Annotated in this window: 54 protein-coding genes and 1 tRNA gene (1 of these 55 cut by a window edge); 17 read left to right on the top strand and 38 right to left on the bottom strand. The window is 68.8% G+C overall.

What is annotated here, in order from left to right:
- Positions 1-57: 57 nt before the first annotated feature.
- The 7 genes from VN378_RS04350 to VN378_RS04380 form a co-directional block, all read right to left on the bottom strand.
- Positions 58-528, bottom strand: coding sequence for a YaiI/YqxD family protein (locus tag VN378_RS04350; protein ID WP_325741330.1), 471 nt, complete (start codon positions 526-528; stop codon positions 58-60).
- Between the two features lie 62 nt (positions 529-590).
- Entirely contained in the window at positions 591-1,943 is a 1,353-nt protein-coding gene (locus VN378_RS04355; protein ID WP_325741332.1) for an amidohydrolase family protein, read from the bottom strand.
- Positions 1,943-3,436 carry an amidohydrolase family protein gene (locus VN378_RS04360; RefSeq protein ID WP_325741334.1) on the bottom strand — a complete coding sequence of 498 codons (1,494 nt, stop codon included), beginning with the start codon at positions 3,434-3,436 and terminating at the stop codon, positions 1,943-1,945. Before VN378_RS04360 ends, VN378_RS04355 begins: the two co-directional genes overlap by 1 nt.
- Before the next feature lie 95 nt (positions 3,437-3,531).
- Positions 3,532-3,810 carry a DUF167 domain-containing protein gene (locus tag VN378_RS04365; protein WP_325741336.1) on the bottom strand — a complete coding sequence of 93 codons (279 nt, stop codon included), beginning with the start codon at positions 3,808-3,810 and terminating at the stop codon, positions 3,532-3,534.
- Positions 3,811-3,834: 24 nt separating this feature from the next.
- Positions 3,835-5,289, bottom strand: coding sequence for a serine hydrolase domain-containing protein (locus tag VN378_RS04370; RefSeq protein WP_325741338.1), 1,455 nt, complete (start codon positions 5,287-5,289; stop codon positions 3,835-3,837).
- Positions 5,290-5,389: 100 nt separating this feature from the next.
- Positions 5,390-6,319: an electron transfer flavoprotein subunit alpha/FixB family protein gene (locus VN378_RS04375; protein ID WP_325741340.1), complete on the bottom strand. Its 930-nt coding sequence runs from the start codon at positions 6,317-6,319 to the stop codon at positions 5,390-5,392.
- Positions 6,319-7,083, bottom strand: a complete 765-nt coding sequence (locus VN378_RS04380; protein WP_325741342.1) for an electron transfer flavoprotein subunit beta/FixA family protein — start codon at positions 7,081-7,083, stop codon at positions 6,319-6,321. Before VN378_RS04380 ends, VN378_RS04375 begins: the two co-directional genes overlap by 1 nt.
- A gap of 122 nt (positions 7,084-7,205) precedes the next feature.
- Between VN378_RS04380 and VN378_RS04385 the strand changes: the two genes are divergently transcribed.
- Complete coding sequence (locus VN378_RS04385; RefSeq protein WP_325741344.1) at positions 7,206-7,538, top strand: hypothetical protein; 333 nt, start codon at positions 7,206-7,208, stop codon at positions 7,536-7,538.
- 249 nt (positions 7,539-7,787) lie between these two features.
- Here VN378_RS04385 and VN378_RS04390 read toward each other — a convergent pair whose 3' ends face one another.
- The 4 genes from VN378_RS04390 to ahcY all read right to left on the bottom strand — a co-directional run bounded on the left by VN378_RS04390 (position 7,788) and on the right by ahcY (position 11,096).
- Positions 7,788-8,360: a cob(I)yrinic acid a,c-diamide adenosyltransferase gene (locus tag VN378_RS04390; protein WP_325741346.1), complete on the bottom strand. Its 573-nt coding sequence runs from the start codon at positions 8,358-8,360 to the stop codon at positions 7,788-7,790.
- A 3-nt stretch (positions 8,361-8,363) separates the two neighbouring features.
- Positions 8,364-8,570, bottom strand: a complete 207-nt coding sequence (locus tag VN378_RS04395; protein ID WP_055826683.1) for a twin transmembrane helix small protein — start codon at positions 8,568-8,570, stop codon at positions 8,364-8,366.
- Between the two features lie 9 nt (positions 8,571-8,579).
- Positions 8,580-9,566, bottom strand: a complete 987-nt coding sequence (locus VN378_RS04400) for a bifunctional helix-turn-helix transcriptional regulator/GNAT family N-acetyltransferase (RefSeq protein ID WP_325741349.1) — start codon at positions 9,564-9,566, stop codon at positions 8,580-8,582.
- 138 nt (positions 9,567-9,704) lie between these two features.
- Positions 9,705-11,096 (bottom strand): adenosylhomocysteinase, encoded by a 1,392-nt coding sequence (gene ahcY, locus VN378_RS04405; RefSeq protein WP_325741351.1) that lies wholly within the window; start codon positions 11,094-11,096, stop codon positions 9,705-9,707.
- 160 nt (positions 11,097-11,256) lie between these two features.
- On the opposite strand from ahcY, the gene VN378_RS04410 reads away from it, so the two are divergent.
- Genes VN378_RS04410 through VN378_RS04420 form a run of 3 tightly spaced genes read left to right on the top strand, consistent with a single transcriptional unit; the run spans position 11,257 to position 14,041 of the window.
- On the top strand, positions 11,257-12,594 hold the full coding sequence (locus VN378_RS04410) for an amidohydrolase family protein (RefSeq protein ID WP_325741353.1): 1,338 nt from the start codon (positions 11,257-11,259) through the stop codon (positions 12,592-12,594).
- Positions 12,595-12,635: 41 nt separating this feature from the next.
- Entirely contained in the window at positions 12,636-13,631 is a 996-nt protein-coding gene (bioB, locus tag VN378_RS04415; protein ID WP_325741355.1) for a biotin synthase BioB, read from the top strand.
- Between the two features lie 35 nt (positions 13,632-13,666).
- Positions 13,667-14,041 (top strand): Tat pathway signal protein, encoded by a 375-nt coding sequence (locus tag VN378_RS04420; protein WP_325741357.1) that lies wholly within the window; start codon positions 13,667-13,669, stop codon positions 14,039-14,041.
- Between the two features lie 143 nt (positions 14,042-14,184).
- Here VN378_RS04420 and VN378_RS04425 read toward each other — a convergent pair whose 3' ends face one another.
- A complete protein-coding gene (locus tag VN378_RS04425) occupies positions 14,185-14,439 on the bottom strand; it encodes a GlsB/YeaQ/YmgE family stress response membrane protein (protein WP_325741358.1) in 255 nt (84 codons plus the stop codon).
- A 186-nt stretch (positions 14,440-14,625) separates the two neighbouring features.
- On the opposite strand from VN378_RS04425, the gene VN378_RS04430 reads away from it, so the two are divergent.
- Positions 14,626-15,003: a helix-turn-helix domain-containing protein gene (locus VN378_RS04430; protein WP_373250216.1), complete on the top strand. Its 378-nt coding sequence runs from the start codon at positions 14,626-14,628 to the stop codon at positions 15,001-15,003.
- 43 nt (positions 15,004-15,046) lie between these two features.
- Complete coding sequence (hisN, locus tag VN378_RS04435) at positions 15,047-15,841, top strand: histidinol-phosphatase (RefSeq protein WP_325741359.1); 795 nt, start codon at positions 15,047-15,049, stop codon at positions 15,839-15,841.
- A gap of 21 nt (positions 15,842-15,862) precedes the next feature.
- On the opposite strand, the gene VN378_RS04440 is transcribed toward hisN, so the two are convergent.
- The 3 genes from VN378_RS04440 to VN378_RS04450 all read right to left on the bottom strand — a co-directional run bounded on the left by VN378_RS04440 (position 15,863) and on the right by VN378_RS04450 (position 18,753).
- Positions 15,863-16,915, bottom strand: coding sequence for an alpha/beta hydrolase (locus VN378_RS04440; RefSeq protein WP_325741360.1), 1,053 nt, complete (start codon positions 16,913-16,915; stop codon positions 15,863-15,865).
- A complete protein-coding gene (locus VN378_RS04445) occupies positions 16,912-17,817 on the bottom strand; it encodes a methyltransferase (protein WP_325741362.1) in 906 nt (301 codons plus the stop codon). The genes VN378_RS04440 and VN378_RS04445 overlap by 4 nt, the downstream gene beginning before the upstream one ends.
- Positions 17,818-17,925: 108 nt before the next feature.
- Entirely contained in the window at positions 17,926-18,753 is an 828-nt protein-coding gene (locus tag VN378_RS04450; RefSeq protein WP_325741364.1) for a methyltransferase, read from the bottom strand.
- A 254-nt stretch (positions 18,754-19,007) separates the two neighbouring features.
- Between VN378_RS04450 and VN378_RS04455 the strand changes: the two genes are divergently transcribed.
- Entirely contained in the window at positions 19,008-19,475 is a 468-nt protein-coding gene (locus VN378_RS04455; RefSeq protein ID WP_325741366.1) for an Hsp20 family protein, read from the top strand.
- A 71-nt stretch (positions 19,476-19,546) separates the two neighbouring features.
- Here VN378_RS04455 and VN378_RS04460 read toward each other — a convergent pair whose 3' ends face one another.
- From VN378_RS04460 to gpmA, 3 genes are all read right to left on the bottom strand, one after another.
- Positions 19,547-20,830: a pentapeptide repeat-containing protein gene (locus VN378_RS04460; protein WP_325741368.1), complete on the bottom strand. Its 1,284-nt coding sequence runs from the start codon at positions 20,828-20,830 to the stop codon at positions 19,547-19,549.
- Between the two features lie 95 nt (positions 20,831-20,925).
- Positions 20,926-21,564 carry a bifunctional diaminohydroxyphosphoribosylaminopyrimidine deaminase/5-amino-6-(5-phosphoribosylamino)uracil reductase RibD gene (locus VN378_RS04465; protein WP_325741370.1) on the bottom strand — a complete coding sequence of 213 codons (639 nt, stop codon included), beginning with the start codon at positions 21,562-21,564 and terminating at the stop codon, positions 20,926-20,928.
- Positions 21,561-22,277: a 2,3-diphosphoglycerate-dependent phosphoglycerate mutase gene (gene gpmA, locus VN378_RS04470; RefSeq protein ID WP_325741372.1), complete on the bottom strand. Its 717-nt coding sequence runs from the start codon at positions 22,275-22,277 to the stop codon at positions 21,561-21,563. Before gpmA ends, VN378_RS04465 begins: the two co-directional genes overlap by 4 nt.
- 160 nt (positions 22,278-22,437) lie before the next feature.
- On the opposite strand from gpmA, the gene VN378_RS04475 reads away from it, so the two are divergent.
- Positions 22,438-23,937, top strand: a complete 1,500-nt coding sequence (locus VN378_RS04475) for a phosphomannomutase/phosphoglucomutase (RefSeq protein WP_325741374.1) — start codon at positions 22,438-22,440, stop codon at positions 23,935-23,937.
- A gap of 150 nt (positions 23,938-24,087) precedes the next feature.
- Here VN378_RS04475 and VN378_RS04480 read toward each other — a convergent pair whose 3' ends face one another.
- Positions 24,088-24,642 carry an ActR/PrrA/RegA family redox response regulator transcription factor gene (locus VN378_RS04480; protein ID WP_325741376.1) on the bottom strand — a complete coding sequence of 185 codons (555 nt, stop codon included), beginning with the start codon at positions 24,640-24,642 and terminating at the stop codon, positions 24,088-24,090.
- Between the two features lie 71 nt (positions 24,643-24,713).
- Positions 24,714-26,201: an ActS/PrrB/RegB family redox-sensitive histidine kinase gene (locus VN378_RS04485; protein WP_325741378.1), complete on the bottom strand. Its 1,488-nt coding sequence runs from the start codon at positions 26,199-26,201 to the stop codon at positions 24,714-24,716.
- A gap of 53 nt (positions 26,202-26,254) precedes the next feature.
- On the opposite strand from VN378_RS04485, the gene VN378_RS04490 reads away from it, so the two are divergent.
- The 3 genes from VN378_RS04490 (at position 26,255) to VN378_RS04500 (ending at position 29,065) form a co-directional block, all read left to right on the top strand.
- Complete coding sequence (locus VN378_RS04490; protein ID WP_325741380.1) at positions 26,255-26,875, top strand: SCO family protein; 621 nt, start codon at positions 26,255-26,257, stop codon at positions 26,873-26,875.
- 233 nt (positions 26,876-27,108) lie between these two features.
- The gene (locus tag VN378_RS04495; protein ID WP_325741382.1) at positions 27,109-28,389 is read left to right on the top strand and encodes a polyhydroxyalkanoate depolymerase; all 1,281 of its coding nucleotides are present in this window, start codon (positions 27,109-27,111) and stop codon (positions 28,387-28,389) included.
- The gene (locus VN378_RS04500; protein ID WP_325741384.1) at positions 28,355-29,065 is read left to right on the top strand and encodes a SprT family zinc-dependent metalloprotease; all 711 of its coding nucleotides are present in this window, start codon (positions 28,355-28,357) and stop codon (positions 29,063-29,065) included. The genes VN378_RS04495 and VN378_RS04500 overlap by 35 nt, the downstream gene beginning before the upstream one ends.
- Positions 29,066-29,270: 205 nt before the next feature.
- On the opposite strand, the gene VN378_RS04505 is transcribed toward VN378_RS04500, so the two are convergent.
- Both VN378_RS04505 and VN378_RS04510 read right to left on the bottom strand, forming a co-directional pair.
- Positions 29,271-31,376, bottom strand: a complete 2,106-nt coding sequence (locus tag VN378_RS04505; RefSeq protein WP_325741386.1) for a PBP1A family penicillin-binding protein — start codon at positions 31,374-31,376, stop codon at positions 29,271-29,273.
- A 117-nt stretch (positions 31,377-31,493) separates the two neighbouring features.
- The gene (locus VN378_RS04510) at positions 31,494-32,447 is read right to left on the bottom strand and encodes an alpha/beta hydrolase (RefSeq protein ID WP_325741388.1); all 954 of its coding nucleotides are present in this window, start codon (positions 32,445-32,447) and stop codon (positions 31,494-31,496) included.
- Between the two features lie 117 nt (positions 32,448-32,564).
- Between VN378_RS04510 and VN378_RS04515 the strand changes: the two genes are divergently transcribed.
- Positions 32,565-33,701 (top strand): aromatic ring-hydroxylating dioxygenase subunit alpha, encoded by a 1,137-nt coding sequence (locus VN378_RS04515; protein WP_325741389.1) that lies wholly within the window; start codon positions 32,565-32,567, stop codon positions 33,699-33,701.
- Between the two features lie 52 nt (positions 33,702-33,753).
- Here VN378_RS04515 and VN378_RS04520 read toward each other — a convergent pair whose 3' ends face one another.
- Both VN378_RS04520 and VN378_RS04525 read right to left on the bottom strand, forming a co-directional pair.
- Positions 33,754-34,404, bottom strand: coding sequence for a helix-turn-helix domain-containing protein (locus VN378_RS04520; protein ID WP_325741391.1), 651 nt, complete (start codon positions 34,402-34,404; stop codon positions 33,754-33,756).
- Between the two features lie 227 nt (positions 34,405-34,631).
- Positions 34,632-36,455 carry a cation:proton antiporter gene (locus VN378_RS04525; RefSeq protein ID WP_325741393.1) on the bottom strand — a complete coding sequence of 608 codons (1,824 nt, stop codon included), beginning with the start codon at positions 36,453-36,455 and terminating at the stop codon, positions 34,632-34,634.
- 151 nt (positions 36,456-36,606) lie between these two features.
- Between VN378_RS04525 and VN378_RS04530 the strand changes: the two genes are divergently transcribed.
- The gene (locus tag VN378_RS04530; RefSeq protein WP_325741395.1) at positions 36,607-38,733 is read left to right on the top strand and encodes a M13 family metallopeptidase; all 2,127 of its coding nucleotides are present in this window, start codon (positions 36,607-36,609) and stop codon (positions 38,731-38,733) included.
- Between the two features lie 455 nt (positions 38,734-39,188).
- On the opposite strand, the gene hisS is transcribed toward VN378_RS04530, so the two are convergent.
- From hisS to VN378_RS04555, 5 genes are all read right to left on the bottom strand, one after another.
- Positions 39,189-40,682 carry a histidine--tRNA ligase gene (gene hisS / locus VN378_RS04535; RefSeq protein ID WP_325741397.1) on the bottom strand — a complete coding sequence of 498 codons (1,494 nt, stop codon included), beginning with the start codon at positions 40,680-40,682 and terminating at the stop codon, positions 39,189-39,191.
- A gap of 64 nt (positions 40,683-40,746) precedes the next feature.
- On the bottom strand, positions 40,747-42,012 hold the full coding sequence (locus VN378_RS04540; protein WP_325741399.1) for a DUF418 domain-containing protein: 1,266 nt from the start codon (positions 42,010-42,012) through the stop codon (positions 40,747-40,749).
- Between the two features lie 68 nt (positions 42,013-42,080).
- Complete coding sequence (locus tag VN378_RS04545; protein WP_325741401.1) at positions 42,081-42,650, bottom strand: phthalate transporter; 570 nt, start codon at positions 42,648-42,650, stop codon at positions 42,081-42,083.
- Positions 42,647-43,525 carry a 3-hydroxybutyryl-CoA dehydrogenase gene (locus VN378_RS04550; RefSeq protein ID WP_325741403.1) on the bottom strand — a complete coding sequence of 293 codons (879 nt, stop codon included), beginning with the start codon at positions 43,523-43,525 and terminating at the stop codon, positions 42,647-42,649. The genes VN378_RS04545 and VN378_RS04550 overlap by 4 nt, the downstream gene beginning before the upstream one ends.
- A 126-nt stretch (positions 43,526-43,651) precedes the next feature.
- Entirely contained in the window at positions 43,652-43,957 is a 306-nt protein-coding gene (locus VN378_RS04555; protein WP_325741405.1) for a YggT family protein, read from the bottom strand.
- Between the two features lie 150 nt (positions 43,958-44,107).
- On the opposite strand from VN378_RS04555, the gene VN378_RS04560 reads away from it, so the two are divergent.
- Positions 44,108-44,183: transfer RNA gene (locus VN378_RS04560), tRNA-Ala, on the top strand.
- An 18-nt stretch (positions 44,184-44,201) separates the two neighbouring features.
- Positions 44,202-45,176: a rhodanese-related sulfurtransferase gene (locus tag VN378_RS04565; RefSeq protein ID WP_325741407.1), complete on the top strand. Its 975-nt coding sequence runs from the start codon at positions 44,202-44,204 to the stop codon at positions 45,174-45,176.
- A 1-nt stretch (position 45,177) separates the two neighbouring features.
- Here VN378_RS04565 and VN378_RS04570 read toward each other — a convergent pair whose 3' ends face one another.
- The 5 genes from VN378_RS04570 to VN378_RS04590 all read right to left on the bottom strand — a co-directional run bounded on the left by VN378_RS04570 (position 45,178) and on the right by VN378_RS04590 (position 48,695).
- Entirely contained in the window at positions 45,178-45,456 is a 279-nt protein-coding gene (locus VN378_RS04570; protein WP_325741408.1) for an HPr family phosphocarrier protein, read from the bottom strand.
- 5 nt (positions 45,457-45,461) lie between these two features.
- Positions 45,462-45,866, bottom strand: coding sequence for a PTS sugar transporter subunit IIA (locus tag VN378_RS04575; protein ID WP_325741410.1), 405 nt, complete (start codon positions 45,864-45,866; stop codon positions 45,462-45,464).
- Between the two features lie 87 nt (positions 45,867-45,953).
- Entirely contained in the window at positions 45,954-46,382 is a 429-nt protein-coding gene (locus tag VN378_RS04580) for an HPr kinase/phosphatase C-terminal domain-containing protein (RefSeq protein WP_325741412.1), read from the bottom strand.
- Positions 46,379-48,022, bottom strand: a complete 1,644-nt coding sequence (locus tag VN378_RS04585) for a HAMP domain-containing sensor histidine kinase (protein WP_325741414.1) — start codon at positions 48,020-48,022, stop codon at positions 46,379-46,381. The genes VN378_RS04580 and VN378_RS04585 overlap by 4 nt, the downstream gene beginning before the upstream one ends.
- Positions 47,991-48,695 carry a response regulator transcription factor gene (locus tag VN378_RS04590; RefSeq protein ID WP_325741416.1) on the bottom strand — a complete coding sequence of 235 codons (705 nt, stop codon included), beginning with the start codon at positions 48,693-48,695 and terminating at the stop codon, positions 47,991-47,993. Before VN378_RS04590 ends, VN378_RS04585 begins: the two co-directional genes overlap by 32 nt.
- A gap of 206 nt (positions 48,696-48,901) precedes the next feature.
- Between VN378_RS04590 and VN378_RS04595 the strand changes: the two genes are divergently transcribed.
- Positions 48,902-50,620, top strand: a complete 1,719-nt coding sequence (locus tag VN378_RS04595; protein ID WP_325741418.1) for a hypothetical protein — start codon at positions 48,902-48,904, stop codon at positions 50,618-50,620.
- A 53-nt stretch (positions 50,621-50,673) separates the two neighbouring features.
- Here VN378_RS04595 and VN378_RS04600 read toward each other — a convergent pair whose 3' ends face one another.
- The 4 genes from VN378_RS04600 to VN378_RS04615 all read right to left on the bottom strand — a co-directional run bounded on the left by VN378_RS04600 (position 50,674) and on the right by VN378_RS04615 (position 54,065).
- Positions 50,674-51,000: a zf-TFIIB domain-containing protein gene (locus tag VN378_RS04600; protein ID WP_325741420.1), complete on the bottom strand. Its 327-nt coding sequence runs from the start codon at positions 50,998-51,000 to the stop codon at positions 50,674-50,676.
- A gap of 82 nt (positions 51,001-51,082) precedes the next feature.
- Entirely contained in the window at positions 51,083-52,948 is a 1,866-nt protein-coding gene (locus VN378_RS04605; protein ID WP_325741422.1) for a DUF885 domain-containing protein, read from the bottom strand.
- Positions 52,949-53,010: 62 nt separating this feature from the next.
- On the bottom strand, positions 53,011-53,628 hold the full coding sequence (locus VN378_RS04610) for a DUF6655 family protein (protein WP_325741424.1): 618 nt from the start codon (positions 53,626-53,628) through the stop codon (positions 53,011-53,013).
- On the bottom strand, positions 53,625-54,065 hold the full coding sequence (locus VN378_RS04615) for a VOC family protein (RefSeq protein ID WP_325741426.1): 441 nt from the start codon (positions 54,063-54,065) through the stop codon (positions 53,625-53,627). The genes VN378_RS04610 and VN378_RS04615 overlap by 4 nt, the downstream gene beginning before the upstream one ends.
- Positions 54,066-54,208: 143 nt before the next feature.
- On the opposite strand from VN378_RS04615, the gene VN378_RS04620 reads away from it, so the two are divergent.
- On the top strand, positions 54,209-54,502 hold the 5' portion of the coding sequence (locus tag VN378_RS04620) for a YqaA family protein (protein ID WP_325741428.1). It continues 282 nt past the right edge of the window; 294 of the gene's 576 nt are visible here — the first part of the coding sequence; the start codon lies at positions 54,209-54,211; its stop codon lies beyond the right edge, outside the window.

Genomic DNA, 54,502 nt, shown 5'->3' on the forward strand with positions numbered 1-54,502 from the left:
CGCCCGGCCCGCCCGCGCGGAAGAAGCGAAACTCCAGTTCGCTTTCGGGAATAGTGGTCACCGGACCACCCGCCTGGCCCGCACCACGGCCTGGTCCAGCGCCTGCAGAAAGGCCGAACGGTCCTTCGGTCCGAACGGCGGCGGCCCCGAGGTCGCCACCCCCATGGAGCGCAGATGCTCGCCGACCATCCGGCCCGCCAGCGCCGAGCCTATCGAGTCGGGCGTGAACGGCTGGCCATTGGACTTCAGCGCCTGCGCCCCCGCCTTCAGGCAGCGGTCGGCCAGCGGAATGTCGGCGGTGATGACGATGTCGCCCGGCCCGGCCCGTTCGGCGATCCAGTCGTCGGCGATATCGGGCCCGGCGTCGACGACGACCTGTTCGATCCACGTTTCGCGCGGCGTATTGATCCAGCTGTTCGAGACCACGAACACATGCAGGCCGTACCGCGCCGCCACGCGATAGACCTCGTCCTTCACCGGACAGGCGTCGGCGTCGATGAAGAGGCGGGGCAGGGTGGGCGCGGTCATCCCGGCAACCTAGCGCAAGTCGCGCTCAAGCAGCGAGTGACCGCGTCACGAGCGTTAGCGCCCTAACGTGTATATGCCGGCGGCATCGCCCCTTCGCCGCCCGTGCGATAGCGGTCGCGCAGCAGGAACTGACGGCTGGTCGGCGCCTGTTCGGCCCCGCCGATGAAGATGGTCTCGGCGATGCTCAGCGGTTCCAGCGGATCGCCGGACCAGACCACCACATCGGCCGCCGCCCCCGCGCGCAGCTCGCCGAACTGGCCGGCCATGCCGAAGATCTTCGCCGGATTGACCGTGATCGCCTCGATCGCCGCATCGTAGGGCAGGCCGTGCGAGACGGCGTTTCCGGCGTTGTAGCGGGTCTCGCGGGCCCGATGGATCGAGCCTTCGTTGCCCTTGATGGCGATAACCACCCCGGCGGCGTCCAGGGCCGCAGCGTTCTCCATCCGCACGGCCCGGGTCTCCAGATCGCCGGGCAGGTTGGAAATCGGGTTCAGCAGTACGGGCACGCCCGCGGCCACGATCTGGTCGGCGACCAGCCAGCCCTCTTCGGCGCCGTCCAGTATGATCTGCAGACCCTCCTCGCGCGCCAGCCGCAGCACCTGCTGGACGTCGGCCGCGCGATGCACGGTGACGATCAGCGGCAGGGTCCCGTTCGCGACCGGGATCAGCGCCTCCAGATCGGCCCTCGACAGGCTGAGGTCGCGCAGGCCCGCGCGGTCGTAGGCGGCCTTGTTGCGCGCATAGAGCCGCACCTCGGCCAGGGTTTCCTTGAACTGGGTGAACTCGGCCCCGCGGGCGCCGCCCGAGACGCCGGCGCCGGCCTCGCCGAACGGCGCGACCATGGCGACGCGCGGCTTGACGAGGATGTCGGTCCCCTGCGCCAGATGGATGATCGCGGCCTGTCCGGCGAACAGGCCGGGCGACTGCAGACCGGCCGAACCGACCCCGGCGAAATCGCTGTCGTCCTGGTGCTGGTGTCCACCCGAGCTTCCCGGATGGCTCGGCACCACGATGGCCCGGGTGATGCCGCCCAGGCGCGCGACCGGCAGGGTGAAGGACCACGGATCGAGGCCATAGCTGACGTCGAACGAGGCGCTGATGGAGTTGGCCCCGTTGGACTGGTCGTCCGACCCGCCCACCGACGAGATTTCCGAGGCGCCCAGGCCGCTGTCGACGGCGACGAAGCCCGGAGCGACCACCTTGCCGCGGGCGTCGATGACCCGGGCGCCCGAGGGCGCGGCGCCGGTCCCGACCGAGACGACCCGGCCGTTCTGGATCACCACCGTCCCGTTCTCGATGACGGAGGTTCCGGTCAGCACCCGGCCGCCGGTGATGGCGGTCAGGGACTGGGCGAAGGCGGGCGATGTCAGCGTTGCGGCGCAGACGGCGCCGAGGATGAGGTTCCTGAGGCGCATCAGCGGGCTCCCTGCGGGACGTTGGCGGCGGAGAGACCGAAGCCGGGCTGGCCCAGCTCATAGTCGGACAGCGGCTGATAGGCCGGGTTCATGCGGTCGAAGCTCAGGCCGCCGTCGATGAAGACCTGGTCGGCGCGGGCGTAGACGCTGAACGGATTGGCGCTCCAGATCACCACGTCGGCGCGCTTGCCGGGCTCCAGCGACCCGGTCTGGTCGGCGATGCCCAGCGAACGGGCCGGGTTCAGGGTGATCCAGCTGATCGCCCGCTCCTCGGAGATGTTCATCCCCATGCGGCGGCCGGCGGCCAGGCCGGCGGCCGCCTCCTGATTGAGGCGCTGGGTCAGTTCGGCGTCGTCCGAGTGGATCACCGCGCACGACCCCTGCGGCGCGTCGACCAGGGCGGCGTTGGCCTCGACCGCGTCCAGGGCCTCCATCTTGAAGCCCCACCAGCCGGTCCACATGTCGGCGCAGATGCCTTCGCGCGCCAGCAGCGGCGCGACCTTGTAGGCCTCGATGGCGTGGTGGAAGGCGGTGATGCGGTAGCCGAACTCCTTGGCGATATCGATCATCACCGCCATCTCGTCGGCGCGGTAGCAGTGGTTCTGAACCAGCACCGATCCGTCCAGGACCCCGACAAGGGTCTCGAGCTGCAGGTTGCGGGTCGGCGGCGAACCCTCGCCGTCCTCGCGCCATTTGTCCCATTTGGCCTTGTATTCGCGGGCCGCGATGAAGGCGGCGCGATAGCCGGCGACATTGCCCATGCCCGTGGCCGGCGAGGTGTTGCGGCCGCCATAGACGCGCGACGGGTTCTCGCCGCAGGCCATCTTCAGCCCGTAGGGGGCGCCGGGCATCTTCATGCCCTGCATGGTCACGGACGGAATATTGCGCACGGTCACGCCGCGGCCGCCGAACAGATTGGCCGAGCCGGGCAGGATCTGGAGCGTGGTCACGCCGCCCGCCCGGGCCTGGTTGAAGCCGGGGTCCTGGGGCCACAGGGAATGCTCGGCCCAGACCTGGGCGGTGTTTGGATTGGTCGCCTCATTGCCGTCGCTCATGCCCTGCACGCCCGGCGAGGGATAGACGCCCAGATGGCTGTGCACGTCGATGATGCCGGGCGTCACGAACCGGCCGCGCGCGTCCACGACGCGGTGGCCGGCGGGGACCGGGGTCGAGGCGTCGCCGACCGCAGCCACCTTGCCGTCGGTGACGACGACCACGCCGTTCTCGATCCGTTGACCGGCGCCGGTGAAGACCACGCCCCCCACGATGGCGAAATCTTCGCGCGGCAGGCCGCGATAGGTCGAGGGGAAGGGATCGGGGTTGGCCGCAAAGTCGAGGCCGCGGGCCAGCGGCGCCCGCGCCTCGTCGGACGAGTCGTCCGCTTCAGGCTTGTCGTCCCCCCCGGTGGTGGCGCAGGCCGTCAGGGCCAGAGAGCCCGCCAGCACGCAGGCGAGGGCGGCGAGGCTGGAACCCCGCAAGGCGTGAAGTCTCATCGAACGCTCCCCTGATACGCCCAACCTGGAGAATGGGGGCGCATGTCGGGGCGGATTACAAAAGCCTCCGGCGCGTCCCGTCAAAGCCGGAAACATTACAAACCGGTAAGGCGCGTTCGCATCTCGTCGTTCGACAGGCCGGCGATGTCGATCATCTTGGTGCGGGACTGCCCGCCGCGCTGGAGGACCACCGCCGATTTCGGCACGCGCAGCGCCTTGGCCAACAGTTTGATCAGGGCCTCGTTCGCCTCGCCCTCGACGGGCCGGGCGCGCACCCGGACCTTGAGAACGGGCCGACCCTCTGCGTCCACGTCCCAGCCGTCCATACGGTCGGATGATGCGCCGGGGGTCAGTCTGACGGCGAGATTGGCCATGGCGGTGGGTCTGACAGGCCTGGTTCAGTGGACGGGCACACGATTGGCAATAAAGGCCCCGAGCTTGTCACCTCGCCACATAGGGGCGACGTTCGTGAGAACCACGACAACGGCCTGGCCCCGGCCAATGATGCGAAGGGTCCCGTTCTGTCCCGGGCCTCCTCCATCATGGCCGACGTCTGAAACATCCCCTGCGGCGCGGATCTGAAAGCCGAAGCCAAGATCGGTCTCATCGCCATGCACCTGAGGCGTCCACATTTCATCGACGGTTTGCCGACTCAACAGCTGGGATGACGTGAGCGCCTCGGCGAACTTCAACATGTCCCCGACCGTCGAAAAGGCGGTCCCCGCTGGCGAGCCGACGCCATCGAAGGGCGGAGGAGAACGTTCGAGGGTCTCGCCCGACATCACATAGGTCGTGGCCACCGGCGTACTGCTGATCGCCGCGTCCAGGCCGGAGTGGGTCATCCCCGCCGGTCCGAATATCCTGTCCTGTAGATAGTTCACATAGGCCTGTCCCGAGGCGACCTCGATCAGGCGACCGAGCACGACATAACCGTAGTTCGCGTAGCTGAAACGGGAGCCGGGCGCGAACTGCGGCGCCCGCGCACCGAACATCGCCACATAGTCAGAGGGTGTCCGAAGCGTCTCGTAGTTTTCGGCCCACATCCGGGACATGAAATCGCCCGCCCCGCCCGTGTGAGTCAGAAGCTGGCGGATGGTGACGGTGTTTGCGAACTCCGCGTTCGGATAGTCGGTCAGGTAACGCCCGATGGGCGCGTCCATCTCGAGCTTGCCCGCCTCGACCAGCTGCATCACACCAACGGCCGTAAACATTTTGCCCATCGAGGCCATGCGAAACGGCGTTTCGAGCGAGTTCGGCGTCAGAGAATTCCGGTCCGCGTATCCGCTCGCCTTCTGATAGACTTTGCGTCCGTCGACAGCGACGAGAACCGCGCCTGAGAAGTCGCCCATTGCCGCCAGCTGCTGGTCGATCTCACGCCCCAGCTGCGCAACTCCCAGCCGTGTCGGGGCCGGAACATCCGCAGGCCGATCAATCGGCAGAAGCGTCAACCGATCGATGGCCTCTCCATCCGCACGGAGATGAACCTCGAGGCGAAAATACTCGTCCGCCAGACGCGCCTTGACGACATCTACAGCATCAAGTTGCGAAGCGATCTCCACCTTGACCAGATCATAACCGCCGCTCTGAACCCGACTCCGGTCGTCGTTTCCGATGAATTCGTCGTGCCCCGCATCAGCGCCCGGCCAGTGCGAGGCGACGAACGCGTCATAGGCCGTCCGGTCTCCGGCATTGAAAACATCCAGATAGCGAACCGCCATCGCCTGGGCAGCCAACGGCTCCGTGGCCAACCCCACCGTCGGAAACGCCACGACCATCAGCGCGACTGCCGGTAGACGGAACAACCATCGCCGGGTTTTGCTCTGTCTGTGACACGGCGTCATCGAAAGCTGCATAGCGCTGGCCCTGGGTGTTCGACTACATTCTAGCACCCGCCCATGAAAAAGGGCGCGGGCCTTTCGGCGCCACGCCCCCCTCACTCCCTTTGGCCGGACCCTACCCCAGCGCCTTCATCAGCTCCGGCACCACCACCTTGTAGTCCCCCACAATCCCATAGTCGGCGACCTGGAAGATCGGGGCGTCGGCGTCCTTGTTGATGGCGACGATGATCTTGGAGTCCTTCATCCCGGCCAGATGCTGGATGGCGCCCGAGATGCCGATGGCGATGTAGAGGGCCGGGGCCACCACCTTGCCGGTCTGGCCGACCTGGTAGTCGTTGGGGGCGTAGCCCGCGTCCACGGCGGCGCGCGAGGCGCCGACGGCGGCGCCCAGCTTGTCGGCCAGCGGGTCCATGACGGCGTGGAATTCCTCGGCCGAACCGAGCGCCCGGCCGCCCGAGACGACGATCTTCGCGGCGCCCAGTTCAGGCCGGTCCGACTTGACCATCTCCTCGCTGACGAAGGCCGCCTTGCCGGCGTCCGCGCCCGCCACGGTCTCGACCTTGGCCGAGCCGCCCTCGGCGGCGGCGTCGAAGCTGGTCGGGCGCACGGTGATGACCTTCTTCGCATCGCCGGACTGGACCGTCTCCAGCGCATTGCCCGCATAGATCGGGCGCACGAAGGTGTCGTTCGACACGACCTCGATGATGTCCGAGATCGGGGCCACATCGAGCTTCGCCGCGATGCGCGGCATGAAATTCTTGCCGTCGGTGGTCGCCGGCGAAAGGATGGCCTCATAGCCGCCCGCCAGACCTACGACGGTCGCCTCGACCGCCTCGGCCAGCTGGTGGCCCAGGCCGGCACTTTCCGCCAGCAGGACCTTGCGCACGCCGGCGATCTTCGCGGCGGCGTCGGCCGCGGCCTTCGAGCCCTGGCCGATGACCAGCACATCCACGTCGCCCGACAGCTTCAGGGCGGCGGTGACGGTCTTGTGGGTGGTGTCGCGGACGGTGTCCCCGTCGCGGTCGGCGATGACGAGAACGGCCATTACAGGACCCCCGCGGTCTTGAGTTTCGCAACCAGTTCGGCGGCGTCGGCCACCTTGATTCCGGCCGAGCGCTGCGGCGGGGCCGTGACCTTGACCACCTTCAGCCGCGGCGCGGTGTCGACGCCATAGTCGGCGACCGCCTTGACCGCGATCTCCTTCTTCTTGGCCTTCATGATGTTGGGCAGGGAGGCGTAGCGCGGGGTGTTCAGCCGCAGGTCGACCGACACCACCGCCGGCAGGGTCGCCGACAGGGTCTGCAGGCCGCCGTCGACCTCGCGCGTCACGGTCGCCTTGCCGTCGGCCATGACGATCTTGCCGGCGAAGGTGGCCTGGGGCCAGTCCAGCAGGGCGGCCAGCATCTGGCCGACCGCATTGTTGTCGCCGTCGATCGATTGCTTGCCCAGCAGGACCAGATCCGGCTTCTCCTCGTCGACCACGGCCTTCAGCAGCTTGGCCACGGCCAGCGGCTCCAGATCGGCGTCCGACTGGATCAGCAGACCCCGGTCCGCGCCCATGGCCAGGGCCGTGCGGATGGTTTCCTGGGCCTGGGTCACGCCGATCGAGACGACCACGATCTCGGTCACGGTCCCGGCGGCGTGATGCTCCTTGCCCTCCTTCATGCGCACGGCCTCTTCGACGGCGATCTCGTCGAAGGGATTCATGCTCATCTTGACGTTGGCCAGATCAACGCCGGTCTGGTCCGCCTTGACGCGAGCCTTGACGTTGTAGTCGATCACCCGTTTGACGGGGACGAGAACCTTCATTGTGCTATCCACGAAAGCGCCGGAATGTTGCGTCAGGGAATGGTACGCCGCATCCGGCCTGTCAACGTAACGCCGCGTCAACCCGCCCGTTCGGCCGTCCTCACAGCTTCGGAAATCCGTAGATGAACCGCCTCCTGACAATGAAACGGCTCAGCATCCTGTTCCTGGCGACCTTCGCCGTGCTGATCGGCGTCATGTTCGCCTATGACGCCATCGTCGTCGCGCCGGGCGATCGCTGCGAGGAAGGCGGCAAATGGTGGGACCCCCAGGACAAGGTCTGCGCCCAGCCGATCTCGATCGCCGAGATCACCGGCCGGCCCAACCCCGGCCAGCGCGCCGCCGCCTCGGCCGAGAAGAATCGCGAACTGGTGGCGATCGAGGATTCGCTGGCGGCCCAGCAGAAGGCCCGCGACGCCGACGCCGACCGCCAGCGCGCCGCCCTCGCCGCGCAATAGATCGATTTCCGCCGCCTGCGTCCGATTCTGACGCAGGCGCGTGCTTCATTGGCCAAAGCCCAGTGGGCGTGGTCTTTGACAATCGAACCCTGCACGCATCCGAGCCGGACTCAGTGGACTCTTCGGACTCTTCGGACGGTGTTTTTCGGCCGCCGGGCGCGCGCTGTGCACGCTTTGCACCGCATTTCGAACGCGCCCGATCGCACGCCCATGAGACTCATGAGACTGTTTTTTTATCGGCGGTCCGGGCTAGCGCGTGGCGCCCGGCTTCCACTTCACATCGTCCGCTCCGTTGGCGTTGGCGCGGCGAGCGGCGACGAACAGATGATCTGACAGCCGGTTCAGATAGCGGATCGACGCCGGCGTCACCGCCTCTCCCGCCTCGACCAGACGCACGGCCTCCCGCTCGGCCCGTCGCGCCACCGTGCGGGCCAGATGCAGATGGGCCGACAGCGGCGATCCGCCCGGCAGGATGAAGCTGTCCAGCGCCTTCAGACTCTCGTTCATCCAGTCGATCTCGGCCTCCAGCCGTTCGACCTGGCCGTCGAGGATGCGCAGCGCCTCCCATTTCGGCGGCGGGTCCAGCGGCGTGGCCAGATCGGCGCCGAGGTCGAACAGCTCGTTCTGGATCCGGCCCAGCATGGCGTCGATACGGTCGTTCTGGCCCGAATGCAGCCGGGCCAGGCCGACGACGGCGTTCAACTCGTCCACCGCCCCATAGGCCTCGACCCGGGGATGGCTCTTGGACACCGGCGCGCCCGAGGCCAGCCGCGTCTCTCCGCCATCGCCCGTCTTCGTATAGATGCGGTTCAGGACCACCATGGCCTAGGCGCCGTGGGTGGATTTCCACCACATCCCGATGACCAGCAGCACGATGGCCAGCGCCTGCAGCGCGACACGCAACCGCATCAGCTTGTTGGAGTGGGACCGCGCAAAATCGCCGCCCCGGTACAGCGAATAGATGCCGAACCCGAGGGTCACGGCCACCGCCGCTATGGCCAGCAGGATCAGGATGTTCAGAACGTCGCCCATGCCGCCACCCTAGGCGTCCGCCCGGTTCGAGGCCAGTAGCGGGCCGCGGTAGCGCATTGCGACATCGCAGCGCGCATAGCGGGCGCCGAAGCGGGCCATGATGTCCGCGTCATGGACGAAGCCGGCCTTCTCATACAGATGGATGGCCGAGGCGCATTTGCGGTTGGTCAGCAGATACAGGGTCTCCGCGCCGAGGGCGCCGGCCCGCCGGATCAGCGCATCGAGCAGATATTCCCCGGCCTTGCGGCCGCGGGCGCGCTCCAGCACCCCCATCTTGGTCAGTTCGAACTGCCGCTCGCCGGTTTTTTGCAGGGCGCCGGCGCCCACGACGCCGAGACCGGCGGCGCGCACGAACAGGATGTCCCCGCCGGGGTCGAGAATGCGGGCGCGGGGATTCTCCAGCACCTCGCGGTCGGTCGCCTCCATGGCGAACATGGTCTCGATCCATTCGGCGTTGATGTCATGAAAGGCCGGGGCGAGCGTGTCGGTGAAGGGCTCGATCGACAGGCCGGCTCCCGCCGCCTCTTCGGCGCGCCGGTGCAACGGCTTGCGATCCAGCGCCGCCTCGATCGCGTCCAGCCGTGCGATCAGACCGTCGTCCGCCTCGGCGCAGAGTTCGACGACGGCCTGTTCGACCCGGGGCCATACGTCGCGTTTGGAGGCCGCCAGCATCTCGCGGCCCCGGTCGGTCAGCGCCACGACCTTGCGGCGGCGGTCGAGGCCCGCGGCCTCCGTGGCGACCAGACCCAGTCCCGCCAGCCGCGACAGGTTGCGCGTCACCCCGGGCTGGCTCACCCCCGTCGCCAGCACCAGGTCCCCGACCGACAGTGGTCCGTGCCGGTCCAGCGCGCCCAGCAACGGATAGTGCGACGGCTGAAGCGGAAGGCCGGCGCGCTCGACGACCTTGAGCACATCCGCCTGCATCCGTTCGCCCAGCCGCTTCAATCGCGTGCCGAGGAACAGGGCCGGGCTTTGACGCACGATGTCCTCGATCATGACGGATCTCCACTACATATCGAGTTATATATCGCGATATGTATCCTTGGACGAGTGAGGTCCGCAAGCGTCCCAGGCAGGAAAAAGGGGCCGGAGGCGATCCGCCCCCGGCCCCTCTGATAAAGCGCCTGACCGGCCCTAGTAGCGGTAGTGGTCCGGCTTGAACGGGCCCTCGGTGGGGACCGAGATATAGTCGGCCTGTTCCTTCGACAGCTTCGTCAGCTTCGCGCCCAGCTTGCCCAGGTGCAGCATGGCGACCTTCTCGTCCAGGTGCTTGGGCAGGGTGTAGACCTGGTTCTCGTAGGATTTGGCGTTGGTCCACAGCTCGATCTGGGCCAGCGTCTGGTTGGTGAAGCTGGCGCTCATCACGAACGACGGGTGACCCGTGGCGTTGCCCAGGTTCACCAGACGGCCTTCCGACAGCAGGATGATCTTCTTGCCGTCCGGGAATTCGACGTGGTGGACCTGCGGCTTGATCTCGTCCCACTTGAAGTTCTTCAGGCCCGCGACCTGAATCTCCGAGTCGAAGTGGCCGATGTTGCAGACGATGGCGTTGTTCTTCATCGCCCGCATGTGGTCGACGGTGAGGACGTCCTTGTTGCCGGTGGCGGTGACGAAGATGTCGGCCTCGCCGGCCACGTCCTCGACGGTGACGACCTCATAGCCTTCCATCGCGGCCTGCAGGGCGCAGATCGGATCGACCTCGGTGACCTTCACGCGGGCGCCGCCCTGGCGCAGCGAGGCGGCCGAGCCCTTGCCCACGTCGCCGTAGCCGCAGACCACGGCGACCTTGCCCGACAGCATGACGTCGGTGCCGCGGCGGATCGCGTCGACCAGCGATTCACGGCAGCCGTACAGGTTGTCGAACTTGGACTTGGTGACGCTGTCGTTGACGTTGATGGCGGGGAACGGCAGGTCGCCCTTCTTGGCCATTTCGTACAGGCGGTGGACGCCGGTGGTGGTCTCTTCCGACACGCCGCCGATGGCGTCGCGGATGGCCGAGTAGAAGCCCGGCTTCTCGGCGATGTAGCGCTTCATCACCTTGAAGAGGGCTTCCTCCTCCTCGTTCTGCGGGTTGGCCAGCAGGGACAGGTCCTTCTCGGCCTTGGGGCCGAGGACGCACAGCAGGGTGGCGTCGCCGCCGTCGTCGAGGATCAGGTTGGGATAGCCGCCGTCGGCCCATTCGAAGATCTTGTGGGCGTAGTCCCAGTACTCTTCCAGGGTCTCGCCCTTGGTGGCGAACACCGGCGTGCCGTTGGCGGCGATGGCGGCCGCGGCGTGGTCCTGGGTCGAGAAGATGTTGCACGAGGCCCAGCGGACGTCGGCGCCCAGGGCTTCCAGGGTCTGGATCAGCACGGCGGTCTGGATCGTCATGTGCAGGCTGCCCGCGATGCGGGCACCCTTGAGGATCTGCTGGCCGCCGAACTCTTCGCGCAGCGCCATCAGGCCCGGCATTTCGGTTTCGGCGATGGCGATTTCCTTGTTGCCGAACGGGGCAAGCGAGATGTCGCGGACGATGTAGTCGGTCATGAAGGGAGCTTTCCGGGCCATTGTTCGCGCGGCGTATAGACCGGTCCAGGCTGCGGGGCAAGAAACACATAAGGATATCTTTATGTGTTTGCGGTGACGGATCCCGCTCTGGCGGAACCACCCCGAGTGCGCTCAACATGGCGAATCCGAGGAGGTGACGATGAACAGACTGGTGGCGAGCCTTGGCGGCGTGGCTATTCTCGCCCTGACGGCGGCGGCGACGAGCGCCCAGCCGGCGCCTGCCGCCCCCGAACAGGGTCCGGTCACCCTGATCCAGGCCGGCCGGCTGCTGGATCGCCCCGGTCAGGCGCCGCGAGGTCCCTCCACGGTGGTCGTGCGCGACGGGCGGATCGTCGAGATCCGCGACGGCTTCGTCGACGCCGCGACCTTTCCCGGCGCGACCGTCATCGACCAGCGCGACCGCTTCGTCCTTCCCGGTCTGATCGACAGCCATGTGCATCTGGTCTCCGACCTCGGCGGTCAGGCCGGCTTCCTGTCCGGGATCACCGAAAACCTGCCCACCCACGCATATCGCGCGGCCGAAAACGCCGAGAAGACGCTGATGGCCGGCTTCACCACGGTGCGGAACCTGGGCGACGACGGCGGCGTGACCCTGGCCCTGCGCGATGCGACGGCGGCTCACCGCCTGCCCGGACCGCGCATCGTCGACGCCGGGAACAGCATCTCGACCACCTCGGGCCACATGGACGGGCGGCTGGGCTTCAACGACGACCTCCGCGACGACATTCCGCACGACAACGTCTGCAACGGTCCGGAAAGCTGCCGCGAGGCGGTGCGCATCCAGGTCGGGCGCGGCGCCAACGTCATCAAGATCGCCACCACGGGCGGGGTGAACAGCCGCATCGGCGCGGGCCTGGGCGCCCAGATGTTCGAGGACGAAGCTCGCGCCCTGATCGAGACGGCCCACCTGTACGGCCTCAAGGTGGCGGTGCACGCCCACGGCGCCGACGGAATCAACCTGGCCCTGCGGATGGGCGCGGATTCGATCGAGCACGGCACCATCTTCGACGACGAAACCATCCGCCTGTTCCGCCAGTCCGGCGCCTACTACGTTCCGACCCTGTCGACGGTGAACGGCTATATCGAGCGTCTGGCCGCCGACCCGAACGCCTATTCGCCCGAGGTCCTGCCCAAGATTCGCTGGCGCATCTCCATCACTGGCCAGTCTCTGCAACGGGCTGTTCCGGCGGGCGTCAGGATCGCCTTCGGCACCGATGCGGGCGTATCGAAACACGGGCGCAACGCCGACGAATTCGCCCTGATGGTCCAGCATGGCATGACGCCTATGAGCGCGATACAGGCCGCCACCGTCAACGCGGCGGACCTGCTGGGCCTGGCGTCCGAGATCGGCACGCTGGAAGCGGGCAAGCGGGCGGATATTGTCGCCGTTGACGGCGATCCGCTGACGGACGTGACCGTCCTGACCTCCATGGATTTCGTCATGCGCGACGGCCGGGTCTATCGCAACGAGGAGTAGGGCGGCTTGGCGGGATCGGACGGCGGGGCTAGGAAGTCTCAATGACAACCGACCTCTCGACGCCCCGCCACGACTGGACCCCTGACGAGGTCGAGGCCCTCTTCGCCCGGCCCTTCATGGATCTGGTCTATGACGCCGCAACCGTGCACCGCGCCTGGTTCGACCCGTCCGAGGTGCAAAAGAGCCAGCTGTTGTCGATCAAGACCGGCGGCTGCGCAGAGAACTGCGGCTACTGCTCGCAGTCGGCCAGTTTCGACACCGGGCTGAAGGCCGAAAAGCTGATGGACGCGACCGCGGTCCTGGCCGAGGCCATTGCGGCGAAAGCCGGCGGGGCCAGCCGCTTCTGCATGGGCGCGGCCTGGCGCGAGCTGAAGGACCGCGATACGCCGAAGCTGGCGACCATGATCGCCGGGGTGAAGGCGCTGGGTCTCGAGACCTGCGCCACCCTGGGCATGCTGACCGCCGATCAGGCGCGCCAGCTGAAGGCGGCGGGGCTCGACTTCTACAACCACAATCTGGATACGGGCCCGGAATACTACGCCCAGGTCGTCACCACGCGGACGTATCAGGATCGGCTGGACACGCTCCGGCACGTGCGCGACGCGGGGATGGCGACCTGCTGCGGCGGCATCGTCGGCATGGGCGAGGCGCGGCGCGACCGGGCCAGTCTGCTGCACGCCCTGGCGACCCTGCCCGAACACCCCGACAGCCTGCCGGTCAACGCCCTGGTGCCGGTCACGGGTACGCCGCTGGGCGAACGGATGCTGATCGAGGGCCAGATCGATCCGATCGAATTCGTTCGCACGGTCGCCGTCGCCCGTCTGGTCTGTCCGCGCGCCATGGTGCGCCTTTCCGCGGGTCGCGAGACCATGAGCGCCGAGATGCAGGCCTTGTGTTTCCTCGCCGGGGCCAACTCCATCTTCGTCGGCGGCAAGCTGCTGACCACGCCGAACCCCGAGCAGGACGAGGACGCCGCCCTGTTCGCCCTGCTGGATCTCAGGGCCATGGAGCCGAAGGCTGTGGAAGCGGCGGCGTAACCACGCCTTAAGCGCCCCTGTGTCAGGATCGGCGGATGGATCGCCGCGCCCTTCTCGGACTGAAGACCTCGACGCTCAGGACCAGCGGCGGCTCCGGCCCGCCCCAGGCCAGCTATCTGCGTCTGCCCACCATCACCGCCAACGTCATTCGTCCCGGCGGCCGGCGGGGCGTGATGACGGTCGAGACGGGCATCGACACCGCCGACGCCGCCCTGCGCGCCCGCGTCGCCCAGTCCGCGCCCCGGCTCCGCGCCGCCTACGCCGCGGTGGTGCAGCAGGCCGCCGGCGCCCTGCTGCCCGGCGCTCCGCCCGACATCGAACGTCTGGTCGCCCAGCTTCAGGCCGCGACCAACGCCACGATGGGACGGGCGGGCGCAAGACTGCTCATCGGTACGGTAATGGTGGTCTAGGGCTCATCCGACGTGGGCGCGTGCCCCTTAAGGACAGGCGCCCGGGCGACGCGCCATCCGCGCCGTCCGCCATCGACCCACGGCGTAGAAAAGGGCGGCTCCGGATGGAGCCGCCCTTCGCTTATTCCGGACCGGCGATGTGTCTAGGCGCGGCGCTTGACGAGGCCTACCAGGAACAACAACAGGCAGGCGCCGAGGAAGGCGACCAGCAGCGTGATCGGGTTGAAGCCGCCGACCGGAATGCCCAGCAGGTTCCCGGCGATGAAGCCGCCCAGCAGGGCGCCGACGACGCCGACGATCAGGTTGGTCAGCAGGCCGTGGCTGCGGCCCATAACTTTCTCAGCCAGCCAGCCGGCGACAATGCCGATGACGATCCAGCCAATGATTCCCAAACCCATGTGGAGTCTCCCTTGAAGCCCAATGCTCTTTCGCCGTAATGCGCTGGCACGGCAACGGTTGCGCGCCGGACCGCAGAACGTTGCTCACCGACTCTCCCCCATGACGCGAGCGCGGCACAGTGCTTGCCGCGTGAAGGGCGAGCCGTCCCGCATCGGGACAGCCTGCCAACACGGGGAATAGGGGCCATGGCCACCGATATAGACCTGCACCTGGGACGCCGCCTGCGCCGCCGTCGGCGCCTGCTGGGCCTGACGCAACAACAGCTGGCCAACCAGGTCGGCATCCGTTTCCAGCAGATCCAGAAATACGAGTGCGGCGCCAATCGCATCTCGGCCGCCCGTCTGTGGCAGCTGGCCGAGGCGCTGGAATCGCCGGTCAGCTATTTCTACGACGGTCTGGAAGAGGCCATCGAACGCCGCGAGGTCGCCAACCAGGGCGGCGAGATGTTTTCCCGCAAGGAAACGCTCGACCTGATCCAGGCCTATTACCAGCTGGACGAGAAGCCGCGCCGGCGCCTGCTGGATCTGGCCAAGTCGCTGCACGTCGAGGCCGACGCGGCCTGAATCATCCGGTGACATGAGGGCGGGGCGTCGGTATCCCGCCCTCATGACCGAGTTTGAACTGTTCGCCGTCGACCTGGCCCGCGAGGCCGCGCGCGTGTCCCTGCCCTATTTCCGCGGCGACTATGCGGAGACGGACAAGGGCGGACCGGGGGCCTTCGATCCGGTCACCCAGGCCGACCAGGAGGCCGAGGCCGCACTGCGCCGGCTGATAGCCGCCCGCTATCCGGAGCACGGCGTCATCGGCGAGGAATACGGCGAGGACCGGCCGGACGCCGAGCACGTCTGGATCCTGGATCCCATCGACGGCACCCGCGCCTTCATCGCCGGCCTGCCGCTATGGACCAATCTGATCGCCCTGAGGGCCGAGGGGCGGCCCGCGGTCGGCGTGATCGGTCAGCCCTATCTGGATGAAATCTTCCTCGGCGGTCCGTCCGGCGCGCAGCTGCTGCGTGGCGGAATGGATACGCCGCTGGCCGTGCGGCCGTGCCCCAGCCTGAACGACGCCGTGATCGCCACCACCGACCCCGACCTGTTCACCGGCGCCGAGCTGGGGGCCTGGACCCAGGTGCGGGCGGCCGCGCGTCTGGCCCGGCTGGGTTGCGACGCCTACGCCTACGCCATGCTGGCCGCCGGCCGGATCGACCTGGTGGCCGAGAGCGCCCTGAAGGTCTGGGACTGGTCGGCCCTGGTTCCGGTCATCGAGGCGGCGGGCGGCGCGGTCAGCAACTGGCGCGGCCAGGCGCCGGACGGCGGCGGCCAGATACTGGCGGTCGGGGATGTCGGGATCAGGGAGCAGGCGCTGGTGACGTTGCGGCGGGCGGCGATCCAGCCCTCGTGATCCTTCCGCTGCGGGGGAGGGTCAGGCCGCTTCGGTCGGTTCGGCGGTCGGCTCGCTGACCGGCGTACTCACCGGCAGCGGCGACAAATCCTCGACCGGCGAGACATAGGCGGCCATGGCGTCGAACTCCTCGAGGAAGACCGCGCGCAGGTCGTCGGTCTCCATGATGACCTCGTGTTTGGCGCCTGGAATCTCGACGTAGCGGCCGCGTCCCAGCCGTTTGGCGGCCCATTTGTTGGTCTGTTTCCAGACCCGGTCGTCCTCGCCCGCCTGGACGATGGCGACGGGAATGGACACTGACTTCAGGGCCTTGGGCTTGAGCGCCCGCTCGCCGGCGTCGAGCCCCACGGCCAGCCAGCCCCAGGTCGGACCGCCGACGGCCAGATGGGGGCAGGCGTAGAGCTGTTGCCGCCACTGTTCGTAGCGACTCTCGTCGGACGTCAGGGCGTCCTTTTCGAAGGTGTGGTCGAACGGATCGTCGGCGTCGTCCAGCACGTAATCGCCTGCCTTGCCGTGACGCAGGTTCCAGCGGACGGCCAGCTTGACCGACCACATCGACCGCTTGCCGGTCTTGATGCGTAGCATGGGGCTGGTCAGGACGGCGCCCGAGAACCGGCTCTCGCCACCCTCCAGGGTCATCAGGTTCAGCACGCCGCCCATCGAATGGCCGACCATGATCCAGGGCTTGGGCGCGCGGGCTTCCCAGGCGTCCAGCAGGCGGGCGTAGTCGTCGAGGAACTCCTCCACCGCCCGGGCATGTCCTTTCAGCCGATCCGGCAGCAGGCGGGCCGAAAGGCCCTGGCCGCGCCAGTCGTGGGCCAGGACGCACCAGCCGCGGGCGAGGAAATTGCCGATGACCTCATAGTATTTCTCGATCGGCTCGGTGCGGCCGGGGCTGAGTATCACGGTGCCGCGCGGCTTTTTGGCGATCAGGGTCGACGGGGTCCAGAAGGCGGCGCGCAGACGCAGGCCGCCGGCACCGCGGAACCATTCGCCCTCGCCCCCCGGAGGCGCGGATGCGCCCGGAACCCCCATCAGGGGGGCGTTGGCGGCATAGGCGACGGCTCGGTTCACTCTGGCTTCCTGAATCTCAAGGTCATGCGGTCACTCTCACCGATCCGGTCATACTTCGACCGGTCGAAGGCCGGGTTCGGCGGCGAACCGCGCGGGGCGGTCAGCGACATCGGCGGCAGGGTTTCGACCCCGAACGGATGATCCTTGGTATCCCTTTCATTCGCGTTGATTTCCGACGCGGCGACGAAGACGAAGCCTGCTTCAGCCGCCAGCTGTTTGACGAACGCCTCCTGGACGTATCCGTTCGCCGCGGCGGGGTCCTGATCCTCCTCGGGACCGAGGCGGTGCTGTTCGATGCCGAGGACGCCGCCCGGACGCAGGGCGGCCCAGGCGTCGGCGAAGGCCTTTTCGGCGATTCCGGCGGCCATCCAGGCGTGGATGTTGCGCATGAACAGGGCCATGTCGGCAGTCCCCGGCGCGGTCACAGGGCCAGAGGTCGGCCCGAAGGCGCTGAGTTCGATCTCGCCGTACAGGCGCTTGTCGGTCGTGAAGCGCTGCTGGAAGGCGGCCATGAGGGCGACCTGCGACGGGTCGGCGCCCGGCCCGGTCTGGAAGCCGGCGGCCACGTATTTGCCGGCGCCCTCTGCCAGATAGGGAGCCAGGATTTCGGTGTACCAGCCGCTGCCGGGCCAGAACTCGACCACCGTCATGCGTGGCTGGAGGCCGAAGAAACGCAGCGTCTCCATGGGATGGCGGGCGGCGTCTCGCGCCTTGTCCTGGGCGCGCCAGGGACCGGCGACGGCCCATTCCAGCGACCCCTGGGGCGGACCGTCGGGCGTCGGCGGGGGCTCGGCGGTCTTTTCCTGACGGCCGCAGGCGGCCAGACCGGCGACGCCCGCGACGCCGGACAACAGCCCGCGGCGCGATAGCGACCCTCGACGGCGTTCAACGGATTCAGCCATGCACGCTCCCCGCAGAGCGGCCCTGCACGATCGGGCGCCGCCCCGACAGGCAGGCCTTAACCGTGTTCCCCGACCCCGTCAAAACGGTTCCCGGCATGACGCGCGCCGTCAGACCGGCTTGCGGAATCGCAGCGTCATGCGGTCGCTTTCGCCGATCGCGTCGTATTCGGCCCGTTCGGCTTCGGTCAGGGGCGTGGGGCGGTCGTTGGCGTTGCCTTCGCGCGGCGCGCTGGTGCGGACGGGAGGCAGGGTCCAGACGCCGTAGGGATGGTCGTGGTCGTCCCTGGCATTGGCGTTCAGCTCGCTGCGGGCGTCGAGCACGAAGCCGGCGGCCTGGGCGGCGTGAATGACATAGCTTTCGGAGACATAGCCGTAGGGGGCCGTCGCATCGGCGTTCAGGCCCTCGGCGCCGCGGTGCTGTTCGATCGCCAGCACGCCGCCCGGCTTCAACGCCTTGTAGAAGGCGGCCAGATAGGGGGCGGTGCGGCCGGCGCGGTGCCAGTTGTGCAGGGCGCGGGCGACCACGACCATATCGGCGGTCCCGTCGGGCACGCCCATGCCCTCCAGCGGGCGGTTGACGGCGACATAGGTCCCGCCCGTGGCCTGGGCGTAGGGCTCGAGGATGTTGCGCCACCAGCCCGCGCGGCCGGGCTCGATCTCGACGACGGTCGAGCCGGGCGTCAGACCCCAGAAGGTCAGGGTCTCGAACGGATGGCGATGGACGTCGCGCGCCACGTCGGCGGCGGGGCGGGCGTCGGAGCCGACGGCGGCCTGGAGGGCGGCGTCCTCCTGCAGGACCGGGGGCGTCATGGCGGCGCGGCGCACCGTGCGCTGGGCCGCAGTCTCGTTCAGGGCCGGCAGGGCGGGCAGGGCCTGGGCCGCGGCGATGGACGGCAGGGCGAGGACGGCGGTCGCGGCGAAGGCGAGCAGGCGCATGGGAGGCTCCGGAAATGTGTGGGCGAACCCTACGGCGTCTGCGGACGGGGGCAAGCCTCCCGAACGGACGGCGACAGATTGGCGCGGTCTTGACGGCGCGCGGAGGCTCCCCACATCGCAGTCGAGGCCGCCGGTTCCCGGGGCCTCCAGACCGGACGGGGCCGAAATTCGGACCGTCGGGGCTGAACTCCCACCGCCGTCCCGGGCAAATCGCTGGGGCGGTTCAACCTTGCTGATCCTCAGGAGGATGACCCATGCGTACCTATGATTTCACCCCGCTGTACCGTTCCGCCGTCGGCTTCGACCGTCTGGCCGGCCTGCTGGAAAGCGCCGCGCGCACCAGCCAGGAAAACGGTTGGCCGCCCTACAATATCGAAACGACGGGCGAGAACGCCTATCGCATCGAGATCGCGGTCGCCGGCTTCAAGCCCGACGAGTTGACCCTTGAGGTCAAGGAGAACCTGCTGACCGTGACCGGCCGCAAGACGGCCAACGACGACGCGGGCGCCGAACGCACCTATCTGCATCGCGGCCTGGCCGAGCGCGACTTCGAGCGCCGGTTCCAGCTGGCCGACTATGTCGTGGTCAAGGGCGCGGACCTGGCCGATGGCCTGCTGTCGATCGAACTGGCCCGCGAACTGCCGGAAGCCCTGAAGCCCCGCCGGATCGAGATCGGAACGGGCCAGCGGCTGATCGAAGGCAAGAAGCCCAAGGCGGCCTGACGCCTCAAGTCGCGCGAAGCGCGGCAGGCGAACCGGAGAAGGGCGGCGTTCGCGCCGCCCTTTTTCGTGCGTCAGAGCTGGAGAGCCGGGGTCGGCTCCGGCATGCCGCGCACGCTCGTGACCGTGGCGTCGGTCAGGTCGGCCTGGTGCATGGTGGCGCCGTGCAGCATGGCGCGTGTCAGATCCGCGCCCGTCAGTATAGCGCGGTTCAGGTCGGCCCCGGACAGGTCGGCGCCGCGCAGGCAGGCGCCGGTCAGGTCGGCGGGCAGCAGCCGGTCGGCGGCGATCAGCAGCGGGCCCAGCTTGGCGCCGCGCAGGTCCGAGCCGTTCAACCGCGCCCGGCCCAGCCGCGCGCCGCGCAGGTCGGCGCCCTTGAGGTTGACCGAGCGCAGGTCCGCGTCCTCCAGGTGCGCGCCCTGAAGCTGCACCCCCTCCATGTCGAGGCCGTAGAAGACCGCGCCCTTGGCGGACAGGGCGGTCAGATTGTAGCCGTGGATGGAGCGCAGGGCCCTCAGGTCGACGCCGTCGAAGACCGACGGCCGGCCCTGGACGCCGCCCGTCTCGCACCACTGGGCGTGTTCGGCCAGCATCTCGGCGGCGGGCATCTTGCCGACGGGGGCGCCCGACGGGCGGTCGTCGGTCAGGCAGCCTTCCATATTGGCCCCGTCGGTCCGCCACATGGCCATCTTGACCCCGACCAGCACCGCGCCGGACAGATCGGCTCCGGACAGGTCGGCCCCGGACAGGTCCGCCCCGGCCAGGTCTGCGCCGCGGAAGCTGGCCTGTTTGAGATTGGCCCGGACCATCTTGCAGTCTTTCATGATGGCGTCGGAGAAGTCCGCCGCCACGGCCACGATTCCGGTCAGCTTGGAGCGTTCCAGATTGGCTCCGGCCAGACAGGCGCCCTGGGCCTGGGTGTCCTGGCGCGACTTGGCCTCGACCACGCGGAAGCCCAGCTTGGGGTCGGCGGCGGCGATGGTGCCTTCGCGCAGATCGGCTTCGAACAGGTCGGCGCCGCTGAGATCGGCGCCGCGCAGGCAGGCGCCGCGCAGGTCGGCGCGACGCATGCTGGCGTCAATGAGCACGCAGTCCTGCATGTCGGCGCCGAAGAAGGTGGCGTTGTCGAGCTTGGCCCCGGTCAGATCCGTCCCGTGCATCCAGGCGGCGGCGAAGTCGGCGTCGGCCAGATTGCGGCCGGCCAGGCTGAGGCCGGACAAATCCATCCAGGCGAATACGGCCCGGGCGCCGCCGGGTTTTGCCTGCCACAGCCTGTCGTGCCGGGCGCAGATAGCGTCCAGTTCGGTCTGATCGATGCGCTTTCTGGCGCTGGGAGAGGCGGTGGGCACAGGCGACATTATCCCGTTGTGGCACGGCGGCGCTTAAGGAAGGCTGAAATGGTTACTGACGGAACGCCGTTTTCCGCGTCCCGATCCCGCCCCCGGGGCCGCCGTCAGGCCGTCAGCAGGCCCTGGGCCTCAAGCGCGTCGGCCAGTTCGCCGGGCGCGACCCAGACGCGGGTGTAGCCCGCCTCGCCGAGGCGCTGCAGTTCGGTGGTCAGGTCGGCCTTGGCCGAGGCGGCGAAACGGGCGTCGAAACCCGCGCCGTCCTCGCTGATGCGGACCATGGGTCGTCCGGTCTCGACCCGGTGCAGATAGCCTTCGTAGAGAACCGCCGCCTCCTGGGCCAGCAGGCCGGTTTCAACCGCCAGCCCGGCCTTTTTCAGCCGTTCGACGCCCCGGCCCGCGGCGAAGGGCGACGGATCGACGGCGGCGACGACGACGCGGCTGACGCCGGCGTCCATCAGGAAGTTGGAGCAGGATTTGCGCCCCGACGAGCGGGCGCCGCAGGGCTCCATGGTGACATAGGCGGTGGCGCCCCGGGCCTTGTCGCCGGCGGCGGGGGCGGCCTGTTCCTCGGCGTGAGGCCGTCCCCCGGGCGCGGTGGCGGCCTCGGAGACGACGAGGCCGTCGTTGACGATGACGCAGCCGACGGCGGGGTTGGGCCAGGTCTGGCCCATGCGCGCCTTGGCCAGTTCGATGGCCCGTCCCATGTGGCGGATGTCGTCCGAGGCCTGTTTCGCGGTGGTCATGGGCGGAGATCCGGCAGTTCGGTCGCCCGGTCCGCGTCCAGATAGCGCGCCGCCACGGGTTTCAGGTCGGCGTCCAGGTCGATCTCGAGCGGATTGCCGGTCGGAATCTCGACGCCGACGATCTTGTTGTCGGGCACGGCGAACAGGTGTTTGACGATGGCCCGCAGCGAGTTGCCGTGGGCGGCGATCAGCACGTCCTCACCGGCCCTGAGCCGCGGGGCGATGGCCGTCTCCCAGTAGGGCAGGACCCGGTCGAGGGTGGTTTTCAGGCTCTCGGTGTCGGGGATGGTCTGGCCGGCATAGCGGGGGTCGCCGGCGAAGTCCCATTCGCCGCCCGGAGCCAGCGGCGGCGGGGGAATGTCGTAGCTGCGCCGCCAGATCTTCACCTGGGCGTCGCCGTGCAGGGCCGCCGTTTCAGCCTTGTCCAGCCCGGTCAGCCCGCCGTAGTGGCGCTCGTTCAGCCGCCAGTCCTCGACCACGGGCACATCCTTCAGCCCGGCGGAGTCGAGCGCCAGGGCGCCGGTGCGTCTGGCCCGTTTGAGCACCGAGGTGAACATGACGGCGGGATGGAAGCCCGCGTCCCGGATCAGTTCGCCGCCGCGCCGCGCCTGGGCCTCGCCCTCGGCGGTCAGGTCCACGTCGACCCAGCCGGTGAAACGGTTCTCGAGGTTCCACTGGCTCTGGCCATGGCGCAGCAGGATCAGGCGGGGCATTCAGGTCTCCGGAGGTCTCGGCTTGGGTAGGCCCGGGGTCGGGACCGGTCAAGGTTCGCCCCTCACCACCGAACGTGGCGTCCAAAACGGCGTTCCCGCGTTGTTGTGGCCCCGGGGCCGCCTGCTATACCGGGCCCCCGCTTCCCCACAGGACCCGATCATGATCAAGCCCCGCCAGGATCTTCGCCCCAACACGGCCGACTATGAGACCGTGCCGCTGGTGAAGCCGACGGGCTTTCGCGAATACGACGCGCGCTGGATCCTGGAGAAGGAGATCAACCTGCTGGGCATCCAGGCCCTGGGCCTCGGGCTGGCCACCTATGTCCACGAGATCGGCCAGACGCCGCGCATCGTGGTGGGCCACGACTACCGGTCCTATTCCCTGTCGGTGAAACAGGCGCTGATCCTCGGCCTGCTGGAAGGCGGGATGGAGGTGCTGGACATCGGCCTGGCCCTGTCGCCGACCGCCTATTTCGCCCAGTTCGAGCTGGACGCGCCCTGCGTCGCCATGGTCACGGCCAGCCACAACGAGAATGGCTGGACCGGCGTGAAGATGGGGGCCCAGCCGCCCCTGACCTTCGGCCCCGACGAAATCGGCCGGCTGAAGGACATCGTCCTGAACGGCGAGGGCGTGGGCCGGCCAGGCGGGTCGCTGACCCGGGTCGAGGGCTTCCGCGAGGCCTATCTGGCCGACATCGTCTCGAAGGTGAAGCTGACCCGGCCGATCAAGGTCGTGGCCGCCTGCGGCAACGGCACGGCCGGCGCCTTCGCCCCCGAGGCCCTGCGCCGGATGGGGGCTGAGGTGATCGAGATGGACACCGAGCTGGACTACACCTTCCCCAAATACAATCCGAACCCCGAAGACCACGCCATGCTGTCGCAGATGGCGGCCAGGGTGCGCGAAACGGGGGCCGACCTGGCCCTGGGCTTCGACGGCGACGGCGACCGCTGCGGCGTGGTGGACGACACGGGCGAGGAGATCTTCGCCGACAAGATCGGCCTGATGCTGGGCCGCGACCTGTCGGCCCTGCACCCCAACGCCACCTTCGTCGTCGATGTGAAATCGACCGGCCTGTACAAGACCGACGAAGTGCTGAAGGCCAATGGCGCGACGACCGTCTACTGGAAGACCGGCCACAGCTACATCAAGCGCAAGACGGCCGAGCTGGGGGCGCTGGCCGGGTTCGAGAAGTCGGGGCATTTCTTCTTCAACGCGCCGCTGGGCCACGGCTATGACGACGGCATCGTCGCGGCCGGGGCGGTGCTGGCCATGCTGGACCGCAATCCTGGCAAAAAGCTGAGCGAACTCAAGGCCGCCCTGCCCGACGCCTGGACCTCGCTGACCATGTCGCCGCACTGCGACGACGAGCTGAAATACGAGGTGCTGGAGCGGATCGTGGCCGAGTATCAGGCCCTAGCCGACGCGGGCGGCTCGATCCTGGGGCGGAAGATCGTCGAGGCCATCACCGTCAACGGGGTGCGCGTGCACCTCGAGGACGGCTCATGGGTGCTGGTCCGGGCGTCCTCGAACAAGCCCGAACTGGTGGTGGTGGTCGAGAGCATGCGCTCGGCCGACGACATGCGGGCGCTGTTCCACGAAGAGGTGAAGCCGCGGCTGGCGAAATATCCCGAGGTCGGGGCGTATAATCAGGAAATCTAACCTGCTCCAAACCGTGCATCCCCGCGAAGGCGGGGACCCAGGTTTGAGCGGCAGACAGAGCGGTTAGGCTAACCAACGCTCGGTCAAGCGCCGGTGGCGAGGCTGAAGCCTGGGTCCCCGCCTTCGCGGGGATGCACGGTGTCTTGCTGTCTACCGCGGCGCCCGTTTCGCCAGGATGCGCTGCAGCGTGCGCCGGTGCATCCCCAGCCTCCGCGCCGTTTCCGAGACGTTGTGGTCGCACAGTTCGTAGACGCGCTGGATATGCTCCCAGCGGACCCGGTCGGCGCTCATGGGGTTGTCGGGCGGCTCGGGGGCCTCGCCGGTGGAGAGCAGGGCCTTGACCACGTCGTCGGCGTCGGCGGGCTTTTGCAGATAGTCGACGGCGCCGGCCTTGACCGCCGCCACGGCGGTGGCGATGGCGCCGTAGCCGGTCAGCATGACGATGCGGGCGTCCTCGCGCCGGTCGCGGATGGCCTCGACGATCTTGAGGCCGTTGCCGTCCTCGAGCCGCATGTCCAGCACGGCGAAGGCGGGGACCGAGGTCTTCAGGGCCTCATGGGCCTCGGCCAGGGAGGCGGCCAGGGTGACGACGAAGCCACGGCTTTCGAGCGCGCGGCCCAGACGGGTGCGCAGGGCGTTATCATCGTCGAGCAGCAGCAGGGTCTTGTCCGCGAGGGTGGCGATCCGGTCTTCGGCGTCGGGCATCTGGGCGTCTCCTGGGGCTCAAGTCTGTAAAGGCGCGGCTGCGGTCAAGGTTCAGCGCCGAGGGTGCGACATCACGACGGGACTTCCAGGGCCTGACGCGGCCAGCGGATGGCGACGCGTGCTCCCCTGGGCTGGCCCTTGCCTCCGTCGCCCGCCCCCACGAAGACCTTGCCGCCCGTCCGCTCCAGCAAGGTGCGGGCGATGAAGAAGCCCAGTCCCATCCCGCCCTGGCTGGGGGCGATGGCTTCGGGTTCCGGAGCGGGGGCGGCGCCCTTCTTCCCCTTGCGGCCTGGCGTGGCGGCGGCGACCGAGGCGGCGATCTGGGCGGCCAGCGCCCGGCGCGCCTTGCCCTGCGGCCGGCTGGTCACATAGGGCTCGCCGAGGCGGGGCAGGATGTCGGCGGGGAAGCCGGGGCCGTCGTCCACCACCTCGATCTCGATGAAGCCGGCGTCGATGACGGCGCGGACCCGCACCCGGGAGGCCGCGAAGTCGGCGGCGTTCTCGACCAGGGTCGACAGGCCGTGGACCACCTCGGGCAGGCGGCGGATGCGCGGCGCGGGTTCGCCCGAGGCCGTGCGGACCTCGACCCGGAAGTCGAGGTCGAAGCCGCGATGGGGCTCGATCACCTCTTCCAGCAGGGCCATCAGACCCACCACGGCGAAGGCGGAATCGCCCTCCTCGGGTTGTTGGGACAGGCGTTTGAGGATGTCGCGGCAGCGTTCGGCCTGCTGCAGGATCAGTGCGGCGTCCTCGGCGGCGGGGCCGTCTTTCGCCGAGGCGCGCAGCAGCTCCCGGGCCACGACCTGGATGGTGGCCAGCGGGGTGCCCAGCTCGTGAGCGGCGGCGGCGGCCAGCCCGCCCAGGGCTGCCAGCCGTTGCTCGCGCTGCAGCACGTCCTGGGTGGTGGCCAGGGCCAGTTCCAGCTTCTCGGCGTCCGCGGCGACCCGCCACGCATAGGCCGAGGTGAAGATGACGCCGGTGAACAGGGCCAGGCCGATGCCGAAGCGATACAGCGGCGGCAGGTCCAGCTCGGTGCCCGCCTGCCACGGCAGAGGCATGGAGAAGAAGAACAGGCTGGTGGTGGCGACCAGCACGAGGAAGCCCATAAAAGCCGCCTGACGTCCCGGCAGGGAGGCGGCGGCCACGGTAACCGGCGCCACCAGCAGCAGGCAGAAGGGATTCTGCAACCCGCCGGTCAGGGCCAGCAGGATCGACAGCTGCAGGATGTCGAAGCCCAGATGCGCCGCCGTCATGCGCCCGTCCGGCAGCGAGCCGTCCGTGCGCTTCAGCCGGGCGGTGGCGTTCAGATTCATCGCCACGCTGGCCGCGATCACGGCCAGACAGCCCCACAGCGGCAGGTCGAAATGGAAATACAGGGTGGCGACGGCCACGGTGAAGGTCTGGCCCGCGATGGCCATCCAGCGCAGGATGACGAGGGTGCGCAGGCTGAGGCCCCGGCTGCGGCGCGGCATGTTGCGCCATGCGGGAAAACGGCCGGGCTCGTCCGGCGCGAACCGCGACGCCGACTGCGGCAAGAGAGGGTCTTGGGACAGGCTCACCGGTCTTCTATAGACCGGTCGCGCGCGGGGTGCGCGTTTTCGAGGGGGCCGTGATGCCGCGCCGTTCCATCCTGCTGTTCGCCGGCGCCGTGATCGCCTTCGCGACGGCCATCGCCATCTCGACCATCGTGGTGGTCACGCAGCGCGACGGCGCGCCGGACGCCATCGTCGGTTCGACCGGCGAGGCGACCATTGGCGGACCGTTCCAGCTGGTCAACCAGGAGGGTCAGGCCGTCGACCAGACGATGCTGGACGGGAAATGGTCGCTGGTGTTCTTCGGTTTCACCTGGTGCCCGGACTTCTGCCCCACGACCCTGACCATGCTGGAGGCGACGAAGCGGCAGCTCGGCGAGCGGGCGAAAGACGTCCAGATCGTCTTCGTCTCGGTGGACCCCGAGCGCGACACCCCGCAGGCGCTGAAGGACTATCTCTCGTCCGACGGCTTCCCGCAGGGGGTCATCGGCTTGACGGGAACGCCGGAGCAGGTGAAGGCGGCGGCCGACGCCTATCGCGCCTACTATCAGAAGGTCGGAGAGGGCGAGGGCTACACCATGAACCATTCGCTGACCGTCTATCTGATGGGGCCGGACGGCAGGTTCCGCACCGCCCTCGCCCACGATCTGGGGCCGCAGCGGGCCGCGCAGGCGATCGAACGGACGATGGCGCGGGGGTAAAAATTCTCCCTCCCCCTTGTGGGGAGGGTGGCGGAGGCGAAGCCGACGCCGGGTGGGGGCGGCGCGGCAGGGCAAACGCCAGTGTCGGGTCGCCGAGCCCTCCCCACCGGTCGCTTCGCGACCACCCTCCCCACAAGGGGGAGGGAGAACTATATTCGCCGATAATCTTTTTGCAGTGCGATGCGTTCTATGGTGCTCTGCCGCGTAACGGCGGGGGCCGTCTCAAGGATTCCATGCTCTATTCGCTTCACGAGCTCGCCTATCATTCGGCGACGCCGTTCCGGTTCGGGGCCCAGATGGCCCGGCAGTTCTGGAGTTCTCCGTTCAATCCGGCCTCGGACACCGCCTTCGGCCGCACGGCCTTCGCCTCGGCCGAGCTGTTCGAGAGCGTGACGCGCCGCTATGGCAAGCCTGCCTGGGGCCTGGAGGTGATCAATATCGACAACCGGCCGGTGCGGACGACCGAACAGGTCGTGTGGTCCTCGCCCTGGTGCAGACTGGTCCGGTTCGCGCGCCACATCGGTGATGTGAAGCGGGCCGGCAAGCCGGCCACGGCGCCCGCGGTGCTGATCGTCGCCCCGCTCTCGGGCCACTACGCCACCCTGCTGCGCGGCACGATCGAGGGCTTCCTGCAGGACCACGACGTCTATGTCACCGACTGGGCCAACGCCCGGCAGGTTCCGATGCTGGAGGGGCGGTTCGATTTCTTCGATTATATCGACCACGTCCGCACCATGCTGGGCGTGATCGGGCCGCGCGCCCACGTCGTCGGCGTCTGCCAGCCGGGGCCGCCGGTGCTGGCCGCCTGCGCCCTGATGGCCGAGGACAAGGACCCCAATCGCCCGGCTTCGATGACCTTCATGGGCTCGCCCATCGATGCGCGCCTGTCGCCGACGGTGACCAATCAGCTGGCCGAGGAAAAGCCGTTCACCTGGTTCAAATCGAACATGATCCACACCGCGCCCTGGCCCTATCCGGGCTTCGGACGGCGGGTCTATCCGGGTTTCGTCCAGCTCTACAGCTTCATGTCGATGAACGAGGACCGTCACCGCGACGCCCACCACGAGTATTTCCAGCATCTCGTCAACGGCGACGGCGACGGGGTCGAGAAGCACGAGGAATTCTACGACGAATACCTGTCCGTGCTGGACCTGACGGAGGAATTCTACCTTCAGACCATCGACATCGTCTTCCAGCAGCACCTGCTGCCGCGCGGCCTGCTGGAGCACCGCGGGCGCAAGGTCGATCTCGCGAAAATCAGGGATATCGGCCTGATGACGGTCGAGGGCGCCCGGGACGACATCTCCGGCGTGGGCCAGACCCAGGCGGCGCACACGCTGTGCGCCAGCCTGCCGGACGAGCTGCGCAAACTGTATGTCCACCCCGAGGTCGGCCACTACGGCGTGTTCAACGGCCGGCGGTTCCGTGACGACATCTATCCGGCGGTGCGGGACTTCATCGCGAAAAACGAGGCCCTGAGTGCAGTACCGGAACGGCCAGCGGCTGCCGCTTGACGGCATAGCCGCGAGGCTGTCGGTCAATCCCCGCGCGCGGCGGCTGTCGATCCGCATCGACGCGCGCGCCGGCGAGGCGGTTCTGATCGCGCCCTCGGAACGCAAGCTGGCCGACGTCGTCGCCTTCGCCCGCACCAAGGCCGCGTGGATGCGCGAGCGGCTGGCCGAGCGCCCGCACGGGACGCCGCTTGAGCCCGGCGCCGTGATCGACCTGTTCGGCAAGCCGGTGCGGCTGGTCGCCACCGGCGGCGCGGGCGCGGCGCGGCTGACCGAGGACACGGACGGCCCGGTGATCGCCTCGGGCGGCGAGGGCGAGGCCTTCGCCCGGCGGGTCGAGAACCTGTTCAAGCGGGTGGCCCGCGAGACGCTGCAGACCCGCACAGACGTGCATCTGCGTGCGCTGGGCCAGCGGCCGGTGCGGATGTCGATCGCCGACCCGAAGTCGCGCTGGGGCTCGTGCAGCCCGCACAACCGCAGCATCCGCTACAGCTGGCGCGTGGTCATGGCCCCGCCGGCGGTGATCGACTATCTGGCCGCCCACGAGGTGGCGCATCTGGTCCACGCCGACCACAGCCCGGCCTACTGGTCGGTGGTGCAAAGGCTGGTCGGGGACCACCGGGCGTTCCGCAAATGGCTGCGGGAAAACGGGCCCGCGCTGCATGCGGTGGGGCGGTAGGCGCATCCCTTCACGCCGTTCCCGGGTCAAGCCCGAGGATGACGGAGAAGGAGGTTATCGGCCCTGTCCCCGCAGGCGAAGAACCGACCAGTTGGCGACGATTTTGACCATCCGCTGACCGCCAAACCCGGCGCAATCCGACCAGTTCGACCATGCAATTCCCTGCAGGAACCGCAGGATCCGCCCTCCGCCGTTCCCGGCCCGGTCAGAAGAACAGGGGATCCGCCTTCTTTTCGGGCGGCGGCGTCGGCTCAGGACGCTGATCCGGGGCGTCGCGCTGGGGTTGGGGCGCGGTCGGGCGGACGACGGCGGGACCCGGTTCCGGGCGCCGCGGCTCCAGCGTCGGCTGGTCCTCGGGCGGGATGGCTTCGTCGGCCGGCGGGCTGTCGCCGAACAGGTCGCCGATCTCACCCAGCAGGTTCTCCACAGGACTGGCCGGAGGCTGCCAGCCCTCGGGCATGGCCGGGCCGTTGGGGATGGCGGGGGCGTTCAGGCGCGGCAGGGCCGCCTCCATGAAGCCGCGCCAGATGGCCGCCGGGGACGAGCCGCCGGTGACGCCGCGCATGGCCGTATTGTCGTCCTTGCCGACCCAGACGGCGGTGACGAAGCCGCCGGTGTAGCCGACGAACCAGGCGTCCTTGTAGTCCGAGGTGGTGCCCGTCTTGCCCGCCACGTCGCGGCCGGCGATGGCCGCCGAACGGCCCGTGCCGGAGGTCATGACGCCGCGCAGCATCTGGTTCTGGTAGTAGAGGAAGGGGTTGGAGATCGCCTGCACCGCGCCCTCGGTCCGGGCCGAGCGCTGGTAGATGACCCGTCCCTGAGGCGTGCGGATGCGGCTGATGCCATAGGCGCGGGCCCGCTTGCCGCCATTGGCGAAGGCGTCGAAGGCCTGGGCCATTTCGAGCGGCGACACCTCGACGGCGCCGAGGGCCATGGCCGGCTCCAGGCCGATGCGGCTGGTGATGCCCAGGCGGCGGGCGGTGCGGGCGACGTTGTCGCGGCCGATCTGGTCGGCGAGGCCGGCGGCGACGGTGTTGGTCGACTGGGCCACGGCGTTGGCCAGGCTCATCTCGCCCGCGAAGGTCCCCGAATAGTTGCGCGGAGACCAGTTGCCGATGCGGATCGGGGCGTCATTGACCCGCGTCTCGGGCGTATAGCCGCTTTCCAGCGCGGTCAGATAGACGAAGGGCTTGAAGGCCGAGCCGGCCTGGCGGCGGGCGTCGACGGCGCGGTTGAACTGGCTGTCGGCATAGGAGGCCCCGCCGATCATGGCCCGCACCCGGCCGTCGCCGTCGAGGGCGACCAGGGCCGCCTGCTGCACGCCCCTGGACTTGTCGCGCTGCAGGATGCGATGCACCGCCCGCTCCGCCTGGGTCTGGAGGGTCAGGTCCAGGGTGGTCTCGACCACCATGTCCTCGGTCGGTTCGCCGACCAGTTCGCGGATCTGCTTGTCGAGCCAGTCGATGAAATACTGCGCGTGCTGGCTGGACAGGGTGCGCGAAACCCGTACGGGCGAGGCCGCGGCCTCGGCGCGCTGTTCCGGGGTGATGACGCCGGCGTCGACCATTTCGTTCAGCACCACGGTGGCGCGGACCCCGGCGCGCTCGCTCTCCGACACGGGCGAATAGCGCGACGGGGCCTTGAGCAGGCCGGCCAGCAGGGCGGCCTCGCCGACGGTCAGCTGTTTGGCGCTCTTGTCGAAATAGCGCTGCGAGGCGGCCTCGATGCCATAGGCGCCGGCGCCGAAATAGACGCGGTTCAGATAGAGGGCGAGGATCTCTTCCTTGGAGAATTTCATCTCCAGCCACACGGCCAGCATCAGCTCCTGGACCTTGCGCTTCATGTTCTGGTCCGGGGACAGGAACAGGTTCTTGGCCAGCTGCTGGGTCAGGGTCGAACCGCCCTGGACCACACGGCCGGCGCGCATGTTTGCGGCCATGGCGCGGGTCATGCCGACGGGATCGAAGCCCGGGTGGTGGTAGAAGCGGCGGTCCTCGATGGCGATGAAGGCGGCCGGGACATAGTCCGGCAGCGCCGCCAGATCGGCGGGCGGCGCCTGCTGGGTCCCGCGGGTGGCGATCAGGGCGCCGTTGCGGTCCAGATAGGTGATCGAGGGCTGGCGATCGACATTGTACAGGGTCGAGGTGTCGGGCAGGTCGCGGGCGAACACCGCGAAGAAGACCACCAGGAAGATGGCGCCCCAGACGGCCAGGACGGCGGCCCAGTAGATCAGCCGCTGCACCGGCGTACGCGCGGGCCGGGGACCGCCGGCGTCGCCGCCGCGTCCGAAGCTGAAGCCGGAACCCGCCATGAAAACCTCTTCTGACCCTGACCGGTCCTAGCCGATCAGGCCGCCAACGGAAACGCCCCACCACCGTTCACAGGACTGTGAGGGTCGTTTCCGCCGAAACCATGACGCTGAAGGGGTCTATTCTAAAAACGCGTTCACCTCGGCGGCGAATGCGGCAGGCTGGTCCAGCATGATGAAGTGGGCGCTGTCGTCGATCCGCTTGAGCTGCGCCGAGGGCAGGGTGGCGAAGGACGCCTGGTAGATGCCGTCGACCATCTCATTGGTCATGCGCGGGTCGTTGAACCTGACGTACAGCACCTGCGTCGGGGCCGTGATGCGGGCCAGCTCGGGACGAAGGTCGGTGACGATCAGCTCGCGGAAGGCCGAGGCGGAGACGGCGCGGTCGCTGGTCGCGGCGTCTTCCAGCGGTCCGGCGCGCAGCGATTCCGTCTTGATCATGCTGATGACGGAGGCGGCGGCCTGCTGGCGGTAGGACTCCTCGGGACCGTTGGCCATGGCGTTGTAGATCTGGTCCGCCGTCGGGGTGACGCTTTCGGCCGTCGCGCCCGGCGCGCCGAACATCGCCCCCATGAACGGCACCATGTCGACCACCATCAGCCTGCCGACGCTGTCGGGATGGCGCGCGGCCAGCATCATGCCGATGGTCCCGCCCATGGAATGGCCGATGACGGCCGGCTTGTTCAGCCCCTGCTCGGCGATGTAGCGGGCGATGTCCTCGGCGACGGGGGCGGAGACGGGACCCGTGGCGTTGTCCTCGGCCGGGGCGCCCGCGAAGCCCTGTACGTGAATGCGGTGGACGCGGTAGCGGCCCTTGAGCTGTTCGGTCAGGCCGTCCCAGACCTCGGGCGAGGAGCTGAGGCCGGGGATCAGGATGACGTCGCCGACCGGGTGTTCGGGGCCGTCGACGCGGACGTGGAAGCGGCCGGACTCGAAGTCGGCATGGGCGTGGCCGTCGGCATGCGTCTGAGCGGGCGCGGCGGGCTGATGATGCTGGTGCTCCTGCGCCATGGCCGGCGCGGCGATCAGGCAGAGGGCCCCGGCGAGGGCGGTGGCGGCGGTCATGGTCTTCATGGTCGGATCCCCGGATGCACGGGCGAAGCGCCCGTCTGTGTCCCCTAGTCGCCGCAGAGGGCGCGAACGGATGCGGCCGGTCAAGACTTCGCGCGTCCGGCCCGCTAAACTGGCGTCATGAGCCCAGCCGACAGCGCCCCCGTTTCCGCCAATTCGCCCGAGGCCAAGGCCCCTCCGGCGGCGTTCGGCAAGGGGTTCGTACTGGACGCCTGGTATTTCGTCGCCCTGTCGCGCGACGTGGCCCCGGCCTCGCTGAAACGCCACGAACTGCTGGGCGAGCCGGTGCTGATCGGCCGGACGCGCGGTTCAAAAGAGGGGGCGGGCCAGGTCTACGCCCTGCGCGACATCTGCCCCCATCGCGCCGCGCCCCTGTCTGCCGGGCGGCTGGTGGAAAAGCCGGGGGAGGGCGAGACGATCGAGTGCTGCTACCACGGCTGGCGCTTCCGGCCCGACGGCGTCTGCGCCGCCATCCCCTCACTGGTCGAGGACCAGGCTTATGAAACGGACCGGATCCGGGTGCGGTCCTATCCAGTGCGCGAAAGCCAAGGGATGGTCTTCGTCTGGGTCGCGTCCGACCCGCGCAATCCCGCCGAGCCGGACCAGGAGCCGCCGGTCTTCCCCGGCGTGGTCGGGGGCGAGGCCAGGCTGGTCGAATGGATGGATTTCGACGCCCACATCGACCACGCGGTCGTCGGCCTGATGGACCCCGCCCACGGCCCCTATGTGCATCAGCAATGGTGGTGGCGGTCCGAGCATTCGATGCACGAAAAGGCCAAGGCCTTCGAACCGCGCGAACAGGGTTTCGCCATGGTGCGGCACACGCCGTCGTCGAACAGCCGGGCGTATAAAATCCTCGGCGGGGCGCCGGCGACCGAGATCACCTTCCGTCTGCCCGGCTATCGCTGGGAGCATATCCAGGTGGGCGAGAAACAGGTGCTGGCCCTGACCTGCCTGACCCCGATCAGCGAGACGAGGACGCGGATCACCCAGATCTTCTGGTCGGACCACTGGGTGTTCGGGATCGCCAAGCCGTTCCTGCGGATGGGGGTGGTCGCCTTCCTGCAGCAGGACGGCGGCATGGTGAACCTGCAGAACGAGGGGTTGCGCTACGACCCGGCGCTGATCTGGATCGACGACGCCGACAAACAGGCCAAATGGTACCAGCAGCTAAAGCGCGAATGGATCCGGAGCCGGGCGGAGGGCCGCGCGTTCGCCAATCCGGTGAAATCCGCTGTGTTGAGGTGGAAGAGCTGAAGGCCGCGACGGGGGTCGCGGCCTTCGAAGCATCCGGTCCGGCGGCGAGGTCTTACTGGCGGCTGAGCGCGCCGGCCAGGATGACGTCGATCTGTTTGCCGATCCGGGCCGTCAACTGCTGGATGGTCCAGCCGTCGTAGGCGGCGCGGCGATAGTTCGACAGCCAGGCTTCGTAGATCATCTCGCCGAGCAGGCGGACATCGGCGTCCTGCCGGATCTCGCGGTCGCCCACGCCGGCCTGCAGGGCGTCGGTGACGACCGAGATCAGCGGCGTGATGGCAGCGCGGGCGCGCATTTCGGCGGCGACGGGCTGGAACCACGAGCGGGCGATGACGGCCTGGACAAGCGGCAGCTGCTCCAGCGAAACATGATAGCCGGCGGTCAGGGCGGCCAGCAGACGGCCCCGCACGGTGGTTTCGGCGGCGGCGGCGGCCTTCAGCGTTTCGGCCAGCTTGACCATGTCGGTGGCCAGAACGGCCTCGAACAGCTCGGCCTTGTCCTGGAAATTGGCGAAGACCGCGCCCGTCGACATGCCGGCGCCCTTGGCGATGTCGCGGATGGTGGCGGGTTCGTAGCCGCGCTCGGCGAACAGCTGGCGCGCCGCGTCCAGCACCTTCTGACGGGTGCGGACCTTGGCGGCCTGGCGGCGGTTCAGCCGGGGGGCTTCGCCCTCGACGTCGGTGGCGGGGGAGGAGGAGGCCAAGGCGACATCTCGCATGAAACGGTTACTCACGAAGCGGCGGCTGACATCCGCCGGGAAAACTGAACGCCGAAGCGATGGGTCATTCGGGGCGCATCTGACGCCCAAACAAGCCTGGAAGGCGAGGTGGCGCAGTCATCATGCAACGATGACCAAATTGGGGTAGCCGGATTAACGGGACGGTTAGCTTGGGGGTTAACGGGGCAGGTGGGGGACTCCGTCGCCGCGGCTCAGCGTCGCAGCGTGGAGCGCAGGGCGCGGGCCCGGCGCGGGACGTCGCCGTCCGGCATGGCCTCCTGAAACACCTTGCGGAACCGGTCGCGCCGCTCGTGGATCGAGGCCAGCACCAGACCCATGGGGACGCCCAGATCGATCAGGGTGTTCTCCGCCAGCTGAAGGCTGGCCTCGGTGGTTTCGGGCACGGCGTCGGTGACGCCCAGACGGTAGAGGCGCACGGCGTGCCTGTCGTCGCGGGCCCGGGCGATCAGCACCAGGTCCGGCCGCAGGGCGCGCACGGCCCTGACCACCTCGTCGACCTTGGCCGGGGCGTCCATGGTCACCACCACCGCCCGCGCGGTGTCGATGCCGCACAGCGCCAGCATCTCGGCCCGGGACGCGTCGCCGTAGAAGACGTTGGAGCCCTCGGCGCGGCCCTTGCCCACCGTGGAGGCGTCGGCGTCGATAGCCAGGAAGCGCTGGTCGTGGGTCAGCAGGATCTCGCCGACCAGACGGCCGACGCGGCCGAAGCCGACGATCAGCACCTGGCCCTCCTCGGCGGTGGGTTCCATCGCCTCGGCGGGAAGGTCGGGATGCCTGGCCTCGGCGCGATGCACCAGCTTCGATGCGATCAAGGCCATCAGCGGAATACTGAAGATGCTGATGGTCGCCGCCAGCAGCACCTTCTGGGTGAAGGCCGGCGAGGCGATGCCCTCGACCAGGCCGGCGCCGAGGATGACGAAGGCGAACTCGCCGGCCGGACCCAGAACCAGGGCCGCCTCGATGGCGGTGCGGGCGCCCAGTTTCCACGCGCGCGCCGCGCCGTAGATCAGACCGGCCTTGAACAGGGTCATCAGCGCGGCCAGGCCGAAGACCGCGACCGGATCGGCGGCCACGGCGTTCACGTCCAGCCCGATGCCGACGCCGACGAAGAAGACGCCCAGCAGCAGCCCCTTGAACGGCTCGATCGATACCTCGACCTCGCGCCGGAACTCGGTCTCGGCCAGCAGCAGGCCGGCGATCAGGGCCCCCAGGCTCATCGACAGGCCGGCGGCCTGGGCGGCCACGCCGGCCCCCACCACCACCAGCAGGCTGGCGGCGATGAACATCTCCTGTCCCTGACCTTTCGCCTTGGCCCGGGCGACCGAACGGAACATGGGCCGCAACACCAGCCGGCCCAGCAGCACCAGCAGGGCCAGGCCGGCCGCGGCGGGGATCAGGGTGAACAGGGCCGGGCCGAGGGCCGAGGGGTCGAATTCGCCGCCGCCCTGCGCCAGGGCCGCCAGGACGGTGACCGTGATCAGGATCGGCGCGACGGCGAGGTCCTGGGCCAGAAGGACGGCGAAGGTCGCCCGTCCGGCGGTGGTGGAGATGCGGCCGCGCTCGGCCATCACCGGCATGACCACGGCGGTCGAGGACAGGGCCAGGCCCATGCCCAGCACCGCGGCTGACACCAGCGGTTGCCCCATCAGCATGAACACGGCTCCGAGGCCGACCGTGCAGACTGCGACCTGGGTCAGGCCGAGGCCGAACACCAGCCGGCGCATGGATTTCAGCCGTTCCCACGACAGCTCCAGCCCGATCATGAACATCAGGAAGGCGACGCCCAGTTCGGACAGGGAGCGGATCTGGCCGGCGTCGGAGATGGTCAGCCAGGCCAGCCAGGGGACGGTGTCGGCGAGTTGCGCCAGACCGTCGGGACCCAGCAGCACGCCAGCGGCCAGAAAACCCAGCACGGGGCTGATCTTGAGCCGGTTGAACAGCGGCACGATGACGCCTGCCGCCGCCAGAAAGACCACAAGATCGCGATATTCGCCGCCGCCGCCGTGAATCGTCATCCACCCTCCCGCGACCGTCAGCCTACAGGCTGAAACGCCGTCCTGTCCGGGTCTCCGTCGCACATGACAAAAAATTCAGGCGACAGCCGGGAGCGGCGGCGTAGGGTCCCCGCCGACGCTGTCCATAGAGATGCGAAGTCGAGGGAATTCCATGAAGAAACTGCTGATCGGCGCCGCGCTCGGCGCCCTGCTGCTGCCCGCCTCGGCCGCGGCCGCCCAGGACCATGATCACGGCTGTATCGACGAAAGCTGCACTGTCTTAGAACTGTTCCAGACCCCGCCCGAAGGCGCGACGGTTCTGGGCTATCAGGGCACGGAAACGCCGAAATACGGGACCTGGGGCTTTGACCTCGCCGGCCGCGACACCTCGGTCGCGCCGGGCGACAGCTTCATGCGCTACGCCAACGGCGCCGCGCTGGACCGCATGCAGATTCCGTCGGACCGCACCAGCTACGGCTCGTTCGCCCTGCTGCGCGAACTGTCCGACAACCGGGTCAAGGCGATGATCGAGGGTCTCGTGGCCCGCACCGACCTGACCGCCGGCTCGGACGAGCAGAAGATCGCCGACGCCTATCGCTCGTACATGGACGAGGCGCGGATCGAGGCGCTGGACGCCCAGCCGCTGCAGCCCTACCTGGCCGCCATCCGCGCCGCCGACACCCACGACAAGGCCGCGGTCTATATGGGCGAGACCCAGGGCCGCGTCGGCGGTTCGATCTTCGGCACCGGCATCACCACCGACCAGAAGGCCCCGACCCGCTATGTGGTCTCGACCGGCCAGTCGGGGCTGGGCCTGCCCAACCGCGACTACTATCTGGAACAGCGCTGGGCCGAGAAGAAGGTCCTGTACCAGGCCTATGTCGCCCGCATGCTGGGCATGATCGGCTGGGAGAACCCCGAACAGGCCGCCGCCGACATCGTGGCCTTCGAAACCCGCATCGCCGAAGCGCACTGGACCCCGATCCAGAACCGCAACCGCGACGAGACCTACAACGAATACACCATCGCCCAACTGGCGTCGGAGGCCCCCGGCTTCCCGTGGCAGGACTATTACACCGCCGTCGGCGTGGGCGAGGTTCCGCGCCTGATCGTCCGGCAGGACACGGCCATGCCGAAGATCGCCGCCATCTACGCCGAGACGCCGATCGCCACGGTGCAGGCCTGGCAGGCCTTCCACACGACGGACGACGCCGCGCCGCGCCTGTCGCGGCGCTTCGCCGACGCCCAGTGGGAGTTCCGCTCGCGCGATCTGAACGGCCAGCCGATGCAGCGCCCCCGCGACAAGCGCGGCATCAGCTTCGCCGAAGGCATGCTGGGCGAGGCCGTCGGCCGCCAGTATGTGGCCGAATATTTCCCCGCCGAATCCAAGGCCAAGATGGAGCAGCTGGTCGCGAATCTGCGCACCGCCCTGGGCAACCGCATCCAGAACTACAGCTGGATGAGCGCCGAGACCCGCGCAGCAGCCCAGGACAAGCTGGACAAATTCACCGTCAAGATCGGCTATCCCAACAAATGGCGTGACTATTCGGCGCTCGAGGTCAGGGCCGACGACCTGTTCGGCAACAGCGAGCGCGCCGGCCTGTTCCAGTGGAATTACCAGCTGAACCGTCTGAACCAGCCGGTCGACAAGGCCGAATGGGGCATGACCCCGCAGACGGTGAACGCCTATTACAATTCGACCAACAACGAGATCGTCTTCCCGGCGGCGATCCTGCAGCCGCCGTTCTTCGATCCGGACGCGGACCCGGCCGTCAACTACGGCGGCATCGGCGGCGTCATCGGCCACGAGATCGGCCACGGCTTCGACGACCAGGGCTCCAAGTCCGACGGCGACGGCGTGCTGCGCAGCTGGTGGACCCCTGAGGACCGGGCCAATTTCGACGCCCTGACAAAGCGGCTGGGCGAGCAGTACGACCAGTTCGAGCCGATCCCTGGCTTCAAGGTCCAGGGCGGCCTGACCATGGGCGAGAACATCGGCGACGCCGCCGGCAATGCGGTGGGTCTGGAAGCCTACCATCTGTCGCTGAACGGCCAGCCGGCGCCCGTGCTGGACGGCGTCACGGGCGACCAGCGCTTCTTCTACGGCTGGGCCCAGGTCTGGCAGTCGAAGATGCGCGACGACGCCCTTCGCAACCAGATCGCCACCGATCCGCACAGCCCGGCCGAGTTCCGCGTCATCGGCCCGGTGCGCAACGTCGACGCCTGGTACGACGCCTTCGACGTCCAGCCGGGCTCGAAATACTACCTCGCCCCGGAAGACCGGGTCCGCATCTGGTAGGCCTTCCACAGGCTGAAGACCGAGGGGTCGGAGCGAAAGCTTCGGCCCCTTTTTCTTTCGTCATCCTCCGGCGAGCGCAGCGAGACCCGGGGGACCCGGCGGCGGCGAAGGCGATCTGTTCACGCACGCTGTTTGCGGACGGAGTTCTCGACAGGTTCGCGCTCTCGCGCGCCGCTGGGTCCCCCGGTCTGCGCCGCGAAGGCGCGGCTTGCCGGAGGATGACGACGAGAGAAGCGTGGAACTCCAGACGCAAAAAAGCCCGCCGCGGGGGATACATCGCGGCGGGCTTCTTTTCGCTCTTTGACGAGCGGACGTTTCCTCCCCGAAACGCCTTCGAGCCGCTGCTGCGCCGAAACGCTGCGCTTCCCGAGTGCGTCAAAAAGACGACATTTCTCAGTTCAAGTCAATGAAAGCCTTGCGGAACTCACAGTAAATCCAAGGTTATCGCTGATAACTCACGAAGCTGTGTGCACACCTTCGACGATGGCCCGGACGGCGGCGACCAGTTCGGCGCGCGCGACCACCCTTTGCCCCGGCCGTTCGGATTTCCACGCCTCGTTGTCGGTCACGCCGGCGGCCAGGGCGCGCCCGGCGTCGAGGTCCTTGACCGTGACCTGGCCGGCGGCGATCTCGTCGCCGCCGAGGATGACGGCGGCGGGCGCGCCGCGGCGGTCGGCGTACTTCATCTGCGCCTTCATGCCGGCCCGGCCGAGGTAGAGTTCGGCGGCGATTCCGGCGTTGCGCAGCTCTGACACGGCGTCGAGATAGTGCTGCATGTCGGCGTCCGAGAAGACGATGACGACCACCGGGCCACGGACGGAATCCGCCGCGCCGCGCCCCGCCGCCTTCAATGCCGAGGCCAGCCGCGAGACGCCGAACGAGAAGCCGGTGGCGGGCAGGCGTTCGCCGGTGAAGCGGGCGACCAGATCATCGTACCGGCCGCCGCCGCCGATCGAGCCGAACCGCACGGCCCGGCCCCTGTCGTCGGTCGTGTCCAGCAGCAGCTCGGCCTCGAACACGGCGCCGGTGTAATACTCCAGCCCGCGCACGATGGTCGGGTCGAAGCGCACCGCGTCTTCGCTCACCCTCATCGAGACCAGGGCCCGGTCTATGGCCGCCAGTTCCTCGAGAGCCGCCTCTCCGATGGCGCCGAGGCCGCCGGCGCGCGCCACAGCCTCAAGCGTCGCCGTCCGGGACAGGGCGGCGTCGCCCGCCGAGGCGAGGAAGGCCTCGATGGTCGCCGCCACGCCGATCGGGAGATCCGCCCCCCTGGTGTAGTCGCCGGACTCATCCAGGCGGCCCTCGCCGAGAAGGGCCGACACCCCCTCCCAGCCCAGCCGGTCGAACTTGTCGATGGCGCGCAGGGCGGTGAGGCGCTGGCGCGGATCGGTGACGCCGCCGGCGTCGAACAGGCCGTCGAACAGCTTGCGGTTCGACACCCGGACCACGGCCTGGTCCGCGTCCAGCCCGGCGGCCTGCAGCCCCTCGCAGGCCATGGCGATGATCTCGGCGTCGGCCTCCGGCCGGTCGGAGCCGACCGTGTCCGCGTCGCACTGGACGAATTCGCGGAAGCGGCCCGGACCGGGCTTCTCGTTGCGCCACACGGGACCGAAGGCGTAGCGGCGGAACGGCTTGGGCAGGGTTTCCCAGCCCTGGGCCGCGAACCGGGCCAGGGGCGCGGTCAGATCGTAGCGCAGCGCCATCCACTGGTCGTCGTCGTCCTGCAGGGCGAAGACGCCCTCGTTCGGACGGTCGGCGTCGGGCAGGAATTTGCCCAGGGCGTCGGCGTATTCGAAGGCGCCGGTCTCCAGCGGCTCGAAGCCCCAGCGCTCATAGACTTCGGACACGCGCGCCACCAGGCGGCGCTCGGCGGTCAGATCCGCGCCGCGGCGGTCGGCGAACCCCCGCGGATTGCGGGCTTCGGGGCGGGACGGCGTATCGGTGCTCATGCCGCGCCGCTTAAGCCATCGCCCGCCGGCGGGCAACGATCCCGACGAGGCTCCCGGTCAGTCCTCAGGCGACCGCGGTCTTCAGCAGCGGCACCATCCGGCCGTAGGTCAGGCAACGCCACACCCATTCCAGCGGACCCATGGTGAAGACCGACAGCCACAGCGGCGACCAGATCAACTGGGCGATCCACACGGCTGCGACCACGCCCCACAGCGCGCCCGGCCCCATGGTCCCGAACCAGTGCGGACCCCAGGGCATGTAGAACAGGGTCGACATGATCAGGGTCTGGGTGAGGTAGTTGGTGAAGGCCATCCGCCCGACCGGAGCCAGAACCTGCGTCAGCGGCTTCAGCCCGAACCGGGTCATCAGGATCAGGAGGCTGGCGTAGCCGAGGGTGATCAGGGGCGCGAAACTGCCTCCGACGCCGGCGAGACCGCGGGTCGGATCCTCGCCGGACGCCGCATTGGCTTCGATCCATTGATACCAGCCGAAGAAGGCCAGGTTGGCCGCGCCGATGGCCAGCATCAACAGATAGACCCAGGTCGGCGACCGGCCGGTCAGGAAGCCGGACTTGAACAGGCCCAGGCCCAGCAGCATCAGGCTGACGGTGATCGGGATCAGGACGAGGCTGGCGGACTGCAGGATCGCCCAGGCCTTGAGGTTCTCGATCTGCGCCGCGGGCCAGCCGGACTGGTAGGCCTGGATGACGGCCGCCAGCCCCTCGGGCGTGACCGCGAACGGATTCCCGTCGCCGCCGGCCGCCGCCGGGCCGCCTCCGCTGAACGCCGCCTCTCCCAGCATGGCGCCCGCCGACAACAGGCCGAACAGCAGGTTGATCCCCCCGCCGATCCATATCAGCCGGCCGGCCTTCCAGGATCGCATGACCATGACGATCAGCGCGCAGTAGGCGTAGTGCAGCAGGATGTCGCCCAGCCAGAAGGCGGCGCCGTGGATCAGGCCGAAGACCGCCAGCCAGAACAGCCGGCGGCGCAGCAACCGGCCCCGCGCCGCGTCGAACCGCTCGCCGCCGATCAGGAAGATCGAGACGCCGAACAGCATCGAGAACATCGAGCGGAATTTGTCCTGGAAGAAGACGTCGGTGGTCCAGGCGCCGAGGATGTTGGCCGGGCTGTGCGGCCAGGGTTCCGGCAGGCCCGTCGTCATCTCCAGCGCCGCGGGCCAGACGAACGACATGGCGTTGACGGCGAGGATGCCGAGGATCGCCCAGCCTCTGAGCATGTCGAGCGTGAAGATACGGTCGGCGGGCCTGACCGGTCCGAGCGTCGCGTCCGCGGCCGGCGGCGACGCCTGGATTTCGACTGCGGCCATGACGTATCCCCCGAGGTTGGCCGGGCAAGCTTGGCCGAACCGTCGGCCGCGTCAAAGGGAAATCGGCGTCAGCCCGGACCGCGTTCGCCCATGACGCCAAGCCGGTCGCGCACCTCGGGCTGGGGCATGAAGGCGATGAAGGCGGCGCACAGGCCGGCCCACAGCGCGTAGCTGACGCCCAGCAGCACGGCGATCGGCAGGCCGCCGACGCCATAGATCAGCAGGGTGGTCTCGGTCGCGCCCGCTGCCTGGGCGACGCCGCCGGCCTCGAACCAGCCGACGATCGACACGACAAGGGCCAGCATGGCCTGAAGGCCGGCCGCCAGCAGGCCGCCGTAGAACATGAAACGCCAGACCACGCCCAGCCGGGTCGCCGGCCGGCCGGTCCGGTCGCGTTCGCGCGCCAGAAGCCACAGCCCGCCCGGCACGGCCGCCAGACCGATGACCAGCACCAGCAGCCGCCAGTCCATCTCGAGGCTGGGCAGCCAGTTCTGCGGCGGCCAGACGACCAGGGTGATGACCAGCGGCGGCCACAGGGCTCCGGCCAGCGCCGCCAGCACGATGCGCTGCGGATCGCGGCGCCAGGAGACGCGCTGCTGGCCGGGAAAGTCTTCCGGCTTGTCCAGCGTCGGGATCATCGGGTCGGCGCCGGTTCGGGGCCGGAATAGTCGTAGAAGCCGCGCCCGGACTTGCGCCCCAGCCAGCCGGCCTCGACATATTTCACCAGCAGCGGGCAGGGCCGGTATTTGCTGTCGGCCAGACCGTCATAGAGGACGTTCATGATGGCCAGGACGACGTCCAGGCCCATGAAGTCCGCCAGCTCCAGCGGCCCCATCGGATGGTTGGCCCCCAGTTTCAGCGCCTTGTCGATCGAGGCGACGTTGCCGACGCCCTCGTACAGGACATAGACCGCCTCGTTGATCATCGGCACCAGGATGCGGTTGACGATGAAGGCGGGAAAGTCCTCGGAATTGGTCGTCGTCTTGCCCAGGCTCTCGGCGAAGGCCACGGCCGCGTCATAGGTGCTGGCCGAGGTGGCGATGCCGCGGATGATCTCGACCAGCTTCATGACCGGCGCCGGCTTCATGAAATGCAGGCCGATGAAGCGCTCGGGCCGGTCGGTGGCCGAGGCCAGGCGGGTGATCGAGATCGACGAGGTGTTGGACGCCAGCAGGGTGTCCTTGCCCAGGTGCGGCGTCAGGTCGGCCAGGATGGATTTCTTGACCGCCTCGTCCTCGATCGCGGCCTCGATGACGAGGTCGGCCTTCGCCGCAGCGGCGAGGGAAGAGGCGGCGGAGATGCGCGACAGGGCGGCGTCGGCGGCGCCCTGATCGATCAGGCCGCGCGCGACCTGGCGGGCGAGGCTGGCGGCGATCGCGCCCTGCGCCTGCGGCACGCGATCGCCGGCGGCGTCGTACAGCAGCACCTGATAGCCGCCTGCGGCCACGGCCTGGGCGATACCTGCGCCCATCTGGCCTGCGCCGACGATGGCGACGGATCGGATCGTGGTCATGAATCCCGGTTGGCTGGCGGGCGCGGGGCCCGGTCGGAGCGGCACCTTAGGACCCTCGCCGGACGGCGCAAGGCCGGAAGCGCCGGACCGTGGTGAACGGCCGACGGCGTGTCGCCGGGGTCGCGTTTATCCCAGCATCTGGATCAACACCGGCGCGGTCAGCCGGTTGAACAGGATGCGCAGGAAATGGATCAGCAGCAGAACCACGATCGGCGAGACATCGATGCCGCCCATCAGCGGGATGAAGCGGCGAAACGGCTCCAGGATGGGCGTCGTGATCCGGTCGAGGAAGTCCGCCAGCTGGTTCACGAACCGGTTGCGGCGGTTGATGACGTCGAAGGCGAACAGCCAGCTGATGATGGCCGACAGGATGATCGCCCAGGTCATGAGCGACAGGATCGTATTGACCAACCAGACGATGGCGTAACCCATGAAGGGACTCCGGAAACAGGACAGCTCCCGCTTTTAACGTGGCCGCGTCCCACGTCCAGGGATTCCGCCATCGCGGGGCGGGCGATCTCAAGCCCGTTGACACTCCGGCCTCCGCCCTCGTATGTCGCGCCCTCGCCTGCACCCGGAAACGGGGCCGTAGCTCAGTTGGTAGAGCGCGTCGTTCGCAATGACGAGGTCAGGGGTTCGACTCCCCTCGGCTCCACCAGGCACCCTCGCCGTCGACATGATCCAGTCCGCCAGTTCAGCCGCAGCGTGCTCCACCGGGCTGGTGAGGGTCGCCGCCCTGTACCGGTTCGCGGCCATCGCTGACTGCGCGCCTGTTCGCGACCGGCTGGAGCGCCTGGCCCGGCCGGACGTGCGCGGCACCCTGCTGGTCGCCCATGAAGGGCTGAACGGGACGATCGCGGGACCTGAAGCGTCCGTTGAGCGGGTGCTGGCGGGGATCCGCGCCCTGCCCGGTTTCGCCGACCTCGACGTGAAATACGCCACGGCGGAGACGATGCCCTTCCACCGCCTGAAGGTGCGGATCAAGCCCGAGATCGTCACCATGGGCCAGCCGGACCTCGACCCCGCCGTCAACGCCGGCGCCTATGTCGCCCCCGCCGACTGGAACGCCCTGATCCGCGATCCCGGCGTGATCGTGATCGACACGCGCAACGACTACGAGGCGGCCGTCGGCGCCTTCGAGGGCGCGATCCAGCCCAATACGCGGGGCTTCCGCGACTTTCCCGACTGGTTCCGCACCGAGGGCCGCGCCCTGCTGGACCGGCCGGACCCGCCGAAAGTGGCCATGTACTGCACCGGCGGCATCCGCTGCGAGAAGGCGACCGCCTTCCTCAAGGCCGAGGGCGTCCAGGACGTCTTCCATCTGGAGGGCGGGATCCTGCGCTATCTGGAGACGACGCCCGAGGCCGACAGCCTGTGGCGGGGGGAATGTTTCGTCTTCGACGAGCGGGTCGCCGTCGGCCACGGCCTGACCGCCGGCAGCCACAGCCTGTGCCGCGGCTGCCGCATGCCGGTCAGCGAGGAAGGCCGCGCGTCGGCCCGCTACATCGAAGGCGTCAGCTGCGACCGCTGCGCGGACGCCCGGACCGAGACGGACCGCGCACGGTATCTGGAACGGGCCCGCCAAGTGGAAATCGCACAACGGCGCGGGGTCGCCCACATCGGAGCGGCCCAGGCGTCGCCGAAGGACTAAGCTACTGGTCCTCGTCGAACTTCCGTTCGACCAGTTCGGCCAGGGCGGCCACGGCGGCCTCGGCCTCGGCGCCCTCGCCGACGATCTCGATGCCGCAGCCGTTGCCGGCGCCCAGCATCAGCAGACCCATGATCGACAGGGCGTTCACCGTCACCCCGTCGCGGGTGACATGGATCTCGGCGTCGAAGCTGGAGGCCAGTTTGACGAATTTGGCCGAGGCGCGGGCGTGCAGGCCGCGCGTGTTGCAGATGTTGGCGGTGGCGCTGAACGGGTCCGACATCGCCGTCACTTCTCGCCCTGAAGCACCCAGCTGGCGACCGAGATGTATTTGCGGCCGGCGTCCTGGGCGTGGGCCACGCAGGCCTCCAGCGGTTCACGGCCGCGCACGCTGGCCAGTTTGATCAGCATCGGCAGGTTCAGCCCCGCGATGACCTCGGCGTGCGTCTCTTCCATCACCGAAATGGCCAGGTTGGAGGGGGTGCCGCCGAACATGTCGGTCAGCAGGATGACGCCGTCGCCGTCGTTCACGGCGTTGGCCGCGTCGACGATGTCGCGGCGACGGCGCTCCATGTCGTCCTCGGGTCCGATGCAGATGGCCGCGACCCCGCGCTGGGGCCCGACGACGTGCTCCATGGCGGCGAGAAATTCCGAGGCCAGTCCCCCGTGGGTGACGATCACCAGCCCGATCATGACGGCATTACCAAAGCTCGCGCCCCGCGTCCGACGGCCCTCAGAGCGCGCCGCAAGCCGGGCGGAATAGCCCAACTCCGCGTCGGGTTAAAGCGGGCTGGTCAGCAGTGTGACCTTTTCGACCGCGGACGGCTCTAATCCGCAAAGCCGGACGAGCGGCAGGCGCACGCCCGCAATCACGGTTTCCGCGGGCTCGGGCAGGCGTTCGACCGGCCCGGTCGACAGTTCGACCGCCAGCACCAGCCGGACCAGATCGAGGGCGCAGACCGGGATCACGCCGATGCCCCGCGCCTCGATCCGGCCCGCGATCGTCCCCGGGCAGACAGCGAAAAGCGACCCGCCGGAGGCGAAGACATGGGCGTAGTCGTCGGCCACCAGCCGCCAGCCGTGGCCGATCAGGCGCAGGGCCAGGTCGCTCTTGCCGGCGCCGGAGGGGCCGGTGATCAGGACGCCGCGCCAGCCGGAGCCGGGAATCCAGCGCGCCGCGACCGTGCCATGCAGGGGCTGGTCGCTCATCCGCGTCGGCCGGCGGACGCCAGCGGCAGGGCGACCTCGAAGCGCGCGCCCGTGATCGCGCCGCGCTCGTCCGTCCGGTTTCCGGCCTGGACGTGGCCGCCATGAGCCTCGACGATCTGGCGGGCGATCGAAAGGCCGAGGCCGGAGTTGGCCCCGAAGGCCGTGCCCTTGGGCCGCGAGGTGTAGAACCGCTGGAAGACGGTCTCGAGGTTCTCGGGCGGAATGCCCGGCCCGTCGTCCTCGATGCTGACCCGGGCGGGACGGTCCGGGTCCGAGGGATCGCGGGTCAGCCCGATCCGCACCAGACCGTTCGGGGGGCTGAACGAGCGGGCGTTGTCGATCAGGTTGCGGAACACCTGTCCCAACGGCCCGTCCCGCCCGACGACCAGGATGTGATCGCCGGCCGGCGCCTCGAAGGCGATCCGCGGCTCGCCGGGCTTCCGTCCCGCCTCATAGACCCCGACGATCTCGGTCAGCAGGGTGGTGAGATCCAGCGTGCGGGGCCGGTCGCGCGCCAGTTCGGCGTCGAGCCGCGAGGCGTTGGAGATGTCGGTGATCAGCCGGTCCAGCCGCCGCACGTCCTGCTGCAGCAGGGCTGTCAGCTTTTCGCGCTGGGTCTCGGTCTTGACCAGAGGCAGGGTTTCCAGCGCCGAACGGATCGAGGTCAGCGGGTTCTTGATCTCGTGCGAGACGTCGGCGGCGAACCGCTCGATGGCGTCCATCCGGTCGGACAGGGTCTGGGTCATGGTCTCAAGCGAGCGGGCCAGATCGCCGATCTCGTCCTTGCGGCCCTCCAGATCAGGCAGGGAGATGGCGCGGGCGCGCTGCAGCCGGACCTCGTCCGCCGCCGCCGACAGCCGCATCACCGGCCGGGCCACGAACAGGTGCAGCAGCAGGGACGACAGCAGGGACACGCCCAGCGCCACCAGGGCGAAGGGCATCAGGGCGCGGCGCTGGGCGTCCAGGGTCTCGTTGACGTCTCCCGCCTCCAGCGTCAGCACGCCCAGAACCTGCCGCACATGGCGCACGGGGATGGAGACGGACACGACCCGATCCCCGCTTTCGGATCGCCGGAGGGTGGACTGGGCCTGACCGTCCAGCGCCGCCTCCACCTCCGCCGCCAGGGCGTCGCGGGCCCGCTCGAGAGCAGCTTCATTGCGGGTGTGTTCCCCCGGATCGACCATGGGCGGCGGAGTGCCCGCAGGCCGGGCCGGCGGCAGGGACCGGCCGGGAATGGCCTCCGTCACGGCGAAGCTGTCGGCTACCAGCAAGCCGTCGATATCGAACAGGCGTGCGCGTTGGCCGGAAAGTATGAAGTTGTCGCGCAGCCATCGGCTGGCCTCGATCGGATCGAGGGAAGGCGTCGGCTCTCCCTTGGTGACGCCGATCCGCTCATCCCCGAGGACACGGACCAGCAACTCGGCCTGGGCGGCCAGCGTCTCCTGACGCGCCTCGATCAGACCACGCCGCCATTCGTTCAGCGCCAGCGCGCCGACAAACAGGATCAGCAGGCTGAGCAGGTTCAGGGCCAGGATCAGGCCGCCGAGCCGCGACCCCCCGAAGCGCTTCAGCGGGCGGCGCGGTTCGTCGTCTCCCGGCGGGAGCGGATCAGCTTTCGCGATAGCGATACCCGACGCCATACAGGGTCTCGATGGCGTCGAACTCGGGGTCGACCACCCGGAACTTCTTTCGCATCCGCTTGACGTGGCTGTCGATGGTGCGGTCGTCGACATAGACCTGGTCGTCGTAGGCGGCGTCCATCAGATTGTCGCGGCTCTTCACGAAGCCGGGCCGCTGGGCCAGGGCCTGCAGCAGCAGGAACTCGGTCACGGTCAGCTTGACCGGCTTGCCTTCCCAGGTGCTCTCGTGGCGCGCCGGATCCATCGACAGCTTGCCGCGCTTGATGGCCTTGGACGAATTCTCGCCCGAGGGCTCGGGCTCGCCGCCGTCCGCGCCGGTCCGGCGCAGCAGAGCCTTGACCCGCTCGATCAGCAGCCGCTGGCTGAAGGGTTTGTGGATGTAGTCGTCGGCGCCCAGGTTGAAGCCCAGGATCTCGTCGATCTCCTCATCGCGCGAGGTCAGCATGATGACCGGAATCTGCGAGGTCTGGCGCAGGCGGCGCAGCACCTCCATCCCGTCCATGCGGGGCATCTTGACGTCCAGGATGGCCAGATCCGGCGGATTGGACTCCAGCGCCTCAAGCCCGGCGGCCCCGTCATGCCAGGCAGTGACCTTGTGGCCATGGCTTTCCAGCGCCAGCGAGACGGAGGCGACGATGTTCTCGTCGTCGTCGACCAGGGTGATGTTGGCCAAAGGCGGTCTCCTTGCAGACTCTTCGTTCGCAGTCTCAACGCACGGCAAGCGTTACCGTTCTAATCCATCATTGTTCAGCGCCGGTCGACCGAAAAGCCGGAAGACCGCCGCCGGGCCCACAGATGGGGCTCATCGCCACAATTCACAACGAAACCCCGCCTTAAAGCCTTGGCGCCATGATGGGCGGGAACAGTTTGAGCGTTTTGATGGCCGGATCCGTCCACTACGAAGTCTACATCCGAAAGACGGCTCCCGCGCCCTGGACGCTCCAGATGGCGACGGAAGACCGCACCATCGCGATCCAGGCGGCCGAGGACATGCTGGCCGACAGCCGCGCGGCGGCCGTGCGGGTGACCAAGGAAACCCTTGATCCCGACACCATGGAATTCGCCAGTTCGACGCTGCTGACCCGCGGCGCGCCCGAGATCCGGCACAAGCGGGTCGTGCCCGAGGACCAGAGCGGCCCGCGCTGCAACGGGCCGCAGGACTTCTACACCTCCCAGGCCCGCGAGACGATCGGCCGGGTGCTGGAGGACTGGCTGGCGCGTCAGGGCGTGACGGCGTTTGAACTTCTGCACAGGCCTGATCTGGCCGAAAAGCTGGAGGCTTCGGGCGTCGAGCTTCAGCACGCCATCCAGAAGGTGGCCGTGCCCGAGAGTCAGGCCGTGGGCCAGCCGGTCCACGATCTGGTCCGCCACTATCAGAAGCTGGCCGACAGGGCCGTTGAACGCGTCATCGCCGCCGGCCGCCGCGGCCAGTTCCCCAGCCTGGAGAATTGCTCGATCGCCGATCTGGCCCACCGCTTGGCGGGCCAGCCCGACCGGGCCTTCATCATGGGCGGCGTGGTGTCGTGCGCCCTGACCGGGATTCGGGGCGGCCGGGCGCGGCTGGACCGCCTGATGGATCTGGCCGATCGCGCGCCCATGGATGGCCCGCCCCGCGCCATGGTGCTGGTGCCTATCGAACAGCTGCTGTGCGAGATGCTGGCGGCGCGTACAAATCTGACGGACATCCTCGGGCCCGCGCTCGACCAGGGCGCTTCCCTGGCGGCCGTGGTGCGAATGGTCGCGCCCAACGAGATCGCGGCCCTGATCCGCCAGGACAACCGCATGGCCCTGCAGGTTCCGAACGTCGAGGGCCCGGCCGCCCGGCTCGGTGCGCGGCTGGAGGCGGGGGAGTTCCCGCTGCTGGCCGCCGCCCTCGCCAGGATGGTGCTGCGCGAGCTCATGAGCCCCCGCCGCCTGCGCCCCAACGACGCCGCAGGCGAGATCGACATCCTGCGCACCCTGGCCATGGCCCTGACGGTCACCGCCGGCCGTCTGCTGACCCTGGAAGAGGTCCAGAACGCGTTCAACGAACGTTCCAAGGCCATCGTCACGGCCGATTTCGTCGCCGCCTACGCCAAGACCTGCACCACGGTGCTGTGCGAGGCCGAGGCCCTGACCCGGCTGTGCGAGAACGTCACCGGCACGGCCAACAAGCGCTCCGCGGCGCGCTGGCTGTCGGCCTGTGTGGGCTCGTTGCGTTTCGAGACCGAGATGCGCGCCATCGCCGTCGGCCAGACCGCGGCGCAGAAGCTGGGAATCCTCGCCACACTCCAGCGGGCCGTGCATGGCTGCGGTCTCAACGAGCGCGACGACACCGAGATTTCAGCGGCCATCGGCACGGTCGGCGGCGCGGTCGAGAGCGAGGCGAAGATCGTGATGATGCTGGCGCGATCGCCCGCGCCCCTGCCGCAGAAGCTGTCGGTGCTTCTGCGCATGGCCGCCGGAGAGACCGCGCCGATGGGCCCGGCCGCGGATCGGGCCAAGGTCGAGGCGATCAAGCTGTTCCGCGCGCCGGAATCCCGCGCCGTCCTGTCGACCACGCCCGAGGCCCTGGCGCCGCTGAAGGGTCTGATGAAGGCGGCCGGTCTGGCCGCCTAGGCTCTTTTGTTGGCCGCGATCAGAAGGCTCCGCCTTCTCGACCCGGCGCGGCCTCAGTCGAAAATGTCGAAGATGCTGTCGCGCTTCTTTTTCTTGTAGCGGTAGTCGTCATCGTCGCGGCTGCGATAGCGGTCGTCGCGATACGCCGGCTGTCCGCTCCACGGTTGAGGCGCCGGCTGCTGAGGGGGATAGGGCTGTTGCGGCGGCGCGGTCCGGGGCGCGGAGGCGCGGCCTTCCTCGGTCGCCGCAGCCATCAGCTTCTCAAGTTCGCCGCGGTCCAGCCAGACGCCGCGGCAGTCGGGGCACATGTCGAACTGGACGCCGCCCCGCTCCAGCGTTTGCATGGCGGTGTTGTCGTTGGGGCACATCAAGAGCGGCATCGGCGTCTCCATTTACAGTTCACCCGGTAGAGCTAGGGCCGGGCCGGGGTTCCGCCAACGCGACCAAGGGCCGCGTCGCGCCTCAGGCCGCCGGCGCCCCGCCGCCCGCCGCGATCCAGGCGTCGACCTGGTCCTCCAGCACGTCCAGCGGCACCGACCCCGAACCCAGCACGACGGCGTGGAAGTCGCGGATGTCGAAGCGGGGACCCAGCGCCGCCCGGGCCCGCTGGCGCAGCTCCATGATCTTCAGCTCGCCGATCTTGTAGCTGGTCGCCTGACCCGGATTGGTCAGATAGCGCTCGACCTCCTTGACGATGTCGCGCTCGCTGAGCAGCGAGTTGCGCTGGAAATATTCGATCGCCTGCTCGCGGCTCCAGCGCTTGGCGTGCAGGCCGGTGTCCGTGACCAGCCGCACCGCCCGCCACAGCTCCAGCGACAGTCGGCCGAAGTCCGAATACGGGTCCGGATAGAAGCCCATCTCCTTGCCTAGCCGTTCGGCGTACAGGCCCCAGCCCTCGGCATAGGCGCCATAACCGCCGAAGCGGCGGAAGCGCGGCAGACTCTCCATCTCCTGGGCGTATGCGATCTGGAAATGATGGCCCGGCGCGCCCTCGTGGTAGCTGATGGCCTCGATCTGGGGCTTCAGCACCTGGGTCATGTCCGACAGGTTGACGTAGTAGATGCCCGGCCGCGACCCGTCCGGCGCCGGCGAGTTGTAGAAGGCGACGGACGCTGTCGCCTCGCGCCAGGGCTCCACCGACCGCACCTCCAGCGCCGCCTCGGGCAGGTCGTGGAAATACCGCGGGGCCGCCTCCATCACCTGGGCGATGAAGGCGCGGGAGTCGGTCAGATACTGCTCCTTGCCTTCGGGCGTATTCGGATACTGGAAGCGCGGGTCCGTCTTGAGGAAGGCGAACATCTCCTGCAGCGAGCCGGTGAAACCCACGCGGGTCATGATGGCCTGCATCTCGCCGTGCAGCCGCGCGACTTCGGCCAGGCCGGTGTCATGGATCTGGTCCGCCGTCAGGTCGGTGGTGGTCGAGAGTTGAAGCCGGGCGTTGTAGAAGGCCTCGCCTTCCGGCAACCGCCAGACGCCGGCGTCGCGGTCGGGCATGGCCGCCGCCTGGATCCGGACCTCGGCCAGGGCCGCCAGCACGCCCTCATAACCGCGCTTCCATTCGCCGGTCAGGGCTGCGCGGCCCTCGGCCAGCAGCCGGTCCTTCGTCGCCTGATCGACGTCCAGCGCCCCGACCTTCTTCCCGAAATCGGCCCAGACCGGATTGTCGGCGCCGTCATCGAAGGGCGCGCCGGCGATGATGTTGCGAGTGTTGGCGATCGAGGGCTCGAACACGAAATTCGGCGAGATCACCCCCCTTGACGCCCGGTCGCGCAGTTCGGCGGAAATCTCGCCCATGACGCGCTCGGCGTCGCGCAGCCGGGCCACATAGGCTTCGGCGTCGGAGACGCTGCCGACGCGGTGGTTGTTGATCATGAACACGGGCAGGCCCGTGGTCGGATTGCCGTTGGCGGCGAATTGATAGTTCCAGTCGCGCCATCGGTTCGACAGCCGCGCCTGCTGGACGCCGTATTCGAACAGCCGCCACGACAGCCGGCTGTCGGCGCTCAGGGTTTGCGGATTGAACTGGTCGTTCAGCTGCGCCAGCTGGCGTTCGGCGAGGGCCAGCGCCCGGTCGGCCGCGGCGTCCGTAGCGTCATCCAGCCTGTCGTAGTCGGTCTTGAGGCCCAGCGAGGTCATGGTCTGCGGGCTGAGCGCGATCCGCTCCTGGAAGGCCTGTTCGAAGAAGGCGGCCAGCCGGGCGTCTTCGCTCTGCGCCCCGGCCGGAGCCTCATGTCCGGCGTGGCCGGCGTGGGCGTCCTGCGCCAGAGCGGCGGGCGCGTACGCCAGCAGGGCGACGGTGGCGGCGGACGAGACGAGCAGACGGCGCATGGAACCCCCGGTAAAACTGAGGGCGGGACCATCCCCGACCGGGAGCCGGGGCGCAAGTCGCCCTAGAACTGCCGCCAGCTGTCGCCGGGGTCGCGTTCGCCGGGGTCGACGCTCTGCTGGCCCCAGGCGACGATCATCAGCAGCTTGTGGCTGCGAATACGGAACTCTCCCGTCATGGGCACGACGGCCCCCAGCGGCGCCCCCGTCTTCGGCTCGTAGAGAAAGCCCGAGAACTCCGCGACGCCGACCCGGTCGCGGCGGCTGTAGAGCGACAGTTCCGGCACCGAGACGACATTGAAGCTGTCGTTGATCGGCACCCGCATGTCCGGCAATCCGAAGACGCGGCGCATCTGTTCCAGCGACAGCGCCCCGGCGCGCAGTTCGAACACCGCGTCGGCCTCCGACTTCGACGGAGCCAGGGCGTAGCCCGCCTCGGACAGGGCGGCGCGGATGGCGCTGATCGCATAGGCGGCGTTCTCGGCGCGGAAGAAGGCGTCGTCGACGAAAATCCGCGAACCGGCCGGTATGGGCAGGGTCAGGCCCTCGACGGCGCGGTCGGCGGCGCGGGCGACCAGCAGCTGTTCGGTCGCGGTCCGTGACGGATAGGTCTCGGAGGTCGAGGCGCAGGCGGCCAGGGCGGAGGCCGCAGTCAGGACGGCGATCAGTGTCTTCACGGTCACCAGTTCCCGGTGTTGGGCATCGAGGCCCATGGCTCGGCGGGGGGCAGGGGCGCGCCGTCCTGGAGCAGTTCTATGGAGATGCCGTCGGGCGAGCGCACGAAGGCCATGTTGCCGTCGCGCGGCGGGCGGTTGATCACCACGCCGCCGTCCATCAGCCGCCGGCAGGCGGCGTAGATGTCGTCGACCCGGTAGGCCAGATGGCCGAAATTGCGACCGCCGTCATAGGGCTGGGGGTCCCAGTTGAAGGTCAATTCCACCTCGGGCGACCACTCGGTCTCCGCGCGGGCCCGGTCGGCCGGGGCGGCGAGGAAGACCAGGGTGTAGCGGCCGGCCTGGTTCTCCATCCGCCGCGTTTCGACCAGACCCAGCAGGTCGCAGTAGAAATGCAACGACGCCTCGAGGTCGGCGACCCGGACCATGGTGTGCAGATAGCGCATGAGGACGTCCGTCCTGGGAGAGGCGGGAAGCCGGCCTCTATAGCGACCCTTCGCCGCGATCGCGAATAACGGCCTGTTTCGGTGGATGCGTCCGCCTGCCCCGCCTGCTAGACGCGACCGGTCCGGCCCGCCGAAGGAATTCCATGCTCCGCAAGCTCTACGATCAGGTCTTCGCCCTGGCCCGCAGCAAACACGCCACCCCGGCCCTGGCCGTGGTGTCCTTCACCGAAAGCTCGTTCTTCCCGGTGCCGCCGGACGTGATGCTGGCGCCGATGATTCTGGCGCGGCCGGACCGGGCGTACTTTTATGCGACCGTCTGCACGCTCGCCTCGGTGCTGGGCGCGATGCTGGGCTATGCGATCGGCTATTTCCTGACTGATGTCGGAATGATGATTCTGGCCTGGCTGGGCAAGGCCGACACCTTCGAGGCGTCCAAG

Source organism: Brevundimonas sp. (genome assembly GCF_035561115.1).
Lineage (GTDB): Bacteria > Pseudomonadota > Alphaproteobacteria > Caulobacterales > Caulobacteraceae > Brevundimonas.

Bases quoted from the DNA above. Each gene is read 5' to 3' on its own strand.
- VN378_RS04425 (WP_325741358.1), bottom strand. From the start codon at position 14,439: ATGGGTTTGGGAATCATTGGCTGGATCGTCATCGGCATTGTCGCCGGC.
- ahcY (WP_325741351.1), bottom strand. From the start codon at position 11,096: ATGACCGACTACATCGTCCGCGACATCTCGCTTGCCCCGTTCGGCAAC.
- VN378_RS04365 (WP_325741336.1), bottom strand. From the start codon at position 3,810: ATGGCCAATCTCGCCGTCAGACTGACCCCCGGCGCATCATCCGACCGT.
- VN378_RS04580 (WP_325741412.1), bottom strand. From the start codon at position 46,382: ATGAGCGACCAGCCCCTGCATGGCACGGTCGCGGCGCGCTGGATTCCC.
- VN378_RS04555 (WP_325741405.1), bottom strand. From the start codon at position 43,957: ATGGGTTACGCCATCGTCTGGTTGGTCAATACGATCCTGTCGCTCATG.
- VN378_RS04360 (WP_325741334.1), bottom strand. From the start codon at position 3,436: ATGAGACTTCACGCCTTGCGGGGTTCCAGCCTCGCCGCCCTCGCCTGC.
- VN378_RS04525 (WP_325741393.1), bottom strand. From the start codon at position 36,455: ATGACGATTCACGGCGGCGGCGGCGAATATCGCGATCTTGTGGTCTTT.
- VN378_RS04515 (WP_325741389.1), top strand. From the start codon at position 32,565: ATGAGCCCAGCCGACAGCGCCCCCGTTTCCGCCAATTCGCCCGAGGCC.
- VN378_RS04355 (WP_325741332.1), bottom strand. From the start codon at position 1,943: ATGCGCCTCAGGAACCTCATCCTCGGCGCCGTCTGCGCCGCAACGCTG.
- VN378_RS04510 (WP_325741388.1), bottom strand. From the start codon at position 32,447: ATGAAGACCATGACCGCCGCCACCGCCCTCGCCGGGGCCCTCTGCCTG.
- VN378_RS04400 (WP_325741349.1), bottom strand. From the start codon at position 9,566: ATGATCGAGGACATCGTGCGTCAAAGCCCGGCCCTGTTCCTCGGCACG.
- hisS (WP_325741397.1), bottom strand. From the start codon at position 40,682: ATGAGCACCGATACGCCGTCCCGCCCCGAAGCCCGCAATCCGCGGGGG.
- VN378_RS04570 (WP_325741408.1), bottom strand. From the start codon at position 45,456: ATGTCGGACCCGTTCAGCGCCACCGCCAACATCTGCAACACGCGCGGC.
- VN378_RS04540 (WP_325741399.1), bottom strand. From the start codon at position 42,012: ATGGCCGCAGTCGAAATCCAGGCGTCGCCGCCGGCCGCGGACGCGACG.
- VN378_RS04495 (WP_325741382.1), top strand. From the start codon at position 27,109: ATGCTCTATTCGCTTCACGAGCTCGCCTATCATTCGGCGACGCCGTTC.
- gpmA (WP_325741372.1), bottom strand. From the start codon at position 22,277: ATGCCCCGCCTGATCCTGCTGCGCCATGGCCAGAGCCAGTGGAACCTC.
- VN378_RS04455 (WP_325741366.1), top strand. From the start codon at position 19,008: ATGCGTACCTATGATTTCACCCCGCTGTACCGTTCCGCCGTCGGCTTC.
- VN378_RS04600 (WP_325741420.1), bottom strand. From the start codon at position 51,000: ATGCCGCTCTTGATGTGCCCCAACGACAACACCGCCATGCAAACGCTG.
- VN378_RS04370 (WP_325741338.1), bottom strand. From the start codon at position 5,289: ATGCAGCTTTCGATGACGCCGTGTCACAGACAGAGCAAAACCCGGCGA.
- VN378_RS04375 (WP_325741340.1), bottom strand. From the start codon at position 6,319: ATGGCCGTTCTCGTCATCGCCGACCGCGACGGGGACACCGTCCGCGAC.
- VN378_RS04460 (WP_325741368.1), bottom strand. From the start codon at position 20,830: ATGTCGCCTGTGCCCACCGCCTCTCCCAGCGCCAGAAAGCGCATCGAT.
- VN378_RS04445 (WP_325741362.1), bottom strand. From the start codon at position 17,817: ATGGCTGAATCCGTTGAACGCCGTCGAGGGTCGCTATCGCGCCGCGGG.
- VN378_RS04380 (WP_325741342.1), bottom strand. From the start codon at position 7,083: ATGAAGGTTCTCGTCCCCGTCAAACGGGTGATCGACTACAACGTCAAG.
- VN378_RS04450 (WP_325741364.1), bottom strand. From the start codon at position 18,753: ATGCGCCTGCTCGCCTTCGCCGCGACCGCCGTCCTCGCCCTGCCGTCC.
- VN378_RS04420 (WP_325741357.1), top strand. From the start codon at position 13,667: ATGGATCGCCGCGCCCTTCTCGGACTGAAGACCTCGACGCTCAGGACC.
- VN378_RS04350 (WP_325741330.1), bottom strand. From the start codon at position 528: ATGACCGCGCCCACCCTGCCCCGCCTCTTCATCGACGCCGACGCCTGT.
- VN378_RS04605 (WP_325741422.1), bottom strand. From the start codon at position 52,948: ATGCGCCGTCTGCTCGTCTCGTCCGCCGCCACCGTCGCCCTGCTGGCG.
- VN378_RS04585 (WP_325741414.1), bottom strand. From the start codon at position 48,022: ATGGCGTCGGGTATCGCTATCGCGAAAGCTGATCCGCTCCCGCCGGGA.
- VN378_RS04395 (WP_055826683.1), bottom strand. From the start codon at position 8,570: ATGGGCGACGTTCTGAACATCCTGATCCTGCTGGCCATAGCGGCGGTG.
- VN378_RS04545 (WP_325741401.1), bottom strand. From the start codon at position 42,650: ATGATCCCGACGCTGGACAAGCCGGAAGACTTTCCCGGCCAGCAGCGC.
- VN378_RS04430 (WP_373250216.1), top strand. From the start codon at position 14,626: ATGGCCACCGATATAGACCTGCACCTGGGACGCCGCCTGCGCCGCCGT.
- VN378_RS04490 (WP_325741380.1), top strand. From the start codon at position 26,255: ATGCCGCGCCGTTCCATCCTGCTGTTCGCCGGCGCCGTGATCGCCTTC.
- VN378_RS04550 (WP_325741403.1), bottom strand. From the start codon at position 43,525: ATGACCACGATCCGATCCGTCGCCATCGTCGGCGCAGGCCAGATGGGC.
- VN378_RS04530 (WP_325741395.1), top strand. From the start codon at position 36,607: ATGAAGAAACTGCTGATCGGCGCCGCGCTCGGCGCCCTGCTGCTGCCC.
- VN378_RS04615 (WP_325741426.1), bottom strand. From the start codon at position 54,065: ATGCGCTATCTGCACACCATGGTCCGGGTCGCCGACCTCGAGGCGTCG.
- VN378_RS04410 (WP_325741353.1), top strand. From the start codon at position 11,257: ATGAACAGACTGGTGGCGAGCCTTGGCGGCGTGGCTATTCTCGCCCTG.
- VN378_RS04475 (WP_325741374.1), top strand. From the start codon at position 22,438: ATGATCAAGCCCCGCCAGGATCTTCGCCCCAACACGGCCGACTATGAG.
- VN378_RS04390 (WP_325741346.1), bottom strand. From the start codon at position 8,360: ATGGTGGTCCTGAACCGCATCTATACGAAGACGGGCGATGGCGGAGAG.
- VN378_RS04565 (WP_325741407.1), top strand. From the start codon at position 44,202: ATGATCCAGTCCGCCAGTTCAGCCGCAGCGTGCTCCACCGGGCTGGTG.
- VN378_RS04385 (WP_325741344.1), top strand. From the start codon at position 7,206: ATGAACCGCCTCCTGACAATGAAACGGCTCAGCATCCTGTTCCTGGCG.
- bioB (WP_325741355.1), top strand. From the start codon at position 12,636: ATGACAACCGACCTCTCGACGCCCCGCCACGACTGGACCCCTGACGAG.
- VN378_RS04480 (WP_325741376.1), bottom strand. From the start codon at position 24,642: ATGCCCGACGCCGAAGACCGGATCGCCACCCTCGCGGACAAGACCCTG.
- VN378_RS04465 (WP_325741370.1), bottom strand. From the start codon at position 21,564: ATGACCACCGCGAAACAGGCCTCGGACGACATCCGCCACATGGGACGG.
- hisN (WP_325741359.1), top strand. From the start codon at position 15,047: ATGACCGAGTTTGAACTGTTCGCCGTCGACCTGGCCCGCGAGGCCGCG.
- VN378_RS04505 (WP_325741386.1), bottom strand. From the start codon at position 31,376: ATGGCGGGTTCCGGCTTCAGCTTCGGACGCGGCGGCGACGCCGGCGGT.
- VN378_RS04595 (WP_325741418.1), top strand. From the start codon at position 48,902: ATGGCCGGATCCGTCCACTACGAAGTCTACATCCGAAAGACGGCTCCC.
- VN378_RS04575 (WP_325741410.1), bottom strand. From the start codon at position 45,866: ATGATCGGGCTGGTGATCGTCACCCACGGGGGACTGGCCTCGGAATTT.